The organism is Endozoicomonas sp. GU-1 (assembly GCF_027366395.1).
Lineage (GTDB): Bacteria > Pseudomonadota > Gammaproteobacteria > Pseudomonadales > Endozoicomonadaceae > Endozoicomonas.
Genome location: NZ_CP114771.1, coordinates 980,413 through 1,038,083, shown reverse-complemented (window position 1 = coordinate 1,038,083; position 57,671 = coordinate 980,413). Strand labels below are relative to the sequence as shown.

Annotated in this window: 43 protein-coding genes, 5 tRNA genes and 4 pseudogenes (2 of these 52 only partly in view); 35 read left to right on the top strand and 17 right to left on the bottom strand. The window is 48.8% G+C overall.

Features of this window, described 5'->3' with window-relative positions; genetic code table 11:
• Together O3276_RS04040 and O3276_RS04035 are read left to right on the top strand one after the other, a co-directional pair.
• Positions 1–557, top strand: the 3' portion of a protein-coding gene (locus O3276_RS04040; RefSeq protein WP_269674484.1) for a glycosyltransferase family protein. Its footprint begins 934 nt before the window's first position; the window shows 557 of its 1,491 coding nt (coding positions 935–1,491); its start codon lies beyond the left edge, outside the window; the stop codon is at positions 555–557.
• 41 nt (positions 558–598) lie between these two features.
• A complete protein-coding gene (locus O3276_RS04035) occupies positions 599–1,489 on the top strand; it encodes a DUF6625 family protein (RefSeq protein ID WP_269674483.1) in 891 nt (296 codons plus the stop codon).
• 81 nt (positions 1,490–1,570) lie between these two features.
• Here the strand turns inward: O3276_RS04035 and O3276_RS04030 are convergent, their stop codons facing one another.
• Positions 1,571–2,671: a glycosyltransferase gene (locus tag O3276_RS04030; RefSeq protein ID WP_269674482.1), complete on the bottom strand. Its 1,101-nt coding sequence runs from the start codon at positions 2,669–2,671 to the stop codon at positions 1,571–1,573.
• A 546-nt stretch (positions 2,672–3,217) separates the two neighbouring features.
• On the opposite strand from O3276_RS04030, the gene O3276_RS04025 reads away from it, so the two are divergent.
• Positions 3,218–4,387, top strand: coding sequence for a mannose-1-phosphate guanylyltransferase/mannose-6-phosphate isomerase (locus tag O3276_RS04025; protein ID WP_269674481.1), 1,170 nt, complete (start codon positions 3,218–3,220; stop codon positions 4,385–4,387).
• 53 nt (positions 4,388–4,440) lie between these two features.
• Here the strand turns inward: O3276_RS04025 and O3276_RS04020 are convergent, their stop codons facing one another.
• The gene (locus O3276_RS04020; RefSeq protein WP_269674480.1) at positions 4,441–4,875 is read right to left on the bottom strand and encodes a DUF29 domain-containing protein; all 435 of its coding nucleotides are present in this window, start codon (positions 4,873–4,875) and stop codon (positions 4,441–4,443) included.
• A 351-nt stretch (positions 4,876–5,226) separates the two neighbouring features.
• On the opposite strand from O3276_RS04020, the gene O3276_RS04015 reads away from it, so the two are divergent.
• On the top strand, positions 5,227–5,721 hold the full coding sequence (locus O3276_RS04015) for a CvpA family protein (protein ID WP_269674479.1): 495 nt from the start codon (positions 5,227–5,229) through the stop codon (positions 5,719–5,721).
• On the opposite strand, the gene O3276_RS04010 is transcribed toward O3276_RS04015, so the two are convergent.
• Positions 5,722–6,120 (bottom strand): type II toxin-antitoxin system VapC family toxin, encoded by a 399-nt coding sequence (locus tag O3276_RS04010; RefSeq protein ID WP_269674478.1) that lies wholly within the window; start codon positions 6,118–6,120, stop codon positions 5,722–5,724.
• Entirely contained in the window at positions 6,117–6,482 is a 366-nt protein-coding gene (locus O3276_RS04005; protein WP_269674477.1) for a type II toxin-antitoxin system Phd/YefM family antitoxin, read from the bottom strand. Before O3276_RS04005 ends, O3276_RS04010 begins: the two co-directional genes overlap by 4 nt.
• A gap of 239 nt (positions 6,483–6,721) precedes the next feature.
• Here O3276_RS04005 and purF point away from each other — a divergent pair, with 239 nt between their 5' ends.
• From purF to O3276_RS03985, 4 genes are all read left to right on the top strand, one after another.
• Positions 6,722–8,224 carry an amidophosphoribosyltransferase gene (purF, locus tag O3276_RS04000; RefSeq protein WP_269674476.1) on the top strand — a complete coding sequence of 501 codons (1,503 nt, stop codon included), beginning with the start codon at positions 6,722–6,724 and terminating at the stop codon, positions 8,222–8,224.
• A 245-nt stretch (positions 8,225–8,469) separates the two neighbouring features.
• The gene (locus O3276_RS03995; RefSeq protein WP_269674475.1) at positions 8,470–8,634 is read left to right on the top strand and encodes a hypothetical protein; all 165 of its coding nucleotides are present in this window, start codon (positions 8,470–8,472) and stop codon (positions 8,632–8,634) included.
• Between the two features lie 148 nt (positions 8,635–8,782).
• Positions 8,783–10,996 carry a hypothetical protein gene (locus tag O3276_RS03990; RefSeq protein WP_269674474.1) on the top strand — a complete coding sequence of 738 codons (2,214 nt, stop codon included), beginning with the start codon at positions 8,783–8,785 and terminating at the stop codon, positions 10,994–10,996.
• Positions 10,900–11,970 carry a hypothetical protein gene (locus O3276_RS03985; protein WP_269674473.1) on the top strand — a complete coding sequence of 357 codons (1,071 nt, stop codon included), beginning with the start codon at positions 10,900–10,902 and terminating at the stop codon, positions 11,968–11,970. Before O3276_RS03990 ends, O3276_RS03985 begins: the two co-directional genes overlap by 97 nt.
• A gap of 141 nt (positions 11,971–12,111) precedes the next feature.
• Here O3276_RS03985 and O3276_RS03980 read toward each other — a convergent pair whose 3' ends face one another.
• Complete coding sequence (locus O3276_RS03980; protein ID WP_269674472.1) at positions 12,112–12,915, bottom strand: 5'-3' exonuclease H3TH domain-containing protein; 804 nt, start codon at positions 12,913–12,915, stop codon at positions 12,112–12,114.
• A 154-nt stretch (positions 12,916–13,069) separates the two neighbouring features.
• Here O3276_RS03980 and O3276_RS03975 point away from each other — a divergent pair, with 154 nt between their 5' ends.
• The 5 genes and pseudogenes from O3276_RS03975 (at position 13,070) to O3276_RS03955 (ending at position 18,267) form a co-directional block, all read left to right on the top strand.
• Positions 13,070–14,278 carry an O-succinylhomoserine sulfhydrylase gene (locus tag O3276_RS03975; protein ID WP_269674471.1) on the top strand — a complete coding sequence of 403 codons (1,209 nt, stop codon included), beginning with the start codon at positions 13,070–13,072 and terminating at the stop codon, positions 14,276–14,278.
• Positions 14,279–14,335: 57 nt separating this feature from the next.
• Entirely contained in the window at positions 14,336–15,238 is a 903-nt protein-coding gene (locus tag O3276_RS03970; RefSeq protein WP_269674470.1) for an AAA family ATPase, read from the top strand.
• Between the two features lie 11 nt (positions 15,239–15,249).
• A complete protein-coding gene (locus tag O3276_RS03965) occupies positions 15,250–16,242 on the top strand; it encodes a DUF58 domain-containing protein (protein ID WP_269674469.1) in 993 nt (330 codons plus the stop codon).
• Positions 16,235–17,196, top strand: a pseudogene (locus O3276_RS03960) (DUF3488 domain-containing protein); the annotation flags it as partial. The gene O3276_RS03965 and the pseudogene O3276_RS03960, both read left to right, overlap by 8 nt.
• A gap of 90 nt (positions 17,197–17,286) precedes the next feature.
• Positions 17,287–18,267 (top strand): DUF4129 domain-containing transglutaminase family protein, encoded by a 981-nt coding sequence (locus tag O3276_RS03955; RefSeq protein WP_442876585.1) that lies wholly within the window; start codon positions 17,287–17,289, stop codon positions 18,265–18,267.
• Position 18,268: 1 nt separating this feature from the next.
• Here O3276_RS03955 and O3276_RS03950 read toward each other — a convergent pair whose 3' ends face one another.
• From O3276_RS03950 to ppnN, 3 genes and pseudogenes are all read right to left on the bottom strand, one after another.
• Entirely contained in the window at positions 18,269–18,757 is a 489-nt protein-coding gene (locus O3276_RS03950) for a YiiD C-terminal domain-containing protein (protein WP_269674466.1), read from the bottom strand.
• A gap of 79 nt (positions 18,758–18,836) precedes the next feature.
• Positions 18,837–21,429 (bottom strand): annotated as a pseudogene (acnB, locus tag O3276_RS03945) (bifunctional aconitate hydratase 2/2-methylisocitrate dehydratase).
• Between the two features lie 265 nt (positions 21,430–21,694).
• Complete coding sequence (ppnN, locus tag O3276_RS03940) at positions 21,695–23,071, bottom strand: nucleotide 5'-monophosphate nucleosidase PpnN (protein WP_269674465.1); 1,377 nt, start codon at positions 23,069–23,071, stop codon at positions 21,695–21,697.
• 373 nt (positions 23,072–23,444) lie between these two features.
• On the opposite strand from ppnN, the gene yfcD reads away from it, so the two are divergent.
• Both yfcD and O3276_RS03930 read left to right on the top strand, forming a co-directional pair.
• Complete coding sequence (gene yfcD / locus O3276_RS03935) at positions 23,445–23,972, top strand: NUDIX hydrolase YfcD (protein WP_269674464.1); 528 nt, start codon at positions 23,445–23,447, stop codon at positions 23,970–23,972.
• Positions 23,973–24,007: 35 nt separating this feature from the next.
• Positions 24,008–24,622, top strand: coding sequence for a riboflavin synthase subunit alpha (locus O3276_RS03930; RefSeq protein ID WP_269674463.1), 615 nt, complete (start codon positions 24,008–24,010; stop codon positions 24,620–24,622).
• 300 nt (positions 24,623–24,922) lie between these two features.
• Here O3276_RS03930 and lon read toward each other — a convergent pair.
• Positions 24,923–27,351: pseudogene (lon, locus tag O3276_RS03925) on the bottom strand (endopeptidase La).
• A gap of 488 nt (positions 27,352–27,839) precedes the next feature.
• Here lon and O3276_RS03920 point away from each other — a divergent pair.
• The 3 genes from O3276_RS03920 to rarD all read left to right on the top strand — a co-directional run bounded on the left by O3276_RS03920 (position 27,840) and on the right by rarD (position 29,944).
• Positions 27,840–28,445: a chalcone isomerase family protein gene (locus O3276_RS03920; RefSeq protein WP_269674462.1), complete on the top strand. Its 606-nt coding sequence runs from the start codon at positions 27,840–27,842 to the stop codon at positions 28,443–28,445.
• Positions 28,446–28,597: 152 nt separating this feature from the next.
• Positions 28,598–28,882, top strand: a complete 285-nt coding sequence (locus O3276_RS03915) for a ComEA family DNA-binding protein (RefSeq protein WP_269674461.1) — start codon at positions 28,598–28,600, stop codon at positions 28,880–28,882.
• Positions 28,883–29,029: 147 nt separating this feature from the next.
• Positions 29,030–29,944 carry an EamA family transporter RarD gene (gene rarD, locus O3276_RS03910; RefSeq protein WP_101747700.1) on the top strand — a complete coding sequence of 305 codons (915 nt, stop codon included), beginning with the start codon at positions 29,030–29,032 and terminating at the stop codon, positions 29,942–29,944.
• 7 nt (positions 29,945–29,951) lie between these two features.
• Here rarD and O3276_RS03905 read toward each other — a convergent pair whose 3' ends face one another.
• Positions 29,952–30,167 (bottom strand): hypothetical protein, encoded by a 216-nt coding sequence (locus O3276_RS03905; protein WP_269674460.1) that lies wholly within the window; start codon positions 30,165–30,167, stop codon positions 29,952–29,954.
• Between the two features lie 477 nt (positions 30,168–30,644).
• Between O3276_RS03905 and O3276_RS03900 the strand changes: the two genes are divergently transcribed.
• Positions 30,645–32,735, top strand: a complete 2,091-nt coding sequence (locus O3276_RS03900) for a Sip1-related alpha-galactosidase (protein ID WP_269674459.1) — start codon at positions 30,645–30,647, stop codon at positions 32,733–32,735.
• Between the two features lie 53 nt (positions 32,736–32,788).
• Here the strand turns inward: O3276_RS03900 and folD are convergent, their stop codons facing one another.
• Entirely contained in the window at positions 32,789–33,643 is an 855-nt protein-coding gene (gene folD, locus O3276_RS03895; protein ID WP_269674458.1) for a bifunctional methylenetetrahydrofolate dehydrogenase/methenyltetrahydrofolate cyclohydrolase FolD, read from the bottom strand.
• A 338-nt stretch (positions 33,644–33,981) separates the two neighbouring features.
• Between folD and O3276_RS03890 the strand changes: the two genes are divergently transcribed.
• From O3276_RS03890 to clpX, 7 genes are all read left to right on the top strand, one after another.
• Positions 33,982–34,058, top strand: a tRNA-Pro gene (locus O3276_RS03890).
• Between the two features lie 17 nt (positions 34,059–34,075).
• Positions 34,076–34,151 (top strand) — tRNA-Arg (locus O3276_RS03885).
• 76 nt (positions 34,152–34,227) lie between these two features.
• Positions 34,228–34,303, top strand: a tRNA-His gene (locus tag O3276_RS03880).
• 74 nt (positions 34,304–34,377) lie between these two features.
• Positions 34,378–34,462 (top strand) — tRNA-Leu (locus tag O3276_RS03875).
• Positions 34,463–34,856: 394 nt separating this feature from the next.
• Positions 34,857–36,200, top strand: a complete 1,344-nt coding sequence (gene tig / locus O3276_RS03870) for a trigger factor (protein ID WP_269674457.1) — start codon at positions 34,857–34,859, stop codon at positions 36,198–36,200.
• A gap of 192 nt (positions 36,201–36,392) precedes the next feature.
• Positions 36,393–37,043, top strand: coding sequence for an ATP-dependent Clp endopeptidase proteolytic subunit ClpP (clpP, locus tag O3276_RS03865; protein WP_101747729.1), 651 nt, complete (start codon positions 36,393–36,395; stop codon positions 37,041–37,043).
• Positions 37,044–37,449: 406 nt separating this feature from the next.
• A complete protein-coding gene (gene clpX / locus O3276_RS03860) occupies positions 37,450–38,748 on the top strand; it encodes an ATP-dependent Clp protease ATP-binding subunit ClpX (protein ID WP_269674456.1) in 1,299 nt (432 codons plus the stop codon).
• 334 nt (positions 38,749–39,082) lie between these two features.
• On the opposite strand, the gene O3276_RS03855 is transcribed toward clpX, so the two are convergent.
• A tRNA-Pro gene (locus O3276_RS03855) sits at positions 39,083–39,159 on the bottom strand.
• 246 nt (positions 39,160–39,405) lie between these two features.
• Between O3276_RS03855 and O3276_RS03850 the strand changes: the two genes are divergently transcribed.
• From O3276_RS03850 to O3276_RS03835, 4 genes are all read left to right on the top strand, one after another.
• Positions 39,406–40,014 (top strand): peptidylprolyl isomerase, encoded by a 609-nt coding sequence (locus tag O3276_RS03850; RefSeq protein WP_442876558.1) that lies wholly within the window; start codon positions 39,406–39,408, stop codon positions 40,012–40,014.
• A gap of 5 nt (positions 40,015–40,019) precedes the next feature.
• Complete coding sequence (locus O3276_RS03845) at positions 40,020–40,760, top strand: tRNA(Met) cytidine acetyltransferase TmcA domain-containing protein (protein ID WP_269674455.1); 741 nt, start codon at positions 40,020–40,022, stop codon at positions 40,758–40,760.
• Complete coding sequence (locus tag O3276_RS03840; RefSeq protein ID WP_269674454.1) at positions 40,744–42,210, top strand: GNAT family N-acetyltransferase; 1,467 nt, start codon at positions 40,744–40,746, stop codon at positions 42,208–42,210. Before O3276_RS03845 ends, O3276_RS03840 begins: the two co-directional genes overlap by 17 nt.
• A 73-nt stretch (positions 42,211–42,283) precedes the next feature.
• On the top strand, positions 42,284–42,526 hold the full coding sequence (locus O3276_RS03835) for a GrxA family glutaredoxin (RefSeq protein WP_269674453.1): 243 nt from the start codon (positions 42,284–42,286) through the stop codon (positions 42,524–42,526).
• 3 nt (positions 42,527–42,529) lie between these two features.
• On the opposite strand, the gene O3276_RS03830 is transcribed toward O3276_RS03835, so the two are convergent.
• The 4 genes from O3276_RS03830 to O3276_RS03815 all read right to left on the bottom strand — a co-directional run bounded on the left by O3276_RS03830 (position 42,530) and on the right by O3276_RS03815 (position 46,152).
• The gene (locus O3276_RS03830; protein ID WP_269674452.1) at positions 42,530–43,426 is read right to left on the bottom strand and encodes a DNA replication terminus site-binding protein; all 897 of its coding nucleotides are present in this window, start codon (positions 43,424–43,426) and stop codon (positions 42,530–42,532) included.
• 28 nt (positions 43,427–43,454) lie between these two features.
• On the bottom strand, positions 43,455–44,102 hold the full coding sequence (gene pdxH / locus O3276_RS03825; RefSeq protein ID WP_269674451.1) for a pyridoxamine 5'-phosphate oxidase: 648 nt from the start codon (positions 44,100–44,102) through the stop codon (positions 43,455–43,457).
• Between the two features lie 79 nt (positions 44,103–44,181).
• Positions 44,182–44,739 (bottom strand): hypothetical protein, encoded by a 558-nt coding sequence (locus O3276_RS03820; protein ID WP_269674450.1) that lies wholly within the window; start codon positions 44,737–44,739, stop codon positions 44,182–44,184.
• 114 nt (positions 44,740–44,853) lie between these two features.
• Positions 44,854–46,152, bottom strand: coding sequence for an inosine/guanosine kinase (locus tag O3276_RS03815; RefSeq protein WP_269674449.1), 1,299 nt, complete (start codon positions 46,150–46,152; stop codon positions 44,854–44,856).
• Between the two features lie 257 nt (positions 46,153–46,409).
• On the opposite strand from O3276_RS03815, the gene O3276_RS03810 reads away from it, so the two are divergent.
• From O3276_RS03810 to O3276_RS03800, 3 genes and pseudogenes are all read left to right on the top strand, one after another.
• On the top strand, positions 46,410–49,229 hold the full coding sequence (locus O3276_RS03810; protein ID WP_269674448.1) for an insulinase family protein: 2,820 nt from the start codon (positions 46,410–46,412) through the stop codon (positions 49,227–49,229).
• A gap of 116 nt (positions 49,230–49,345) precedes the next feature.
• Positions 49,346–50,443, top strand: a complete 1,098-nt coding sequence (locus O3276_RS03805) for an enoyl-CoA hydratase/isomerase family protein (protein WP_269674447.1) — start codon at positions 49,346–49,348, stop codon at positions 50,441–50,443.
• A gap of 396 nt (positions 50,444–50,839) precedes the next feature.
• Positions 50,840–54,229, top strand: a pseudogene (locus tag O3276_RS03800) (PEP/pyruvate-binding domain-containing protein); the annotation flags it as partial.
• A gap of 478 nt (positions 54,230–54,707) precedes the next feature.
• On the opposite strand, the gene O3276_RS03795 reads toward O3276_RS03800, so the two are convergent.
• Positions 54,708–55,424 carry a deoxynucleoside kinase gene (locus O3276_RS03795; protein ID WP_269674446.1) on the bottom strand — a complete coding sequence of 239 codons (717 nt, stop codon included), beginning with the start codon at positions 55,422–55,424 and terminating at the stop codon, positions 54,708–54,710.
• A gap of 508 nt (positions 55,425–55,932) precedes the next feature.
• On the opposite strand from O3276_RS03795, the gene O3276_RS03790 reads away from it, so the two are divergent.
• A complete protein-coding gene (locus tag O3276_RS03790; RefSeq protein ID WP_269674445.1) occupies positions 55,933–56,904 on the top strand; it encodes a carbohydrate porin in 972 nt (323 codons plus the stop codon).
• Positions 56,905–57,359: 455 nt separating this feature from the next.
• Positions 57,360–57,671, top strand: partial view of a group II intron reverse transcriptase/maturase gene (ltrA, locus tag O3276_RS03785; protein ID WP_269673230.1) — the 5' end (the start) only. Its footprint extends 1,074 nt past the window's final position; only the first 312 of its 1,386 coding nucleotides appear in the window; it begins with the start codon at positions 57,360–57,362; its stop codon lies off the right edge, out of view.

Sequence of the window (57,671 nt, the reverse complement as noted above, 5' to 3'; positions counted from 1 at the left end):
GGTATAGAAATAATAATGTTGTTTTGATGATGACGCTTGTTTCCATTATTCCATTGGCTGCTTTTGTGCTTGTTAAATACTTTGTGGTAACACGTTATGTTTTTTATACATCATTATTGATGCTGATTCCTTTGGTGTGTGTGATTTCTGAAACATTTTCATTTAAAAGAAATAGACTGAAATCCAGTATTGTTGCTTTTCTGATTTTTGCATCATTCATTGATAGTGTTGTTAGCTTTAATAAAACAGAGAAAGTATTTTTTAAGGATGCTGCATATTGGGCAAACGCTAATTTAACGGGTTGTGGTACGATCGGTACGAATCATAAGATTTTAAACTATTTAATTAATGGCAGCTATGAACGAACCATTTTTTACGGAAATAATGGTGCTGAAGCTTCGATAGATTATCTTGTTTATTATGCAAAGCGAAAATCAGATGATCTTACTCGTTTGGAGAACAATGGCTGGCTGGTGCTGAATAGCTTTGTTAATAATAAATCTGACCATATTTATGTGCTCAGTAAGGATTCTGGCGATTGTAAAAAACGGCAGTAAAAAATAAAATGTATTAATACTCTATAAGTTTAAGGTTTTGTGTGAATAGTATTGTAATCGTTATTCCATACTTTGGTCGGTGGCCTGAATGGTTTTCATTATTTCTTGAGTCGTGCAAGTGGAATCCAACTGTTAACTGGATTTTCTATACTGATTGTGAACCTCCTAAAGGGATTTATCCAAATGTTGAATTTTATAGTTTGTCTTTCAAAGAGTACAAACAGTTAGTTTCAGACAAACTGGGAATAAATTTCAATCCCGATAATCCTTACAAACTTTGTGATATAAAGCCTGCCCTTGGTTATATTCACGATCAAGAAATTGTTTCTTACCATAGCTATGGTTTTGGAGATATCGATGTTATATACGGCAATATAAGGGATTTTTATACCGATAAGATTTTGGAATATAATTGCATCTCATCTCATTGGGATCGCCTGTCAGGGCATCTTTGTATTTTTAAGAATACAGAGTTTATGAGGAATGCATTTCGTAAAATTGATAATTGGCAAGAGCTGATGGAGAAAAAGGAGCATATTGGTATTGATGAATCAAAATATTCCAAAGTGTTTCTTCGCCATAAAAAATACCCGAACTGGGCAAGACGCCTCTATAGCTTGGCTAGTTCGTATCAAAGAAATAATTACTTCAAAGAACAGTACAGTACAGTGTTATTTCCAAAGAATTGGTGGAATGGTTCCTGGGATCATCCTACTCGGTGGTATTGGAAGGAGGGTAAGTTAACAAACAGTGAAGATGGTGACAAAGAGTTTCTCTATCTTCATTTCATGAACTTTAAATCCAGTACGTGGTTGCACAAGTCACGTGGTGAAAAGGCATTTTGGGATGGGCAAACTAAAATAAATTTTGTACCTCACGGCTCAGAGTCAAAAGGATTTATCATTGACGAGACAGGGTTTCATCAGCCTTAAGACTTCTGTGCATCGTTAAAGCCTTAGGTGGAGGCTGACTGCACTCTAAGGCTTATGTGCATTCTTAACTAGATCATTAATTTATTTATATTTTTCCATAAATGGCTGTGCCCAGAATGCAGTTTTCACAGAAGCAGAAGTAAAATTTGCTGTGATTTTTTCATTTATTTTGAAAATGATTTGCTCCCTATGCTTCTGATTGAGAGCAAAGTACCTCTTCATGGCGTTCGACAGTCCTTGCTCATCGCCAATATCAAAAATCTCTCCAACACCTTCATTGGCCTCTTCATTACCATCACATCGACTTACTATGGATGGCAGCTCGGCTGCATAAGCCTCTAACAATGCAATAGGCAGACCTTCACGAACTGATGACAACAAAAAGCAATCCAATGCTTTTAAATAGCGATAAGCGTTAGGGATTCGACCTAAAAACTTCACTCGATTTTCGAGACCCAGGTCGTGTACTTGCTTTTTTAAAGCATCTTCCAGAGGACCTGCGCCTATGATGACCAGAGATGCTTCAGGTAGAACATCTTTGATCATGTTAAAGCCTCTGATCATTGTTGCCTGGTCTTTGTCGGCATGAAGCCTACCAACGGTTCCGAAAATAAACCCCTTTTCACCTATGCCTAACTCAGATCTTGCCTCATTTTGTTTTAGCTGCTCTTCCCTAACCCTTCCAAAGTCCAAGCTGTTGTAAAGGTATGAGATACTTTTCTTATCCATGAAGGGCAGGTAGTGTCTGATGTTATCCCGCACCGCCTTTGATACACCAAGCAAAGCTATTTGTTTGCGATGACGATAGACATAGATTCTGCGTGTTAACCGTCTGTAATCATCTCTTATATGGTGGATACCGATACAAAACAAGCCCTTTAAATGAGTGGCGATGTATAGGGCCTTATATCTATGGGCTATTGCAAATCTAAATTTATATTTCTCATTCAGTTTTTTTATATCTGAGATAGGGCCTTTTTTTAGCCCACGTATTTCTTTAGACTCATAGTCTAGAAAGATGACTTCGTGGGAGTTACAGGCACTGACAACTGAGCTATCTTCCTTACCTTTTATAAATACAGTGACTACTTTATAAGGGGTATTCTGGAACAATGATGCATATTGTGTAGCAACGCTTAAAAAGGGGGCTTTGTAGTCGTGGCAAAGTTGCAGAACATACATTGTATAACGACACCATCTGGAAATGACTGTTGACTTTTAATCATTGAGATTATCTATATCCAAGTATCACTAAAAATCTTCACTGAAAGCAGTGCTGATGAATAGACTATGGATGTGGCTTGTATGTATTTGATGTATACCATACTGTTTTCACACAAGAGTAAATCCTAACAATGATTATGTGCTAGAGGATATTATCAGGTTTGGTGTTTTGATCCCATGTAATTCTTCTTGTTGGGTTAAGATAACTTAGGCTAAATAAGTGCCTCTGAGATTGTGCTTTACTCAAGAAATTGCCAATGTAGTGGTCACAATGGTCTGAAGAGGAAGCAGAAAAGGCAGCGATGAGCACTCAATATGCGTCTGAAGCTCTCGCAGGATGCTTGGTTTCATGATTTTTACCTGAGCTTTCCTCCTAACCAGTTTACCCGCCCTGGAAAATTTTCACTGTGATAAGATACATGGGTTGTATCGGCAGAGTTGGATACGATGATGAAGGTCTTATATTTTTGAGCCTTGCTTTATAACTCACAACCCAAAACATCTATGAACTTAATACCTATAATAATATCCGGCGGTTGTGGCAGTCGCCTCTGGCCTCAGTCCAGGGCTCTGTATCCGAAGCAGTTTCTGCCACTGGTCAATGATCAGACGATGTTTCAGAGCACCGTGGCCCGGCTTGATGGTCTGGCTGCTGCGGGTGCTCCGGTGGTGATTGCCAATGAGGATCATCGTTTTCTGGTGGCGGAACAGCTTCGTCAGATGGGGCGTAGTGCCGAGGCGATTATTCTGGAGCCGGTGGGCAGGAATACGGCACCTGCGGTTGCTTTGGCGGCTTTAAAAGCTTTGGAGTACGGAGATCATCAGGAAGAGCCGGTGTTGCTGGTGCTGGCGGCGGATCATGTGATTCAGGATGAAAAGGTGTTTCATCGGGCGGTTGAGGCAGCGCTGCCGACGACAATGGAAGGTAAACTGGTGACGTTTGGTATTGTGCCTGCCCATCCGGAAACGGGGTATGGCTATATCAAGGTGGGTGACAAGTTAATTGGTAATCAGGGAATAGGTGATAAAACGACTGAGCCTGAACCCCCGACTCACAACACATCACTCACAACTATCTACTCTGTAGCAGAGTTTGTTGAGAAGCCGGATCAGGAGACTGCCCGGGGCTATCTGACTTCTGGTGATTATTACTGGAACTCCGGCATGTTTCTGTTTAAAGCTTCCCGTTATCTTGAGGAACTGAAGCAGTTCCGGCCAGATATTCTGGAAGCCTGTGAAAAAGCGATGATGGTTCAGAATCCTGACCTTGATTTTATCCGGCTGGATGAAGAAGCCTTCAGGGCATGCCCGGATGACTCTATCGACTATGCGGTGATGGAAAAAACGACGGATGCCGTTGTTGTTCCGTTGGATGCGGGATGGTCTGATGTTGGTTCCTGGTCTTCTCTTGCTGATATTTCTGAGCAGGATGAGCTGGGGAACTCGGTTCAGGGGGATGTTCTGCTACAGGATACTACCAATAGCTATGTACGCAGTGAGAAAAAGCTGATTGCCACGGTTGGGGTCAATGATCTTGTTGTGGTAGAAAGCGACGATGCCATTCTGGTTGCACATAAAGATCAGGTGCAGGATGTCAAGAAGGTAGTCGAGTCGCTCAAAGCCGCAGGACGACCTGAGGGGAATCTGCACCGGAAGGTCTATCGGCCCGTTTGAGGTGATTTCGTGGCATGAGTAACCAACAGCTTAGTTATTGTCCTTAATGGTGATCAGGGTTTGAAATCAGCATCGATCACCTCTTCAAACCGCCATGGGCACAGGTTCGGAAATGATGAGGTGGGTATCCCGGTTTCATCATGAGCATCTTCCACTGCATCTTCGTAGGCGAGAGGCAACATTTCAGGAATTTTTGACTTCAGGCCGGCGTTAGCCCTTAACAGTCGGCGTATCTGTTTTCTCTGTTCTTTGATGGTGCTTTCCCAGCTATGGCCGGTGAGTCGTTTGTCTGGTTGGTATTGCCATTTCAGCAGGTGCATCAGCAGTACTGTCAGACGGGATTGCAGCGCCCGGTAGTCACTTCGGCCCATGCCCTCGATTTCCTCAAGAATGTTATGAAGATCCAGTTCGGCTATTCGGCCACTGCGTATCAGTTCTGCCTGTTGCTGAGTCCAGCTGTAAAAGTCTGTCTGGTATAAATCCTTCATGGGGTGGGCTCCATTATTTCAGTCAGTGCAGAAAAGCGTTAATACCCGTACACCCTGTTCATCCTGAGGGCCTGTCGAAGGACCCATAGGGCCTAAAGGCGGAAACGCCGGACTCTGATAGATCGTGCCAAGCACCCTTCGACTCCGCTCAGGGTGAACGGAGATTCGACTTCGCTCAGGGTGAACGGAGATTGTACACGTCAAACTCATTGAAACCATGTACTAGCTGCTGCGCTATCTTACTGTCGTTAAAGAGAGTGTTTGCTGTATTATTGATCAGCCACAGAGTTATCGTGTAGTAAGACAGTCTCCAGCATAGCATGGTTCCATTATTTGTTAAGGAGTTAGGTATTGACTTTCACCTGGATCGACTGGCTGATCGCCGGTATTGTTATCATCTCCGCGCTTATCAGTTTAAAGCGCGGTTTTTTTAAAGAGGTTCTCTCCCTGTTGACGTGGCTGGCCGCTATTTTTGTTGCCTGGTCGTTTGGTGGTGCCCTGTCAGAGCGATTGACTGATTACATAGCCACTCCATCCGTTCGGGTAATGGCAGCCTGTGCCTTGCTGTTTGTGGCAACGCTGATGGTGGGTGCGCTGGTTAATCGTATTATTGCTGAACTGGTTCAGGCGACAGGGTTATCGGGGACTGACCGTATTCTGGGCATGGCGTTTGGTGGTTTGCGAGGCTGCTTACTGGTGACGATTCTCGTTGGCCTGATGACGCTGGCTCCCCTGGAGCAGGATCAGGCCTGGCAGCAGTCGGTGCTTTTACCCCATTTTATGCTGCTGGCTGACTGGTCCAAGCAGACAGTTTTTGATGTTATGGGGCCGTTGATGCAAAGCTGACTAACTGATGGTTTTTACATGAGAATAAGTCAGTATCTTCTCATCGGCAGTTATCAGTGGTGCGGCTAATGATCTGGATAGTGCGACAATAATCCGGTCTGCCGGGTCTTTATGGAACTGGCCAGGTAATCGGGTGGATTCAATGGCCACCTTGTTGCTTAAGGGTTCGAAATACAGTGAATCCACCTGCTGCGCCAATCCCAGCCAGGAATCCAGATCCATGGTCAGATTCAGACGACCTCTGTCGACCAGCATGGCGATCTCCCAGCTGGTGATGGTGGATACTATCAGGCAGCCGTTGTTTTTCTGTTCCTGTTCAATGGCATTACGTGCGGCTGTACTGAGTTTATGGCAGCCGGACAGCCACCAGATCAGGATATGGGTATCAAGGACGATCAATGGTTGGCCTCCCAGTCTTCATCGGCAACGGGGGCGGTTGGGTCATCATAGGAAAGTACCGATCCCCGCAGGGTTTCCATGGGTGTTTTTGATGTCCTGTGGCATGGCTCTGAGATTCCTGAATAAGGGCTGTCGTTAACCTCGACCGACGTATCGGTAATGCTCTTATCTACCTTTCCCTTTAATAACCCATGCCCCTTGTTATCTGCGGCTGTTGTATATGGCACCAGCCGCATGACCGGCTTTTTACGCTGGGTAATGATAATGTCGGCATTTTCTTCCAGAGCCAGGCGCACTAATTCCGAGAGCCTGGTTTTTGCTTCATGCATACCAACGGTTATCTGGTTTGAATCTTTTGTCATGGTGGGACTTTCTAGCTAATTAAACTAGATTAACCATAGTCACTGGTTCTGTATTGTGCAAAAACTTTTTAGCAGTTTGCTGGTCTTAAGGAAAGTTGTGGTTTTCGTAATCCACTGATTTAGCGTATTATCTCAGGCTCTCCGTTATCAGGGATAAACGGGTTTAAAGTGATTGAACAGGCAATTTTAATCATTAGTTCCGATAACGATATTAGCTGATCAATCCTGAGGATGAGTGCATGTGTGGAATTGTCGGTATTTCGGCAACGGTGAATGTTAACCAGCTGTTGTTCGATGCGCTGACTGTGCTGCAACACAGGGGGCAGGACGCTGCGGGGATGGTGACGCTTGATGAAGGTCGCTTTTTCCTGCGTAAAGATAACGGGCTGGTGAAGGATGTCTTTCGTACCCGTCATATGAAGCGGCTGAATGGCTGCTCCGGCCTTGGGCATGTTCGATACCCGACGGCGGGTACTTCCAGTTCAGCAGAAGCCCAGCCATTTTATGTTAACTCGCCTTACGGCATCGCTTTAGCCCATAACGGCAACCTGACCAATGCGGATGATATCAAACAGTCGTTGTTTGCCAGTGACCTCCGCCACATTAATACCCACTCCGACTCTGAAATCCTGCTGAATGTTTTTGCCCACGAACTGGCAAAAGAAGGTAAGCATAAACCGCTGGCAGAAGATATTTTCAACGCAGTAACCGGTGTTTACCAGCGCTGTGAAGGTGGCTTTGCTGTGGTGGCCCTGATTAATGGTCATGGCATGGTTGGCTTCCGGGATCCCCATGGCATTCGGCCGCTGGTCTATGGTAAGCGGGAGACTGAGAACGGTGCTGAGTATATGCTGGCGTCAGAATCGGTGGCCCTTGATGCCCTGGACTTTGAGCTGGTGGGTGATGTTGCTCCGGGAGAAGCCATTTATATTGATGAGCAGCGTCAGCTCCATACTTTCCAGTGTGTGCCCGGTAAACTCACTCCCTGCATGTTCGAGTACGTGTATCTGGCCCGCCCGGATTCCAGCCTGGATGGTATTTTTGTCTATCAGTCCCGTCTGCGTATGGGGCAGACGCTGGCCAATAAAATCCTCCGGGAATGGCCGGATCATGATATTGATGTAGTGATGCCCATTCCGGATACCAGTCGAAACTCTGCCCTGGAGATGGCAACCCGCCTGGGTCTGCCTTATCGGGAAGGTTTTGTTAAGAATCGATATATTGGCCGGACCTTTATCATGCCCGGTCAGGCTATTCGCAAGAAGTCTGTGCGGCAGAAGCTGAATGCCATTCATCAGGAGTTTGCCGGCAAGAATGTGCTGCTGGTGGATGATTCCATTGTCCGTGGCACCACCTGTGAGCAGATTATTGAGATGGCCAGGGATGCCGGGGCCAAAAAGGTGTATTTCTGTTCAGCGGCTCCTGCCATTCGTTATCCCAATGTATACGGCATTGATATGCCAACCCGGGAAGAACTGATTGCCCATGGTCGTACGGATCAGGAGGTTTGTGAACTGATCGGTGCTGATAAGCTGATTTTTCAGGATCTGGATGATCTTAAGAAAGCGGTTTCTTCTCTTAATCAGGCCATTGACGATTTCGATTGCTCCGTGTTTGACGGTTGTTATGTAGCCGGTAATATTGATGCTCATTATCTGGAGCAGCTGGCTTCCAGCCGGAATGATGATAGTCGTCAGGCGGAGAGTGATATTATTGATCTTCATAACGAAGGGGATCTTTGACTTGTTTTGCTTATCTTCCGGGGTTGTTCTATAACCTTGGAGGCCTCGTTGCCATGTTCTGAGGCTGTCTGAAGGCAGAAGAGAGTCTCTCCATGTAGGTCGGCTCCTCCGTGTGTGAGTGCGAACCGACCTTTCGCAGGGCGCGTTCTTCAGGCTTTAACGACACCTCAGAAGCGTGGGAACTAAGTACATTGTTTCAATGAATTTTCAACAAGACTGAATTCCAACGTCATCTGGAAGCTGCCATGCACGGTGCGGCTGATTTGGCGTGGGTAACCGGGCCACTTCTGGATCAGCGCAAAAAAATAACCAGTTTGTTTCTTACCTTGATAATTGATAGTTGGGATGCTTTGTTTAAAGCAACTGCGCACGGATCCAAAGCCCAGAAACTGGAATTTGATACTTCATAAGATTAAAGGATAGCCAGGGTTTCAGGGTTTAGAGATAGAGGTTTTCCTCCAGCTAAAGTAGCTGAAGGCTTTCTTTTTCTGTGAATATTATGAGTGCTTCTATGCACCTGCTTTAGAAATAAAAAAATCATATAGAAAGGAGTGAAAGTTGAATAGTGCTGGAAACAAAGGCGATATACGTCCCGAAACTGATAGCTCTTCGTCAACAAAAACCAGTTTCAAATCTAATAGCTGTAGTTGGTCAGCTTCAACAACAAAGTTTGACACCCTGCCGGTAACGGCTTTTGGCCATCGGACAGTCTGCGAATCGACCAGCAAGCTGCTGTCTCCTCACCCCAGAGAGGCTGAGCGACAAGAGCTACTTCGGATCGCTGGGAGTGGGCACCTGGCGTTTCGGCGAATTGAAGTGCATGTAGAAGAAGATTACTTAACTACCAAACGTGCACCAAGACCTTTCAGTCTGGCTCTGCCGGGGGAGATGGTACCCGTCGAGCCAGTGCCAGAAGCGTTAGGCAGGTACATAGTAGGTATCAGCGATCCGCAATGCCTGTTCGTCTACAAACGTGATCCATGGACTAAGCGTTTGCTGGAGGAGCCAGACATCACTCCGGATACACTGTCGAAAAAACTACTATCAGATCTGCAGTCATTGCACGACAAGCGTCGTGAGAATGCCAATCGAGTCAAATGGAGACTCTATCCTGATTGTTTCACCTCTGGACACCTTCGAGAAGATGGGACGTTCAGTTTACCTAAATTGAAAAACGGCGAATATAATCCCATATATGATTTCCCGGAACTGGTTCTCATTAACTACAGCAAGAAAGACATCCTATGTTTCTTTGTATACAAGGATAAAGAGACCAATATTTCTGATATCCTGCAGTATAAGCACCGTTGTGAAGAGGTATTGAATCGTGAATCCTTACCTTTGGTTGTTTATTGCCATCGCACAGGCTCTGTGGAGGTCTGTTTTGATGATGAGCTGGACAGTGAACACCTGGCCAATAATGAGCGTTCTCTGGATGAGTTTGCGTTCTCACAGAGCATAGACCTGGACAATTTCAGAGCCCTGTTAAACATGCTGCCAATGCCTGTACGGGCCCAGGCGCTGAGTTCAAAATTAACCGTCCCACCCGAGGTTATGCACAAATTACAACAGGCTATAGAGCTGGTGAGTGATCCCTGTTGTTACAGCTATGAAAGGCTTCTGGCATTGAAACAGGGTGGGTTGCCCATTGACCAGCGTTTTTTTCATAAGGTGGCTGTTAAATCTTTGCTTGATATTCTCCTGGATACCGAAGTATTCAGACACAACGGGTCCCTGGATTTTGGATGTACGAGAGAGGATGTGCTTAAGGGGCAGCCAATTCGGATTCAGCAGGGGGAAGAAGCTTACCGATTATTTCAGTTGCTTTTGCAAAGCGGGGCAAGGCTGACTCAATGGGGCCTGTGCCGCATCGACGGTATGGAACGGTTTTTGGAATATGTATTGCCAGTGAGCATATTCAATTGTTTAGTGGCTGCCTCTGCTCCATTTGAGTTTCTGACCCTGAAACATCTCAGACAACTACCTTTGACCGGCTGCCCGGGAAGCGTCTTTGAATTTGACCGTATCTGCCGGAGCAACAGTCCAGTGCAACAGCAGGAATGCCTGAAAGGGATATTACTTTATGTGGTTACTCTGCCAAATCCAACCCTCGAACATATTCAGTCCAACTTATTGGCTCTTTTTCATTACCAGGTTTCCCTGGAAAAAGACGTTCTGGATAGTCTTGAATTCCGTCTGAAGAGGTATCATTGCCGGAATGGCAAAAAGGTCATTGATGATCTCTCCGTAGATGATTATATCCACTGGCTTGAAGAACTGTACAAACAACGAAAAACGCATCCTTTCTACCAGAATTGGCCAGAACATGTCCGTCAGGCTCAGCAGGAAATAACAGATCTGAAACAATCTCTCGGTCTAAACGATTCTGTCACATTGGCGACACCCCTGGCAGCCGGAACACCAACAGCGTTGCAGTTTCTGGTGGACGCCTTCAGCAAACCCCCGGTCCTGCCTGATAATGCTGGCGATAATGAAAAAACCATCCTGAAGGTATTGCAGCATTATTACCGCCGTCCGGGGCCGGAACGGGTGATCAAGAGTCTTGGCAGACAAACCATGCCAACACAATGGAAACTGCAACACAGCTGCAGTCATGTCCTGCGGGCCAGGAATAACGGACACTGGTATATGGAATTGCTGGAGAAATTTAAGCAGTGTTCCCTGAGCAAAAAAGAAAAGAACTCCTGTCTCTGGCGATTATCTACCATGATGCGGCTGCCGAAGATGTCGACAAATCAGAGGAAGAAATAAGGTCGGCTGATTATTTCAAAAGAGACTTGGCAGGATACTACCCCGAACAGCTGCTGGAAGATATGGCACTGGCAATGATCAACAAGGAAAAAGATGTCGATGGTAGCGATGAGCCGAACCTGTCTGAGTCTGTGCGCTGGTATCTGCGCATATTACGCTTTGCGGATCGAATGGATATTATCCGTTGTTGCGGGGTTGGGGCTGATTTTCCCAGGATGATGGAGACTCAACCCTGGGGTTTTGATGCTACACGTCTTGACCTGCCAACGCAGTTACCCTGGAATTTTCGCTCAGGCTCTGGCAACCAGAGTGAATTTCAACGTCATCTGGAAGCCGCCATGCACGGTGCGGCTGATCTGGCGCGAATAACCGGGCAACTTCAGGATCAGCGCAAAAAAAACTACGCCCTGATCTACGGTCTCAACGACAATGGCGCAAAGATCTCTGAAAACTTTGAATGGACAACTGAGCCGGTGCGGAGAATGAACCAGTTTATTGACGACAATGTTCGCCGCAAAATTGCTCAGGAGGCCGGAATTATTGTCTGTTCAGACCCCAGTCACAAAACCTGCAAGGCTGATCAGAACAAAGGGATCACTTATGGTATTCATAACAGCTGGTATGATCTGGCGCAGGTGGCGATTCCAACCGGAATGACACTGCTGGAAAAGATGCAGTACCAACATGACCCATCGCTGCTGAGCCCGGCAACACAACAGGCACTGAAGCAAGAGGTGCAGCGTCTGAAGAGCAAAGGTATACGGATGAATACGGGCACCTTGAAGCAGGAAACACTGGCTTCGAAGGAAGCCCGAAAAGTGCTGAAACAACGGGGTATTGCCGTGGTCAGGGAGAAGCGTCGCTACTTCACCAACGATGACCTTCCGAGAGAACGGGAAATGCTGGTGCCAAAGAAGATAGCGAAGCCTGATGCTCAGAGCGCTTCGGCAGAGTGGGCCTGTAAAATCCTTTGATCTGGCTATGAAATGCAACTTCAGACAGCAGCAACCTGACGGAACTTTTCGCCAGCCAGTTACTCTAAAAATTATAACCCTTCGTCTCTCCAGTTCCGTTTTTCCGGGTTTCGCGACAGCGTCGGGACCCGGTGTGGTCGCCTAACCCTGAGTTGTCTCCTGGTATCGAAGGTCTTTCAAGCTCAACCCTAACTCCACATCATGCTGTAACGTTGCCAAACGTACTGATAACTCGGCTTGTTCTCTCTGCTCCAGCACCTTTTTCAGCGCACCTTTCACCTTTTCCCCATGTGCCACTTCAGGCTCGAATATCCCATGCAAACTGCCAAACCGGCTAAGTAGCTCAGTCGCGCCTTTCTTTCCTACGCCTTCCACACCGGGAACATCACCAACACCCGCCATACCCCAGTAGTCCAGTAACTTTTCAGGGGGGATGCCATACTCTGTGCACACAGAGGCACTGTCAAAATTCAATTTCTGGAAATGATCCCGCTGTGTGACCAGAGGGGAATGCAACAGCTGCCGGTATGTCTTATCCGTTGACAGAATCACCGTTTTGACATTGACGGCAATGGCCTTGTGGGTAATGGCCCCAATCACATCGTCAGCTTCTATGCCATTACGACGAAATGTCATTAATCCCATCTCGCGGAAAGCACTATTAAATTCAACCAGTCTCTGTCGTAAGACTATCGGCATCGGCTTGCGCTGCGCTTTATACTCTGGCAGAAGCTGATGTCGCCAGGTAGGAGGGTCGCCATCAAAGACCATCAGAATATGACTTGGGCTACACTCTTTGATGGCTCTATGCACGGATGACAGTGTTGCAGATAATGCCCCATCCACCTGTTGGTTGTCATCGGCCTCGGGCTCCCTTGAGGGAATGGCCGCATGGATGCGACGTATCAGGTTCAGAGCATCAATCAGAAGCAGTGTTGGTGCCATATTATCGGTTGATTCCAGCGGTGAGTATTTTCGTTTGACAATGATAACGGAAATTTGCTCAAAGCAGGCTGTGGAATTGTTCTGTGTTCTGGTATGTTAACGGACTGGCATAGGTATAAATTACAAAAAAATACGCGGTAATTCAGGAAGTTCCATGAATGATCATGATTTGACTGAGACTTTGGCATTTGCAACTCAGTCCATCCGGGCAGGCTCGTTTCGCAGTGATCAGCGTGAGCACAGTGAAGCCATCTATCTGAGTTCAAGTTTTGTCTATGACAGTGCTGCCCATGCTCAGGCAGTTTTTGCCGGGGATGAGCCGGGTAACGTCTATTCCCGTTATACCAACCCTTCAGTCCAGATGCTGGAAGCACGCATGGCGGTGCTGGAAGGCAGTGAGGTTGACGACGATATTACCGCCTGTGCCACGGCTTCTGGCATGGCCGCTATTCTTGGCACCTGTATGTCGCTGCTGAAAAGTGGTGATCATGTCGTTTGTTCCCGCAATGTATTTGGCACAACATTCACTGTCTTTGCCCGGTATTTTGCCAAGTTCGGTGTGCGAACCACATTTGTTGATCTGGTGGACTATCAACAGTGGCAAGAGGCGATGACACCACAAACCCGTCTTCTATTTCTGGAAACCCCTTCTAATCCATTGAGTGATGTGGCTGATCTTGAACGGCTGGCGGATATTGCCCACAGTAACGACGCCTTGCTTATGGTGGATAACTGCTTCTGTACTCCAGCCCTGCAACGTCCACTCTCTTTTGGTGCGGATCTGGTGGTGCATTCGGCCACAAAATACATCGATGGTCAGGGACGTTGCCTTGGAGGCATGGTGGTTGGCAGGAAACAGCTCGTGGATGAAGTCCACTTATGGCAGCGGTCTGCGGGGGCAACCATGAGTCCGTTCAATGCCTGGGTGTTTTATAAAGGGTTGGAGACGCTCTCTGTGCGTATGGACGCGCACTGTCGAAATGCTTCGGAATTGGCGCTCTGGCTTAGTCAGCATCCGGCTGTGGAGCGTGTTCATTATTCCGGGTTGAACTCCCATCCGGGCCATGAGCTGGCGAAAAAACAGCAGAAGGGTTCTGGTGGCGTGTTGGCCTTTGAAGTGAGCGGTGGTCGGGAGTCCGCCTGGAAAGTGATTGACAGTGTTCAGATTATGTCCCGTACTGCCAATTTGGGGGATACCCGGACCACCATCACCCATCCGGCAACAACAACACATTGTCGTTTGTCCGATGAAGACAAAATAAAGTCAGGCATTACTGAAAGCCTGGTTCGTGTTGCCGTTGGTCTTGAGAATATTGATGACCTGAAAGCCGATCTGGAAAAGGGACTCAGGCACTTGTTGTAAGCCCAGTGCTGTCCAGGGATGGAGCTCTTAATAAGAACAAAGCTGGAATCATGATTTATGAATTCAACGCTGCAGAACTCTCTGGACGCGCTGTCTGGTGTTATTCGGGGTAAAGACCGGGAACTTCGGTTGGCATTGTGCTGTATGTTAGCCCGGGGCCATCTGTTAATCGAAGATCTGCCTGGTATGGGGAAAACAGCACTGGCACTGTCACTGGCCCGATTGCTGGGGTTGGAGTATCAACGAATTCAGTTTACCAGTGACCTGTTGCCGGCTGATATTCTGGGCGTTTCTATTTTTGATCGGGCATCATCTGAATTCCAGTTCAAGCCGGGTCCTGTGTTTTCCCAGCTGCTGCTGGCGGATGAAATTAACCGCGCTTCACCCCGAACCCAGAGTGCACTTCTGGAAGCCATGGAAGAACGACAGGTGACCATAGACGGGCAGGGCAGATCGCTGCCTGAGCCATTTGTGGTGATTGCCACCCAGAATCCGTTGACACAACAGGGAACATTTCCACTGCCTGAATCGCAGATGGACCGCTTTTTGATGTGTATTCCCATGGGATACCCGGATACCGACTCAGAAAAAGCCATTCTCCGGGGTGAGGCCGGGCGATTTCTGGTCAGTCAGCTGGATCAGTCAGTGACACCAGAAGCGTTTCTGTTGATGCAACAGGAAGTCGATAACGTCCACGCCAGTGATCTCTTGCTGGATTATGTGCTGCGATTACTGAAGGCCACCCGTGAAGAGGGTTATTTTGCCGTTGGTTTATCCCCAAGGGCGGGTTTGGCATTGTTACAGGCAGCCAGGGCCTGGGCCTATATAGACGGCAGGGACTACCTGATTCCAGAAGATATTCAGGCCGTGTTTGTCCCGGTTGCCAGGCACCGGCTGACCATGCAGAAACAGGGTATATCGCCCGGTGAACTCCTTGCCCGTATTAATGCCATGGCTTGAGTGGTTCATCAATGAAAGACTCACTTGTTACTGCATCCCGGTGTCGGCTGAACCAGCGTTTTCAGCAGTGGGCTGATCAGCGCACACCCAGAGCAACCCGAATTCAGCTTAACCAGCGTCGTATTTATATTGTACCGACAGGCTCGGGATTTTTCTGGCTTTCCATGGTGCTGGTGATTTTTCTGGTGGCGGTTAATTACCGTAATTCACTGGCTTATGGTCTCTGCTTCTTTATGCTGAGCCTGTTTTTATTAGCCATTATTCATACGTGGCGTAATCTGGCCGGCATTACCCTGGTGGCCAAGAGGGCAGAAGCCGGATTTGCCGGTGAGCGGATACCGGTTTCGATAGAATGTCTCAGTGAACGGCGGCCGCGTTATTCTATTGCCATTGGTTGGCCGGATACCGTATCCGCTGTCGTGAGTTTTGACAGCGATCATGAGCAGGGCCTGCTTGCTCCGGCTGGATCGCGGGGATGGTTTCGGCCCGGGCGACTGCGTATAGAAAGTATTTACCCTTTGGGATTATGTCGGGCATGGAGCTGGGTTCGTCTGGATTTTCACTCGCTGGTTTATCCGGCTCCGGATGATCGATACCCGTTACCGGAGAATGAGACCACAGACTATGGTGAGCTGTCATTTATGACATCAGGTTCTGAAGAGTTTGCCGGATTCAGAACTTATCAGCAGACAGATACCTCTGCCCATGTTTTCTGGAAAGGCTATGCCCGAACAGGAGAGCTGCTGACCAAGCAGTTTGATCAGCCATCAGGCCGTGAACTCTGGTTTTCCCTGGATCAGGTGCCGGAAGGAGATCTTGAGCAAAAGCTTTCGGTGCTGACCGCCTGGTGTTTGCAGTGTGATAAGCAACAATATGCCTATGGTCTGGCACTGGCAGGGCAGCAACTGGCACCATTAACCGGTGAGGTACATTTAAAGCAGTGCCTGGAGATGCTGGCGTTGTATGAGTTGGATCAGGGTATGGCTGGAGGAATAAATGGATAGCCCGGCTGTTTCCCGTTATGCCACGCTCTGGCTCCTGGTGGCACAGGTTATGGTGGCATTGCCGGTGCTTGAAGTCCTGCCCATTGCGGTGCTTCCTCTACTGGTGCTTACCCTGATGTGGCGTGCACTGATCTGGTTTGGCAGAGGCTCCTGGCCATCAGATCTGTTAAGACGTCTTTTGGTTGCCATTTCCCTGGTCATCATCATTTCTTCCTCGGGTTGGCAGTTTTCACTGGAATTGGCTGTGACCTTCCTGGTGACCGGTTACGCGTTGAAAATGCTGGAGATGAAGACCCGCAGAGATGCGTTGGTGATCGCCTATATTGGCTTTTTTGTGGTGGGGGCCGGGGTGATTTATTCCCAGTCCCTGATGCAGGCGCTATACCAGTTATTGTGCCTGGGTGTGTTAGTCGCAGCGATTCATGCGATGTATTCGCCAACATCCAGCGCTTCCGCCAGTCTCTCCATAAAAGGCAGTCTTCGTTTTACCGGCCTTATTCTGCTGCAAGCCCTGCCTTTAACGTTGGCGCTGTTTATTTTGTTCCCCGTCTTGGTCCATTATGGGCAGTGCCCTGGCCTGAAGGAGAGGCTAAAACCGGGTTGTCTGACACGATGCAGCCAGGTGATGTAGCAAGGCTCAGCCAATCTTATGAGTTGGCTTTTCGGGCTCAGTTTACCGGTTCGGTACCACCGGCCAGAGAACGTTATTGGAGAACTCTGGTTCTTGATCAATACGATGGTGAGCAGTGGTGGCAAAGTGACCTGATACATTTATTGAACCAGTTTCCGGGAGAAATCAATGATGAGCGAGACTGGCAGGGTAGATTGCCAGTGATTGATGGCTGGTGGCAGGTTCAGCCAGGGCATTATAACTACGAGGTGTTATTGGAGCCCAATGGTCGACAGTGGCTTCCCGTTCTCGGGATGGCTGCCGAAGCGGTTCCGGAAACAACAGTTTTGAGAACCTTACGACTGGAAGCAGATAAGCCTGTTTTTGAACGACGCTTGTATCAGCCTGCGCAACAGAGCGTGGTTGCGAAGACGATGACTATGCCTTCCTGGTTGCTGGCTCTCAATAAGTCATTGCCTGATAGTGGCAACGCTCAGAGTCGTATGTTGGCGCAACAGTTGTTTGCCGAGTCTGGTCGGGATCCGGTTACCATGGGACGGCGGGTAATGGACTATTTCAATCAGGAGCCTTTTTACTACACCCTGTCGCCACCTTTGATGGAGAAGAATGAGGTCGATCAATTTCTGTTTGTCCATCGCAGAGGGTTTTGCGAGCACTATGCCAGCAGCTTTGTGTTTATGATGCGCTCGGTGGGGATACCAGCACGCATCGTGACCGGTTATCTCGGCGGGGAGTACTTACCCGAAGAAAAGGTGGTCAGAGTACTTCAGCGAGATGCCCATGCCTGGGCGGAGATTTGGGTTGAAGGGCAGGGGTGGATTCGATTTGACCCTACCGCAGCGGTAGCGCCGGAGCGTATTGAGCTTGGCATTGATGACATGATTGAGCAGGGTGGATTGTTGCAGGGGCAGATTCCTTTGGCTTATCGTTTGGGTCAAACAGGCTTTTTCAAGTCGGTTCGACAGGGTTGGGAGCGACTTGAGTACCGCTGGCAGAAGTCTGTGGTGCAGTACCAGCAGGAAAAGCAGCAGTCTTTTATGAAGGAATTGTTTGGTACATCATCCTTTTACTGGCAGCAGATTGGTGTGCTCGGTGCATTATTAGCGCTGTTTCTTCTGCTTTTTGGGGTCTTTGCGCTCTTTCAAAGGCCTGCACTCAATCCTTATCAAAAGCTCTGGTTACGACTGGAACGCAAGCTGGTTGCCAAGGGTTTTGAACGCCAGGCAGGGGAAGGGCCTAAAGATTTCGCATTGCGAGTAAACGCTGAAAATGATGCGTTGGGTGTACAACTATTATCGATTGTTGATCTCTATATTCAGTCGGCTTACTCGGGACGGGTGAAATTGGATAAACCGTTGCTTGATCGGTTGAGAAAAATGATCAAGCAACTGTAAGTTACTCAGGCATCGCCACATAAATGCCTTTGTAGGTTGCGATGTTTGTGGATGACTGCTCTTCTTTCTCTGTTGAATATAATTCAACCGTTAATTCCAGTTTGGCATTGCGGTGCTCATTCAAACGATCAAAAAACTTGTTGGGAACCACGGCACTGCAATGGGCTGATATGTGGCCTTTGCCGGGAGCATGGTAAGTCAGTTGAGAATCGGCAATAACGGCAGCGCAGTCCTTTACATGTGTTCTGGCGTGAAGGGTGGTAAACAGCCAGCCACAGATGGTGGCCAACGCGGCAATACTGCCCCCAAAAGCGGTTCCTTTATCGTTGATATTGGGTGCCAGTGGGCAGCTGATCACTAATTCTCCATTCTTGAACTGATCAAAACTGACTTCCATAGTTTTCAGCAGAGGGATGTTGTCTTTTATCCAGGTGATAAGTTCTGGTGTAAAAAGGGATTCTGGTGTTGCCGTGTCCATATTGCAGGCCATCACTGTATCTAAATAACTATGATAAAAATAAAAAGCCCCTGAAAACAGGGGCTTTTGTGTCGATTAACGCAGCGGTTTATCAGCTGGCTTTGGCGATAATATCGTCAGCAGCCTTTTGATACGACTCTACCTGGTCAAAGTTGAGGTAGCGATAGACGTCACTCGCCATAGAGTCCAGGTTGCTGGCGTATGCCATATACTCTGCCACGGTCGGGATTTTGCCAAGAATGGCACCGACAGATGCCAGTTCAGCAGAACAGAGGTATACGTTAGCGCCATCCCCCAGACGGTTAGGGAAGTTACGGGTAGAGGTAGAGAGTACGGTTGCGCCTGGTTCTACCCGTGCCTGGTTACCCATACAGAGTGAACAGCCCGGGATTTCGGTCCGCACACCGTTGTCGTTGTAGATGTTGTAATAGCCTTCTTCTTCCAGCTGTGCCTTGTCCATTTTGGTGGGAGGCGACATCCAGAAGCGGGTCTTCAGTGGATCATGGTTCTGCTCCAGCAGTTTTCCGGCCGCACGGAAGTGGCCGATATTGGTCATACAGGAGCCCAGGAATACTTCATCGACCTTGTCACCGGCAACATCCGACAGTGTACGGGCATCGTCCGGGTCGTTTGGCGCACAGAGAATGGGTTCCTTGATGTCTGCCAGATCGATTTCGATTACCTCAGCGTATTCCGCATCGGCATCCGCACGCATCATGGTTGGGTTGGCCAGCCACTCCTCCATCTTACGGGCACGGCGTTCCAGAGTACGGGCATCACCATAACCTTCACTGATCATCCAGCGCAGCATGGTGATGTTGGACTTCAGATATTCAGTGATGGACTCTTCAGACAGGGTGATGGTACAGCCGGCAGCAGAGCGCTCAGCAGAAGCATCGGAGAGCTCAAAGGCCTGTTCAACGGTGAGGTTTTCCAGGCCTTCAATTTCCAGTACGCGGCCGGAGAAGGCATTTTTCTTACCTTTCTTCTCGACGGTCAAAAGGCCTTGCTTGATGCCGTAGAGTGGAATGGCGTGCACCAGATCACGCAGGGTAATGCCCGGCTGCATTTCACCTTTGAAGCGAACCAGAACAGACTCAGGCATATCCAATGGCATAACACCGGTTGCCGCCGCAAATGCTACAAGGCCTGAACCTGCAGGGAAAGAGATGCCCAGCGGGAAACGGGTGTGGGAGTCACCACCGGTACCCACGGTGTCTGGCAGCAGCATGCGGTTCAGCCAGCTATGGATGATGCCATCACCAGGGCGCAGGGCGACACCGCCCCGGTTCATGATGAAGTCCGGCAGGGTGTGGTGAGTTTCCACGTCCACTGGCTTTGGATAGGCGGCAGTGTGGCAGAAAGACTGCATAACCAGGTCAGAAGAGAAGCCCAGACAGGCCAGATCTTTCAATTCATCACGGGTCATTGGTCCGGTGGTGTCCTGAGAACCGACAGTGGTCATTTTGGGCTCACAGTACTGGCCAGGACGAACACCGGGCACACCGCAGGCTTTGCCGACCATTTTCTGGGCCAGCGTGAAACCATGGGTTGATTCTTTAGGGGGCTGCGGGCGACGGAATATGTCGGAATGGCCCAGATCCAGCGCCTCACGAGCCTTGTCCGTCAGTCCACGGCCAATGATCAGGTTGATACGGCCACCGGCCTGTACTTCGTCAAGAATAACGTCGGATTTGAAGGTGAACTCAGACAGAACTTCCCCGGACTCAGAGAGGATCTTGCCATCGTAGGGGCGAATTTCGATAACATCACCCATGTTTAACTGATCCACCGGGGCTTCAAACACCAGGGCACCGGCATCTTCCATGGTGTTGAAGAAAATAGGGGCTACCTTGCTGCCAATGCAGATACCGCCAGCACGCTTGTTGGGCACACCGGGGGATATCATCACCAAAGAACCACAGTACCGAGTTGGTGGCAGACTTACGGGAAGAGCCGGTACCGACAACGTCACCCACGAAAGCAACCGGCAGGCCTTTGCTCTTGATGGCTTCAATTTGCTCAAGCGGGCCGGTAACGCCGTGTTCTTCAGGCTCAAGACCATCACGGGTCATCTTGTAGGCAGCACGAGCATGCAGTGGAATATCCGGGCGAGACCAGGCGTCAGGGGCAGGGGACAGATCATCGGTATTGGTTTCACCGGTCACCTTGAATACCGCCACCTTGATGGTTTCAGGCACAGCATCACGCCCGGTAAACCATTCTGCTTCAGCCCAGGATTTCAGCACGGCCTGGGCATTGGCATTGCCATCTTTGGCTTTTTCTTCCACATCGTGGAAAGAGTCAAACACCAGCAGGGTTTTTTTCAGCTGTTCAGCGGCAAGTTCACCCAGCTCGGTGCTGTCCAGAAGGGCTATCAGGGTTTCGATATTGTAACCACCCAGCATCATGCCCAGCAGCTCAACGGCTTTCTTGCTGTCCACCAGTGGGGATTCAGCTTCGCCCTTGACGAGGGCGGAGAGGAATCCGGCTTTTACATAGGCTGCTTCATCAACGCCGGGGGGAATACGATTTTCAAGGAGGTCCAGAATATATTGTTCTTCACCGGCTGGTGGATTTTTCAGCAGTTCAATCAGGCCTGACACCTGTTCTGCATTCAGCGGCTTTGGTGGGACACCTTCTTGGGCACGCTCTTCGACGTGTTTTCTGTAGGCTTCTAACACGAGTTCTACCCTCATCATCTGTGGCAGGCTCTTGGGCGATCCTTCGACAAACCTTTATGATCTTATGGGTCCGTCAGACGTTCCAAGGAAATCTTTACCAGTAGCACTGGTGGCGCGGGCAGTATAGCGAAAGGTGCCTGTCAAGTTAAGTAAAGACCGTAATAGCCACTATTTTTTCTGTGAATGGCTGTTTCGGTATTTGTGATTTACGCAGGCAGCATCTGAAGAAGCCGAAATGGCCTCTTCAGGTGGAATTGACAAAAAGTCAGGATTCTATGATTTCGTAGCAGGGCTGGTAGTGGCTTCCGGGCAGTTTCATCCGGTGCTGATCAACAAACGATTGCAGAAGGTTGTCCATCTGTTGCATCAGGCCCGGTTCACCACTGAGTTTATAAGGGCCATGCTCACGAATCAGGTTTACACCGTCTTCCTTGATATTTCCGGCAACAATGCCCGACATAACACGACGGAGGTTGGCTGCCAGCTGGTGGGCCGGGAGATTGCTGTGCAGTTCCTGGCTGGCCATGTTTTCATGGGTGGGCTCGAAAGGCTGCTGGAACTCCTGGTCAATCTTTAACAGCCAGTTAAAGTAGTAGGCATCCCCGTGTCGACGACGGAAGCGGGTTACTTTTTCCAGGCCCCGGGCCATGATCGTGGCAACCCTGGCTGGATCATTGACGATGATCTGGTACTTTTCCTGCGCCTCTTTGCCCAGTGTATTGCCAATGAAGTTGTCAATCTGTTCAAAGTAAGCTTCCGACCCGGCGGGACCTGTCAGGATCATGGTCAGGGGAATGTCTTTATTGTCCGGGTGCAGGAGAATACCGATCAGGTAAAGAATCTCTTCACAGGTTCCCGGTCCACCCGGAAACACAATGATGCCATGCCCCAGACGGACAAAGGCTTCCAGGCGTTTTTCGATATCGGGCAGGATAACCAGCTCATTGACAATCGGGTTAGGAGACTCGGCAGCAATAATGCCAGGCTCGGTCAGGCCAATAAAACGACCATGACTGATCCGTTGCTTGGCATGGCCAATGTAGGCACCTTTCATCGGCCCCTTCATCGCACCGGGACCGCAGCCGGTACAGATATTCATTCTTCTGAGGCCCAGCTGATAACCGACCAGTTTCGTGTATTCATATTCATCACGGCCAATGGAGTGTCCACCCCAGCAGACCACGATATTGGGCGTCTGTTTGGTGATAAAGGCGTTGGCATTTCTGAGTACCTCAAACACCAGGTGGGTGATGTCGGATGAACTTCCGTGATCGAAACGCTTGTCGCTGGTGATCAGGGACGAAACATAGAGAATATCCCTGAGCACGGAAAACAGGTTTTCCCTGACACCCCGGATCAGTTTTTTATCAGCAAATGCAGATGCGGGTGCATTGATCAGTTCAAGTTTCAGTCCTCGGTGTTCCTGAACAATGCGGATATCAAATTCGGAGTAGGTTTGTAACAGCTCTTCTGCGCTGTCACCTTCCATCTCATCACTTAACACAGCCAGGGCGCACTGACGGAACAGGCGATGCAGGCCAGCTTTGGTATTATCCTGAAGAATATTGACTTCCCGGCTGGACAGTACTCGCATGGAGCCTACCGGGTTAACAATGGCGGAGACTACATTAGGTTTACTCATTATGCCCCCTTAAAGGATGGTGTTCGGTGTCTGACAGCATTTTTTAGGTGGTTATGGCAGTAATGGATGCTGGTCAGGACAAAAATATATTTAACTAACTATCGGATCCTGTGGGTTGAAATCGAGTGAAAATTACCGTTTTTACTGATTGAGAAAATTAAAATTCCTATTGCAATAAGCAAATTATACCGGTTTTGGTCGCTTATGATCAGTCTTGACGGAATGATGCCGCTCTGACAAATTGGCAGAGATGCCACAAACGCCTTTGCCTTTTTGTTGAATGTTGACTGGTATTTTCTGTTTTCGATTACCAATAGCTTGATATAAGATGTTGCCACAATAATAAATGAATGACAGATAACAGGAGATCTCGATGCCTGGTCAGCAAGAGGTGGAAGCGTCTGTGGAAAGCGTGGTGGTGGTTGATGACCATAATTTTGTTCTCGGGTCCGTTCCCAGGGGGAAGATGCGAGAAGAAGCACTTTGCCACAGGGCAACCTATATTTTTGTCTTCAATTCAGCAGGGCAGCTGTATGTTCAGGAGAGGACCCTGAATAAGGATATTTATCCGGGCTACTTTGATCCCGCTACAGGGGGCGTGGTTACCGAAGGGGAAAGCTACGATCAGGCGGCTGAACGGGAGTTGGCTGAGGAGCTTGGTATCGAGAATGTGCCCATCACTTCGCATTTTCACTTTTTTTTCCATAATGATGATTGTCAGGTCTGGGGCAGGGTCTACAGCTGTTATTATGATGGTCCTTTGACCCTGCAAGAAGAAGAGGTTGCCAGTGTGGTGCTGGAATCACCGGACGAGGTGCTGGCGAACCGCAACCACCGCAATTATACGCCAGACAGTCTGGTTGCTCTTGAGAGGCTGGTTCACTGTCTCAAAACATTCTGATGTAGGCCAACGTGTTTGGCGACGATAGGTAGTGTATGTTTACAGGTATTGTGAAGGGATTTTTTCCGGTTGGTCGAATTGAAACGTTCAACGAACTGAATCGTATTACTGTGCTGTTGCCGTCCACATTGCTGGAAGGCCTGGAAACCGGAGCCAGTATTGCAGTGAATGGATGCTGTTTGACAGTTACTTCTTTTGACCGGGAAAGTGTCACTTTCGATGTGATGAAAGAGACCCTGAGGGTTACTAACCTGGGGGCGCTGGGGGAAGGTGATAAAGTCAATATTGAAAGAGCTGCACGCTTTGGTGACGAAATTGGCGGGCATCTTCTCTCTGGTCATATTCACGATACTGTTGAGATTTGTGACATTAAGCAGGAAGAAAACAATGTGACAGTGTTCTTTCAATTTGCTTCTGAATGGCAAGACTATATTCTGCCTAAAGGCTATGTGTCTCTGAATGGCTGTAGTTTGACTATTGGTGAGAAGGTTGAGGGGGGGCGCTTTTGTATCCATCTTATTCCGGAAACCTTAAGAATGACGTCATTTGGTACAGCGGAAGTTGGCGATAGAGTTAACCTGGAAATAGACAGCCAGACACAGGCGATTGTCACTACGGTGAAAAGATATCTGGAATCAACCAGGTTATGATATGTGTGGTGATATAGTTCTCTGAACCTTTTTATGCTGTCGCAGGGTTGCAATTTCTTGAGATACAACCCTGTGTCGTTCCGGTATCTGTTTCTTCATTATTTTTCTGCTATTTTAAAAAACTTTAATATGATTATTACGTCTTATATATCATTTGAAAAAATTTGCCGCACGGCCCAGAATGAAAGTGCTCACTAGCGTGTCCAAACGGGATTAGATCCCGCTGCTATTGTAAGAGTGATTAAGAAAGCGCCACCTGATCGGGTGGCGTTTTTTATTTACAGCAGAGTACGGTTGGCTCTACTTACTTTTTCCTTTGCTTTTGCTGACCGCTGGGAATGCAACTTTATAGACGTCATCGTACTGGCTGGCAAAATGTACAGAGATGCCTTCACGGATGTAATCCGGTAGCTCATCAAAGTCTCTGCGGTTATCTTCCGGAAGAACCAGGTTCATAATTCCCTGCCGTCGGGCAGCAATCACCTTTTCTCTGATACCGCCCACAGGCAATACTTTGCCTGTCAGGGTCAGCTCTCCGGTCATTGCCAGATTTTTCAGGGGTTTAATGCCTTTGGCCAGAGAGATTAAAGCGGTTGTCATGGTGACACCGGCACTGGGGCCATCTTTCGGGGTGGCACCTTCCGGAACATGGAGGTGTATAAATGCAGTTTTCAGAAAGTCTTCCTGAATACCCAGCTTTTTGGCGTGACTGGTGGTATAGCTGTATGAGATTTCAGCCGACTCTTTCATCACCTCACCCAGCTTGCCGGTCAGTTTAAAACCGGCTCTTTGCTGATGTATCAGGCAGGCTTCAACAGGGAGTGTAGCACCACCCATTGCGGTCCAGGCAAGACCGGTGACTATGCCAAGACCTTCCATGGTTTTTTCTTTACGAAAGTAGGGCGCGCCGAGAAAGTCTTCCAGGTTTTTAGCCGACACCGTCAGCTTGTGTTCATCATTTTCCAGGAATTTGACGACAACTTTGCGAATGATTTTTTGCAACAATTTCTCAAAGTGACGAACCCCTGCTTCCCGGGCATAACCATCAATAATTTTACGGAAGGTTGTATCTGAGATTCTAAGCTGGCTCTTTTTCAGTCCGGCTTTGTTCAGTTGTTTGGGCCATAAGTGATTCTTGGCTATCGCCACCTTCTCTTCGGTGATATAGCCGGACAGCCTGATGACATCCATTCGATCAAGCAGTGGTCCCGGGATAGTATCCAACTGATTGGCTGTGCAAATGAACAGGACTTTTGACAGATCAATTCTCATGTCCAGATAGTGGTCAAGAAACTCGCTGTTCTGCTCAGGATCCAATACCTCCAGCAGCGCAGATGCGGGATCACCGCGGAAGGACGCACCAATTTTATCAATCTCATCAAGCATGATGACCGGATTGGAGACTTCTACTTCCTTCAGTGCCTGAATCAGCTTTCCAGGCATCGCTCCAATATAAGTACGACGATGTCCTTTAATCTCAGCTTCATCTCTCATGCCGCCCAAACTGAAACGGTAAAATTCCGGTCCAGAGCTTTGGCGACGGACTTGCCAATAGAGGTTTTGCCCACACCCGGAGGGCCTACCAGCAACATAATGGAGCCGGATACTTCTTTCCGGTAAGCACCGACTGCCAGAAACTCAACAATGCGCTCTTTAACATCCTCAAGACCGTCATGGTCGGAACTGAGTACGTTTCTTGCGTGATGAAGATCGAGGTTATCTTCAGAGTACAGGCCAAAGGGGACCGATGTCGCCCAATCGAGGTAATTTCTGCAAACGGCGTATTCCGGGGAGCCGGTTTCCAGAATGGAAAGCTTTTTCAGCTCATCATCGATTTTACTCTTGGCACTTTCAGGGACGGTCAGCTTTGCCAGTCTCTGCTCGAACTGTTCAATCTCGGCAGTTCGGTCATCTTTCGATATGCCCAGCTCTTTTTGAATGACTTTAAGCTGTTCCTTCAGGAAGAACTCGCGCTGATGATTACTGATTTTCCGGTTAACTTCCGCATTGATTTCACTCTGAAGGCGGGCGACCTCCTGCTCTTTGCGAATCAGCACCAGTACCTTTTCCATTCTGCGTTGGACAGGAATGGTTTCCAGTACTTCCTGAAGCTCCTGTCCGGGAGCGGTGGTAATAGCCGCTGCAAAATCTGCCAGGGGGGAGGGGTCTTTGGGACTGAAGCGGTTCAGATAATTTTTCAGCTCCTCGCTGTACAGGGGATTCAGCGGGATAAGCTCTTTGATCGCCTGGATCAGTGCCAGTGCATAGGCTTTTACTTCATCGCTGTCGTCTTCAGGGGTGTCGATATAGTCGACCTGAACCAGGTAAGGAGGCCGGCGACGTAACCACTGTCGTATTCTGAAACGTTGCATTCCCAGGGCAATAAACTGAACCTGGTCATTGTCTGACACAATATTATGGATTTTGACAACGCAACCTACCTGGGGAAAATCTTCCGGTGCAACGTCTATACCGGGCAATCGGCCAACAAAGCTGAGACCAACCGCTTTATGAGGGCTCTGGCCAACACGTTGCAGTGTTTCTCCCCACTCCTCATTGCTGAATACTAACGGTTGTACCTGTGCAGGAAAGAAAGGGCGGTTCGAAACGGGGATCAGATAGAGTTTGTCTGGTAGCGACTGGTGTGGAAGTACAAGTCCGGTACTGGTTTTTTGGCTGTCTTCGTCCCCATCAAGCACTTCGGGGTTGTTTGGATCCTGATCTGTCATAGTCTGTCTGCAAAAGCTGGTTTAACAGGAAAGTCTGGTTGATATTCTGTTGCAAAGGTATGGTGTAGCGGGCTTTAAGGAAGCCTGGGCTAACCCGTTACTCAGTGCTTCAACCTTGTGTTCTGGATAGTCTATTTTGAGGCTTATCCAGTAATTTCAATAGTCAGTGCACTTAAGTATGGTTTAGATAGTCAGGATTGGTAACGGGAATATTGGGCTGCTGACCAGTGGTAATGGAGAGGGTTTTATCCACTGCTCATGAAAGTTATGGCTGATGAAATGGTGACAATTTAATGACGGCAATCAGCCTCTGGAGTGATAATACAGGTAAAGATCATGGCAGCTTAAACCCTGTGCATAGTATGATTGCCTGACCTGCTGCGCTGGCGGCCAGGCTATGAAATGTCGAAGTGCTTGCAGCTCAGTATGCTGGAAGCTGCCAATTAAGTGGGATAGTATTTCCTGACAATAATAATAAGGTGTGTAGTATGCAAATCTATGACTCTTTTTATCGTATTCCTCTTTTAACTGCCTTGCTTATGTTGCTGTCATTGCCTGTTAATGCGCTTGTCATTAATAAGTATGACCTGCCAGACACTATTGCTGCGGAGGGTGATAAACCAGAGCTTAAATTGCAGGGTGCGGCAGTCAGGTCATGGTATCTGATGGTTAAAGGGTATATCGGTGCTCTTTATCTGGAAGAGCCGACCAGTAGCCCTGAAGAGATTTATGCCTCTGACACGCATCAGCGAATGGCATTTGTTTTGCTCTTGTCAAAAATGAGCGCCCGACGGATAGCCAATGCCTTTTATGAATCCATCCAATTGAACAGCCCACCCGATGAGCAGGAAGCGGTGAAAGAGGACCTTGAGAAAATCTTTACACTGGTTGATGGTTCAATGAAAAAAGGTGAACAGGCTGTGTTTGAGTACCTTCCGGGTAAAGGGTTGCGGATTGAAATTGCCGGTGATGAGAAAGGTATCGTTCCTGCCAATAAAGAGTTGTTTAATCTGTTCCTGCGAGTGTGGATTGGTGAGACACCACCCAGTAAGCCTTTTAAAGAGCAGGTTTTGGGGGTTGCTCCGGCTGCGTGATAATTTGATCCGCTTATCTGCCCGGGATTTTTTGTCTTGCAGTTATCCCAAGCATTGCCTTGAATGTTCTTAAGGATGGTTTATTCAACAAAGCTGTTTTATAGACAATCTATCAATAGCGGATTAGTTATCAATTTTAAGGAGTCATTGATATGGATATCAAAACCCTCGTCTTTTTAGGTGCATCTTTTTTCAGTATCTCTGTCTTTGGGGCTGACCAGAAAGCCCGGTCTGGTGATCAGAAAGTTAATGTGAACCAGGCAAACATGGAGCAGCTGGACAAAGGACTTCTCGGGGTTGGACCCCGTATCGCAATGGAAATTGTCAAGCATCGTGATCAGCATGGCCCTTATCAGAGCTTTGATGATTTGGATAAGGTTAAATATGTTGGCAGCAGAATGCTGGATAAAAATAAAAATCGTATAGTTTTTGACTGATCTGTTTGGCCAGGAAGCCTGGGTGAGTTCAGGCTTCTTCAGTTAATGTTTTGTCTCGGGTTTCGTTGCTTCTACAATGCAAAATCTGAATGGGCTGTTATTTTTCCTGGCATCCCGAGGATGCTATGGGTCTGATGTGGGGGATTTGTGAGAGACGCAGGAGTACAGTCTGGCCTGACGTTTGCCGTCGGGGCATTTGCTTTGTGGGGGCTGATCCCCATCTATTTCAAGATTGTTGAACAGGTGTCTCCTTTGGAAGTGCTTGCTCATCGGGTTTTCTGGTCATCACTTTTGCTGGTTTGCTTTTTATCTTTTCGCCATAAACTGAAAGGGATCCTTGAGATAATAAAGTCACCACGGATACTGGGCTGGTTGGTTTTGTCGTCGCTGTTTATTGCTGGAAACTGGCTCTGTTTTATCTGGGGAGTGACCAATGACAGGATTCTGGAAACCAGCCTCGGTTATTACATCAACCCGCTGATCAGCGTTTTTTTTGGCTACTGTTTTTTGGGGGAACGTCTGACCCGATACCAGATGCTGGCGGTGTTTATAGCAGCAGCGGCGGTATCAATGCAGATGTTTTTGCTGGGTAAACTGCCCTGGGTCGCTTTTGTACTGGCCTTGTGTTTCGGGTTCTATGGCTTGATCCGGAAAAGGATTAATGTCGATGCGACCTCTGGGCTGGCTATTGAGACATTGCTGTTGATGCCTCCCGCCGCTTTCTATTTTCTGTGGTTGATGGGTAATGATTTGCATGCTTTTCGCTTTTCTGATCCGGATACCAGTCTTCTCCTTGCCCTGTCCGGGTTTGTGACCACCATACCTCTGGTGTTGTTCAATATGGCGGCTCAAAAGTTGCCGTTAACTGTGTTGGGAATCATGCAGTATCTGGCACCATCCATTTCATTTCTGGTGGGTGTGACAATTTATAATGAGCCGCTGGGTGTGGTGCAGATGGCTACTTTCGCTTTGATATGGCTCGCACTGGTCATTTTTACGCTGGATGGCCTGTTTCGACATAAGCGACAGCGTGAACGATTGGAAGTCCCTCACGCTGAGTAGGTCTGGTTTATTGTCTGTCAGGGGTGCCTTTTTCTTTACTTTTTTTGATAGAGGTTTTTGAGCGGGCTTTCCTGACCGGGAGTGATAGAGCCTGCTCTCTGGGCAGTACCCGGTAAATCTGTCGGTAGTACTCTTTTTCAAGGTCGCCAGGGGTTTCGGGAAGGGGCACCATACCCATCTGTCTGAGATAGGCTTCCATGCTACTGAGTGATGGTTTGTTCATTGAAGAGTCCTGGATGATTCTGACAAAAGTAACGAAGACAAAAGATGTCGGCAGCAGGGCTTATTCCATTAAACCGGGTGCTGACATAGAACGCTAAATGGTATGCATACTGCATGCCATTTTTTTGACAGCATGGTTTTCTGCTTTGTTCTACATGCTTGATGTATATTCTTTCGCTGTTTTGCTTCAGTTGTGCGGGGTTGAATGACTAAGACTCTCTTCACTCTAAAGCTCAGTCTGTGATTTTTGGTGTGTGCTATTGATAAAAGGTGTTACTTTCCGGTTGGTTTTCCTTGCTTGGGTAACATTTTCAGCGGTTTTCATATTGCAAAATTTCCGTGCTAATCAGCTTATCGGGCTGTGGTTTTATATCACGGATAAGCAATTTATTAGATTTTCACTGCCGTATATCCGATTTTGAGAAATACTGTAGGCAAAGGATGACATTGTTCTTTCCAAGATGCAGTTGAGGCAGTTATGTATTCTCTTCGTGAAAAAGACCAGCTGGTAAATCTGTATTATGACCAGGCTTCAGTATGTCAGGGGATCACTGTTTATGTTCGTTTGGATAATGGTGAGGAATATGCTCTGACATGGTCAGAGCAGTCGGGGATATTTGTTCACGATGACTGGCTTTCTGTCAGGTTGTCTTTGGAGACCAAAGGAAGACAACTGTTGTTATCTCTGAATGCTGAGATTAGCAAGGGAGTCAGTTGGCCAGGGCGCAGTTGGCATCCCTGTTGCGCTGTCAGAATCAATATCGCCTCTCTGGGTGATATTTCCGGTTTGTGTGCCCATTATCTTTATAACAGTTGGTGGACACGGCCGCATTTTGATTGCGCCCTTAACAATCTGCCAGAGAAAACACAGTCTTTGCTGTACGGTCTGGGGGCAGAGTATCACCACCTGCTGGCCGTATGTGATGAGCAGGTTCGCTGTGAATTTCAGGGTGGGGACGTCGCTGGCATTGAGTTGGTGGCGGGGCCTGCAAAGTCGGGTGTTAGAGATTTTTCGGGCTTGATTGCCATTTATGGTGTCAGTGCAGATCCATTTTTACTGATCAATCACAATGTGCAGTTGGGGCGTCACCATCTATCGTACTATTCCAGACCAAGAGAGCAGCGTACCTTGCCTGAGGTGTTTAACTATCTCGGCTGGTGCAGTTGGGATGCCTGTTATCTTGATGTGACTGAGGAGGCTGTTGCTGCAAAAGCTCAGGAGTTTTACTCCAAAAGGGTTCCGGTAAAATGGATGCTGGTGGATGATGGCTGGTCGGAAGAGAAAGATCGTCGGCTGTTGTCCTGGAAGGAAGATCGGGAGAAGTTTCCGGCCGGACTTGCCGGTTTAAAGCAGACTCTTCAGGATGACTACGGTATTCCCTGGATGGGGGTGTGGCATGCTCTGACCGGGCAGTGGGAAGGTATCGATGCCGAAGCCAGCTTTCCTGTTCCTTTGGATGAGCTGGATTCATCAAGAAGGTTACCCCCAACCTCAGAAGGGGATGCATTTCGCTTCTGGCACGGCTGGCACGACTATCTGGCCCGGCAGGGTGTTGATTTCATCAAAGTTGATGTTCAGAGCAATCTTGCCAACCACTATAGATACCGGGATTTTCCCGGAAAAGTATCCCGGGTAGCGCATCAGGCCCTTGAAGCGTCAGCGGGGCTGCATTTTAACGGACAACTGATCAACTGCATGGGGATGGCCAGCGATCAGCTGTGGAACCGACCGTCATCAGCTCTTGCGCGTAATAGTGATGATTTTTTTCCAAAGAAAAGCGGTAATCTCCAGGAGCATGCACTGCAGAATGCCTATAACGCAGTGTTTCATGATGCCTTTTTTATAGGTGACTGGGATATGTGGTGGACCATTCACGAAGACTCTGATGCCCATGCGCTGCTCAGGGCGGTGAGTGGCGGACCCATTTATACCAGCGATCCGGTTGGGCAGACTGATGCAGAGCAACTGATGAAGCTGGTGTTTAATGATGGTCGGGTGGTTCGCTGTGACCAGCAGGGAAAGGTGGCTCGGGAACAGCTATTTGAAAACCCTCTCTATTCCGGGAAGTTACTCAAAGTGACCAATCGGATTGGGGCAGTGGGAGTCCTTGCCTTATTCAATATTGCCGAAGATCACCAACCGATTACTGAGCGCATCACTGCGTCACCCCTGGAAAATGACAGTGGTGAATGGTTGGTATACTGGCCGACCCGACGGCAATGTTTCAGCCATTCTGAGCTGCCGGAAATACGGCTTGGGCAGAATGGGGCAGATCTGATGCTGTTTTATCCTGAAGAGTCATTGGTCTGTCTTGGACTGGAAGATAAGATTCTGCCAGCCTGTGCCATTGTTGATCAGGTGGTGTGCTGGAAAGACAGCGGTGTTCGCCTTGAAAGCCGACTCAGGCAGGGAGGCAGGCTGTTAATTTACAGTGAGTATCCGATTCTGGAGGTTCGAATCAACGGGCAGGATTATGAGTGGGAGGAGTCAGGTAACATATACCTTATTGATTGCTCTGAGTGGGAAGATGAAATCTTTCTGGAATGCCTGGCCAGTCTGAAGTCATAAGATGGACCGGCAGTGAAACTGCCGGTCTACACCGTGAACACTTTTCTCTCGGCTCAGTGGTGCAGATGGTCAGCAGCATACAGTGTGTTTTCCAGGAGTGTCGCCACGGTCATTGGGCCAACACCACCGGGAACCGGAGTAATCCATGAGGCTCTTTCTCTGGCAACATCAAACTCCACATCACCCACCAGTCGGCCATCATCCATACGGTTGATGCCAATATCAATCACCACGGCACCGGGCTTTACCCAGGCACCTTTAACCAGTCCGGGCTTGCCTGCGCCAACCACCAGGATGTCTGCCCGGGCGACTTCAGCGGCCAGATCCTCGGTAAAGCGATGCGTGGTGGTTGTGGTGCAGCCGGCCAGTAACAGTTCCATGGTCATTGGGCGACCCACGATATTGGAGGCGCCGACAATAACGGCATTCTTGCCACGAATGGGCTGGCCTGTGCTTTCCAGCAGTGTCATCACACCTTTTGGTGTGCAGGGGCGCAACAGTGGGATACGTTGAACCAGTCTGCCAATGTTGTATGGATGAAAGCCATCGACGTCTTTATCCGGACGGATGCGTTCAATCACCAGTTCGCAGTTGATGTGTTCAGGCAGGGGTAATTGTACAAGAATACCATCAATGGCCGGGTCATCATTGAGGCTGTCAATTAACTCCAGCAGATACTGTTCGCTGGTGGAGGCTGGCAGGTCGTGGGATACGGATTTGAAACCCACCCGTTCACAGTCCTGTCTTTTCTTGCCGACATAAACCTTGGAAGCCGGGTCATCGCCAATCAGAATAACCGCCAGCCCCGGAGCCCTGAGACCCTGTGACGTTCTTTTTTTCACCTGTTCGGCGATGGCGTCGGTCAGTTGCAGGGCAATGGCTTTGCCATCAATAATTTTTGCTGTCATATGTGCTGAAGCCTGTTGCTGACAATATTGGTTGATTGGCGAATATTGAAAATGACCGTTAGTTTAACAGTGCTCAGGCTCTGTTGACACAACAGCCTGCTGATAAAGCCACTGGTTCAACCTATATGAAGTCTGTTCGATATAAAGGGTGAGCATGGTGGTTTTTTTCAGACAGATTGGTATGGTCATTCAGACGAAGAAGTTTCCTGCATTATCTGAACTGCTATGTGGATCAAAAAATGCATATGGCAATTGACGAGCGCCATGCTTGTGAGTAGTATTCGTCGCCGTTGACCAGCGGAACTTTTCGGGATTTCCTGAAAGGAGCTGGAAAATTTCGGGGTATAGCGCAGTCTGGTAGCGCGCCTGCTTTGGGAGCAGGATGTCGGGAGTTCGAATCTCTCTACCCCGACCAGTCAGAAAGATGATTAAGCGCCCGTAGCTCAGTTGGATGAGCATCCGCCTTCTAAGCGGATGGTCGCAGGTTCGAATCCTGCCGGGTGCGCCATTTTTCAGATGGCCATTTATCCTGCCTTATGCTTGATTCTTTGGTTCAATTTGAATAGTCTTTCGGTCAGCTACTGGTGGGCGTAGCTCAGTTGGCAGAGCTCCGGATTGTGATTCCGGCGGTCGAGGGTTCGAGCCCCTTCGCCCACCCCAGTTTAACGGTTGTCCTGGTGTTTTGGGCAGCCTGAAAAATACAGTGTTTTGCGTGCTTCGTGGAAGCACTGTGAGCGGAAGTGGTGAAATTGGTAGACACGCTGGATTTAGGTTCCAGTGCCGCAAGGTGTGAGAGTTCGAGTCTCTCCTTCCGCACCAGTCATTAACGGGGATAAGTATGCTTATCCCCGTTTTTGTATGTTTCATCCAAAGAAACTGCCCTGATGGGGGGTGTATGGACCCACTAGTCCTTAGCTTCGGAGAAACGTATATGAATAGTGCAGATAGGAAAAGCTGAGCCAGGGCTGCTGTGTTTTGGGTCTTTTAAATACGCTTTTTCAGGCAAAGTCTGCTTTGTTCGTTGGTTTATACCGTTGAGAAGTGAGAGTGGAGCAAATCCTGTAGGGAACGGGAATGTTTTAATAAAAAGTGTTCCTTTACCTTGCCCGGATCTAGTGTAACAGAACGTGTTTGTGCATTTTCCGGAAGCATTTGCTAGTCTATTCGCCTTTTGGCCCATTGTTTACACAGGTTTTGGTGTTGAGGAACAAAAATGCAAGTCTCCCTTGAAATGACTTCCGGTATTGAGCGCAAGCTGACTATCACTATCCCGGTTGCTGATATTGATAGTGAAGTGAATAAGCGTCTGCAGGACCTGTCCCGACGTGTTCGTCTGGATGGCTTCCGCCCCGGCAAGGTTCCAATGAAAGTGGTCAAGCGTCGTTACGGTGCCGGTGCCAGACAGGAAGTGCTCGGCGAGATGATGCAGTCTTCCTTCATTGAGGCTATTCAGGAGCAGGATCTGATCCCTGCTGGTGCGCCATCTGTTGAAGCTCAGTCTGATAACGACGAAGGGTTTACCTTTGTTGCTACCTTTGAAGTCTACCCTGAAATTGCTCTGAATGATTTCAGCGGCATTGTTGTTGAGCGTCCGATTGCTGAGGTTCAGGAGTCTGATGTAGACGAAATGATCGAAACCCTGCGTAAGCAGAGCACAACGTTTGCTGACGTTGAGCGTGCTGCTGAATTGGGTGACCGCATTACCTTTGACTATGTTGGCACCAAAGACGGAGAAGCTTTCGAAGGTGGCAGCGCAGAGAACTCAACTCTGGAGCTGGGCTCTGGCCGCATGATTCCGGGCTTTGAAGACGGCCTGGTGGGTGTGTCTGCCGGTGAAGAGAAAGTGCTGTCCCTGACTTTCCCTGAAGATTATCAGGCGAAAGATCTGGCAGGTCAGTCTGTTGAGTTTGCCTGCAAGGTCCACAAGGTGGCTGCACCCGCACTGCCTGAATTGAATGACGAGTTTTTTGCTCGCTTTGGCTTAAGCGAAGGTGGTCTGGAAGGTTTCCGTACGGAAGTGTCCAGAAATATGGAGCGTGAACTGCGTCAGGCAGTTAAAAACAAAGTCAAGAATCAGGTAATGGATGGCCTGTTGAAGATTCATGAGGTGGAAGTGCCTTCTGCCCTGACTTCTCAGGAAATCGACCGTATGCGCGAACAGGCGGTACAGCAGTTCGGTGGCATGAAAGGTGGTTTTGATCCAAAGCAGCTGCCAGCAGAACTGTTTGAAGCTGATGCCAAAAAGCGTGTTGCTCTGGGTCTGTTGATTGGTGAAGTGGTTAAGCAGCGTGAAGTCAAGGTTGATGATGAGCGTGTGCGTGCCATGATTGAAGAGATGGCTTCCGCTTACCAGGAGCCACAGCAGGTTATCGACTGGTACTACAGCAACGATGAGCAGCTGTCTCAGATCAAGTATGTTGTTCTGGAAGAGCAGGTAGTAGATACTATTCTGGAAGCGGCCCAGGTTTCAGAACTGGCATGCAGCTATCAGGACGCTATCAAGCCTGCTGAACGTGCAGCTGAAACTGAAGAGGCAGAGCAGGAAGAGTCCGCCTGATACCGCTTGTAGAAGAGCATTTTATGAAGAGCGAGGGGAGTTGCTGGCTGATTGGCCAGTTCCCCTGACAAGCAGCTAAGGTTTTACCGGCTCTGGTCGTTTTAATCTGGTATGCAAGCGACTAATCTTTCAGTTTATATGACTGACAGGTCAGTCGCTTTTCTTCGACTTGGCAAGGAGTTAAGACAGGATATGTCCAATCTGATAGACCCGCACGCCGTTGCGATCACCAACTCAGGACTGGTACCTATTGTTGTTGAACAATCAGCCAGAGGTGAGCGCTCTTACGATATCTATTCCCGCCTCCTTAAAGAGCGAGTGATCTTCCTGGTGGGTCAGGTTGAAGATCACATGGCAAATCTGGTGGTTGCTCAGCTGCTATTCCTTGAATCGGAAAATCCGGACAAGGATATTCACCTGTACATTAATTCACCGGGTGGATCGGTAACTGCCGGGATGTCTATTTATGACACCATGCAGTTTATCAAGCCGGATGTTTCCACCATGTGTATTGGTCAGGCTGCGAGCATGGGCGCTTTGTTGCTGGCTGGTGGTGCTGCTGGTAAACGTTATTGTCTGCCACACTCCAGGGTAATGATTCACCAGCCGCTGGGAGGATTCCAGGGCCAGGCATCAGATATCGAAATCCATGCCCGTGAGATTCTGAGCATCCGCAGTAAGCTGAACCATGTTCTGGCTCACCATACCGGCCAGCCTCTTGAAGTCATTGAGCGTGATACTGACCGTGATAACTTTATGAATGGCGATGAGGCAGTTGAGTATGGCCTGATCGACCAGGTCATGAATCGTCGTGGTGAAGACGGCAATAAAGACAAAAAATAAGCTGGACGATTGAGCTGATGGCTCTTTTGTGATCTCCGGCGATATGCTCCGCAATCAATGAAAATAGCCCTTGTAAAGTGTGCTATTTTCATTATTTATAGCGCATGCAGGTTGATTTTTATCCAAAGTCGTTGAACACTAACTCATTGGATGGGTTCTCTTGGTATGGAGAGCTCTATCAGAATAGCTTTCCAGAAACATGCATGGTCCCGGATGGTCAGGGCATGAATTCTGGTATCAAGCGGATCAAGCACTTGAAAACATGCCTCGTTGCCTGCATCTTATCAGGCATGTAATTGTGAATCATGAAATGGGCTTTGATCAGTTTGACTGACAGGTCTATTTTCATTGTCTATTTTCACTGGAGAGTGCAGGGCAGGCATTGTCCGTATAACAGGGTAATCGAATGACCGACGAAACAAGCGGCAAGGGTGAAGACAGCAAGTTGTTGTACTGCTCTTTCTGCGGAAAGAGTCAGCATGAAGTGCGCAAGCTGATTGCCGGCCCTTCCGTATTCATATGTGATGAATGTGTTGATCTATGCAACGACATCATCCGTGAAGAAATTCAGGACAGCAGTGGCGAAGAGTCTTCAGATAAGCTGCCAATCCCTCGCGAGATCAAGGAGACTCTCGACGAGTACGTAATTGGCCAGCCCCGGGCCAAGAAAGTCTTATCTGTAGCGGTATACAACCACTATAAGCGTCTGCGTTTTGGCGATGCCAAGGGCGACAAAAAGAAAGAAGAAGTCGAGCTGGGTAAAAGTAATATCCTGCTGATTGGTCCCACCGGAAGTGGTAAGACGCTGCTTGCTGAAACGCTGGCGCGTATGCTCAACGTACCATTCACCATTGCTGACGCCACGACCCTGACGGAAGCAGGTTACGTCGGTGAAGACGTTGAAAATATCATTCAGAAACTGCTGCAGAAGTGCGATTACGATGTAGAAAAAGCTCAGATGGGTATTGTCTACATTGATGAAATTGACAAGATTTCCCGCAAGTCTGATAACCCGTCCATTACCCGTGACGTTTCTGGTGAGGGTGTTCAGCAGGCTCTGCTCAAGTTGATTGAGGGTACGGTTGCATCGGTTCCGCCTCAGGGTGGGCGCAAGCATCCGCAGCAGGAGTTTCTGCAGGTTGATACTTCCAATATTCTCTTTATCTGTGGCGGTGCTTTTGCCGGTTTGGATAAAGTGATTCGTGGTCGTACTGACAAGTCTGGTATTGGCTTCTCTGCACAAGTCAGCAGCAAGGACGACAAAAAGGATCTGGGTGAAACCTTTAAAGAAGTTGAGCCGGAAGATCTGGTGAAATTCGGTCTTATCCCTGAGTTTGTTGGCCGTCTGCCTGTCATTGCAACGCTTGAAGAGCTGGATGAAGAGGCGCTGGTGCGCATCCTTGTTGAGCCTAAGAATGCACTGACCAAGCAGTACAGCAAGCTCTTCGATATGGAAGAGGTGGAGGTCGATTTCCGACAGGAAGCTCTGCGTGCGGTTGCCAAAAAAGCCATGGAACGCAAAACCGGTGCTCGTGGCTTGCGCTCGATACTGGAGGCGGTACTGCTTGACTCAATGTATGAAATACCTTCCGACAAGAGCATTTCCAAGGTGGTGATTGATGCTTCGGTTATCAATGGTGATTCTGAGCCGCTGTTGATTTACGAAAATTCTGAAACACCGAAGGCAGCACTTTCCGATAAGTGATTTGCTATTGCTTGCAATAAAAACCCTTCCTGGCACAAATGCCACTCGTTGTTAGACGAGTGGCATTATTCAAACTCTACCGCTTCTCTCTTTGGTCGATTAAGCACGGCCAATCCAGGTGCATTAAATCCTTTTATTCAGAGTGCAGAATGATCGATTGGGGTGTTCTTTGTATCCTTCAGGTTGATCCTGAAGATTTATTGGATGAAGAACTTTGATGGTATGAAAGGGTAGAAAACCGGATTTTCTGACTTGAGTTTGCTTGTTGGGTAATCGTGAAAACTGATGGAATGGGTTTTCAGGGAGGGTTAGAAAATTGAGGTAAAAAAGTGTCTGGTCGGAGCGAGAGGATTTGAACCTCCGACCCCCACAACCCCATTGTGGTGCGCTACCAGGCTGCGCTACGCTCCGACACAAGAAGGGTAAAAATGCCCCTTCAGGCGCTGGGTATATTACCCTAAAAAACACTATTTGCAAGCCCTCGCGCATTTCTTTTGCTTTTTTCTCTATCGAAAATACTATGATGCTAAACAGGCTTTTTTTCTTCCTTCAGAGCCTTTACTGTCTATCCGTTTATGTTGCATAAAGTGGTTTTAACTTTTTCTGCTTTGGAGAGAATAAATGCGTTTGATGCGAAACTGGCTGCTGGGAAGCACCATGCTTTTTTTGACTACCCTGGCGTATGGTGCAGCGACAGAGTCAGCTGAGGCCGCAGAGAAGAAGATCGAAGCGTTTCAGGTGGTTCTGGAAACCAGCAAAGGAGATATTGTTTTGATGTTGGCACCCGAAGAGGCACCCGTCACCGTCAACAACTTTATCGAGTATGTTGAAAGTGGCTTCTACAACGGCCTGGTATTCCACCGGGTGATTAATAACTTCATGATTCAGGGGGGAGGCTTTGCCGAGGATATGAGCCAGCGGGCCACCCGCGCGCCGATCAAAAATGAGTCGCTGCTGAATCAGCGTCTGGAGAACAGCCGTGGCTCTATTGCCATGGCCAGAACCCAGATCGCTGATAGTGCAACCTCTCAGTTTTTCATTAATCTTAAAGATAATGAATTTCTCAATGGTAAGCCTTATAAGCCGGGTTATGCCGTTTTTGGCCATGTCATCAAAGGCATGGATGTGGTAGACAGTATTGCCAGAGTGAAGACGGGTTATCGTGGCCCACACGGTGATGTACCCGTTGACTCCGTTATTATCAACAAAGCGTATGTTGTGAAAGAGGGTGGCAGGTCGGTGAAAACCGGGCCTGAGGCTTCCTGATATCCATGAGTAAACAGACCATTTCTACCGCTGGAGAACTCGCTCTATCCCTGAAATCAGCCGCCAGGTTGTTCGGGCACCGGCGTTTGCTGGTATGTGCAGGCGATGCGGACTGGTGTAAGACTCAAGTGGTGGAAATGGTTCCAGCCCTGGCAGAGTCTGTTCTTCTGATTGGCGAAGATTTCCCAGAGCTTGCTGCCTCAAATTCAGAAGTCATTGCGGCAAAACAGTGTCTGTCCCGGTTAGGCAGGGAGCATCAGAACATTATCTTTAATGCCCATGCAGGCTTTGATGTCGATGCGTTTGGTGCCATTAGTGGAACCTTAAGTGCCGGTGGCATTCTGGTACTGTTAATACCGCCATTGGACCGATGGCAATATTTCCACGACCCTGAACATCGCCGGATGCAGGTTTACCCTCAACAATTTGAGGATATCTCCGGACGATATTTGCAGCGCTTGTCGCAAATGATTAAAGCCTCCAATCAGTTATCTCTCTTGACTCAGGGAGGAGGATTACGGATTCAGGAGGCTGAAAATAATCCTGATAAAAAAACACCGGGTGACAAGGACGAGACGGTCACCGCCCCCTGTAAAACCCGTTCACAAATGCGGGCGGTCCGGGGAATACACAAGGTGTTTCGTGGGCACCGCCGTCGCCCGCTGGTTCTGACGGCCGATCGGGGCAGAGGGGAAAAGTGCAGCTCTGGGCATCGCAGCAGCACAGTTGTTGCTGGAAGGTGTTGAGCAGATAATCATAACCGCACCCTCAAAAAGTACCGCAGAGGTGTTCTTTCACCATGCCGGGAAAGTGCTAGGCGAGGCTCATGCCGGCCTTTCAGGCAGACTTCAGTTTATCCCTCCGGACGATCTGGTTCAGACAATGCCTGCAACCCAGTTATTGCTGGTTGATGAGGCCGCTGCCATTCCCACACCCTTGCTGGAAAAAATGCTGACTCATCACAGTCGGATTGTCTATGCTTCAACTATTCACGGTTACGAAGGAACCGGCCGGGGTTTTGCCATCCGCTTCAGAAAGGTTCTGGATAGCAAAACACCTCAGTGGCACGAGCTGAGAATGGCCGAGCCGATTCGCTGGCAGCCGGATGACCCCCTGGAAGACTTTGTCTTCAGGGCGCTGCTGCTCAATGCAGTGCCCGCTGCCATTGATAAGCCGGAAAGTATCCGTTCGCAGCAGTGCACTTTCAGGCAGATATCATCTGAAGAATTACTGCTCAATGAAGACTTGTTAACTCAGCTGTTTGGTTTGCTGGTTCTCGCTCATTATCAGACCCGGCCATTTGACCTTCGCCATCTGCTGGATGGTGGGAACATGGAGGTCTACGGTCTTTTTGATCGACAGCAACGGTTGATCGCTGTGCTTCTGGCAGCCAGAGAAGGGGGGATTGACCCGGCACTGGCCGATGATATCTGGCTGGGCAGGCGCAGGGTTCGCGGGCATATGCTGCCGCAGTCGCTGAGTAATCACCTGGGCTTACCGGAAGCTATCTTCCTGAAAGGACTCCGGGTCATCAGAATAGCGGTTCACCCTGATTGCCAGAGAACAGGGTTGGGCAAAATGTTGCTGGATAAACTCCAACAGGATGCCGCAAATAAGCATATTGATTACTTGGGCACCCTGTTTGGTGCCACCGATGACCTTCTGAAGTTCTGGGGCGACTCTTGCTATGTGCCCGTGCGGGTTGGTTTGTCCAGAGACGCCGCCAGTGGTACCCATTCTGCCATGATGCTCAAGCCATTATCGCACACTGCAAAACGCCTGGTTGATCAGGCCCATAAGAAATGCCTGGCTCAGCTGCGGTGGTTATTGATGGATGAACTTAAAGGGCTTGATTTTGAAGTAGTTGCCACCATCTTTGCCATGATGGCACCGATAATCAGGGGCAGTGATGATTATGCTTTGTCCGGCGATAATCAGCGTGAGCTGGTTTCCTTTACAGAGGGGCAGAGACAATATGAGAATTGCATTGATGTCATCAAAAGAGTGACCTTTCGAATACTGGGGGCGGGTGATATAGATGCTGTGGATGCAAGGCTGCTGGTCACTCGAGTGATCCAGAATCAACCCTGGCATCAGGTGGTTGCAGCCTGCAGATTTTCCGGAGAAAAGCAGGCCCGGCAACGTTTGAGAGAGGTAGTTTCTGTGAACAGCAGGCTGCATTTATCAGCCGAATAGCATTTATGGTGCCTGCTTCAATACTTATCTGCACCAGCTGGTGCTTTCCTATGAACCTGATGGAGCATAAATAATGGATCGGTTTACTGTGTTTGGTCGTCCTGGCTGTGGATTCTGTGTACGAGCCAAACAGCTGCTGGAGATGAAAGGTTTGCCTTTCAAATACGTTGATATCTACGAAGAGGGGATCAGTAAGGCTGACCTGTCGAAGACCGTCGGCAAGGAAGTGGAAACGGTACCCCAGATTTTTCATGGTCAGCAGTACGTTGGCGGTTATACGGACCTGGAAGCTTATCTCAGGGAAAAAGATGCCTGAGAGTTATGCATAACGGTAAATTCTTGAATGAGGATTGTCGTTAATTTTAACCAGACGGGCATCACTGCGTTGCAGTCTTTCCTGTCTGGCAGATGGGTCATAGGGGCGAATTCGGTTAAACTCCGGTAACGGCTCTCCCGGCTTCAACTGAATGAACAGGGGGAGGGGCGAGTTAATCTGTGCCGGATACTGTTTTTTCAGTGCCGGATCCGCCTGCCTGAGCGCCTGAATATCCTTTGACCAGGTAATATTGGCCCTCAGGTGGGGAGCCAGTATACGCTTGATCACCACCACTTCTTTGGCGGGCATTTTTTCCAGTAGGCCAATGTCTTCATTAACGGCGACGGAGGCTATGTATTTCTTTCTGAAATGGACAATCGCTTCTTCGGCGGTCAGCCTGACCGTGCCACTGTGACTTGCAGCCCAACTGAAACCAACCCGTCTCGGGGCCTCTGGAAAGAGCTTGAGTTGCCGGTAACATTGCACAAAGTGCAGGTGTTTGACCTGCAGCCCTCCCAGTAAACCATCCCGTAAATCATCGGATGCCTGTTCAATGGCCTCGATGCTGTCGCCAAACAGCTTGCGAAAGTCGGCCATCGCCGTTTTAAACTGATCACGACAGAGGTTCAGTTCTTCGCCCAGTTGTAAGGTCTGCTCAGAAACGCCGACCAATCCGGTTAAGCGGGCGGTCTCCTGTTTGTTCTGCTCTTCGATATAGGTCAGTCGGGTGGCAATACCCGCTGCCAGAGCACGCTGGTTTGTGGATTCGGACTCCGTCTCCATGGTCCAGATGGGTAATCCATGGTCCGATTCAATGGCTTCCCGGAATAAGCGGTTAAGTTCAACCAGTTGAATAAGCGCATCCCTTACGGCGATTCGTGCAGCGGTTTCTTTACTCATAACGTGCCCATAAAAAACTGACGGGGTTTCAGGGAGAAAGGCGGTCGACTTGCCAGTCACAGCCCTTCTCTGCGGACAACCGGGTGTATTGAAAGCGATCGTGCAGGCGGCTTGGGCGACCTTGCCAGAATTCAATGTTCTCCGGCACGACGCGATAGCCACCCCAGAAATCGGGCAGAGGCACTTTTCCTTCCCTGAATTTGCGTTTCATCTCTTCCAGTTTCAATTCCAGAACCTTGCGTCCGGTAATGACTGAGCTTTGATGTGATACCCAGGCACCGAGCTGACTGCCATGAGGGCGGCTGGTAAAGTAACGCAGTGATTCAGCCGTGGAAATTTTTTCTGCCTTGCCCTGGATGACCACCTGTCGTTCAAGGGCTACCCAGGGGAACATAATGGCAACGTGGGGATTGCTGGTAATATCCCTGGCTTTATTACTGCTGTAGTTGGTGAAAAAGACAAAGCCGGACTGGTCGAAATACTTGAGGAGTACCGTTCTCAGGGATGGCATACCTGACGCAGAAACGGTGGCAAGGCTCATGGCATTGGGTTCGGCCAGCTGGGCGTGCTGGGCCTGTTTGAACCAGAGCTCAAACTGGTCAAAGGGGCTGGTTTTCAGGTTGTCCCGACTGAGCCCGGCCTGAGTGTACTCTTCTCTTAAATGGCTGATATCCATGGCGGCACTTTACTGTTAAATGATTTTTTATTTTAACCGCGTCACAGCATTCTTTACAGTGTTCCTGGATTCTCCATGGCTACTCCCCGGGGGTTATATTGAAATGTCGGTCACTGGCTTTTATGAATTCAAGTAACAGTTGTTCAAACCCGTCACCATAGTTGCTGATCGTCAGGGAGTTCAGTGGATAGCCACACACGGTGGATGATATTCGGGTGTTTTCTGAAAAACAAAAGCACTTTTTACCCAGTGTCAGAGCGGTTGCCAGTTCGAAGCCCGCACCTGTGGACGGGTAAGTCAAATCCCAGAGGCAGAACCGGGCGTTTCTCAAACTGTCCAGTCCCCAGTAGTAGCAGGCCAGCTCTTTATGCAGCTCATTGGGATCAGACGCACGAAAAGGGTAAAGCTTATTGACCTGTTCTTCGGTACTGAGCTTGAGAAACTTTTCAGGGATATTGGTTATGGACGCTGCTGATCGACTGTGCAGCTTGTCATCCAGAACAACATCGGCATGGCATTGATAACCATAGTTTCTGAGTAACTCACAGATATGTATCGCACGGTCAATAATTTCCCGGGCCTGAGTTTTTGACCGACTGGTTACACTGGCACCATAAAAGACGACACAATCCTTCATTGCGGTTTCTCTGGCATAAGGTGATCGAACAACTATAGCAGCTGACAGTTGACAGCCGGGTAGAATAACGATGCCGTTGATTCTGGCATCGTTAAAAGGGGCGGATATGGACGTTTATTGGTCCCAGTAACTGTCTTCCAGGCTCATCTCCCGTTCCGGCAATGCCCTGGACAGACGGGGAGAGCTTTGTGCCAGCACTTCAAAACTGACCCGGTTGGCGTACTTGCAAACCTGGGCAAAGGATGAGTAAGAAATCCAGGGCTTATTGTGTTTGCTTGAGGTTGGTAATACCTGACGGTGATAGTAGTTGGCAGCCATATCGTGAATAAGCGCTGCCAATGCACCGTCGCCTGCACCGTTGGTGTTTTTTATGTTTTTGGGGCCGCCAAGATAGGGGCTGATGTGTGAGTATACTTTCAGTGGTTCTTCACAGTGAGCGCGCAGCAGAGGGCGGCTGAACTCATACCTGTTGAAATCACTGATCGCTCCGGAACGGATAGGGTTGTCAGTTTCCCTGGCCAGCGCTTTTTCAGTATAACCACTTAAATAAAGACCTTCGGCACCAGCCGTCAGTAACACCATATCAACCCATTGCAGCATATGCGCAGAAGATGACAGCGGGTCCGGCTCTCCCGTCAATGCCTCGGCTTCTTCTTCGTTCATGGCGGCAATGGTGACGTATTCGTTAAGAAACTCGATCAGTGGCTGCTTGATGGCATTGACCAGTCCCCGGGTGCCCAGGGTCAAAATGACCGGAACTTCATGTTCTTTTGCCAGCTGTGCTGCTTTTACCATGGCGTGATAAATTGGCAGGTCAGGATTTGCCAGCGTATAAGCACTTAGCGCCAGGCCAGAAGATTCGGCGATGATTGTTTCATCGATGTACTCGGGGCTGAGCTGGTTCATAAAACCGGGGCTGATACCGAAGGTTCGCTCACCATCTGCCGTAATCAGCGCAAAGCAGCGGCCAATAGGGCCATCAACCGGCTGAAGCCAGGTAAGATCGACTTTACTGCTGGTATTACAGAGATAGCGATACGCGTAGTCACCCACCTGGATGTTCTTGCTCATAACGCCAAATTGAACGGAACGATCATCTGACAGGACGGAATAATTATGAAGCGTGTTGCCGATGGTGCCACCGGCAAACTGGTCTTCAATAAGCTGCTGCTCGTTAAGAAAACAGTACAGGCGATTGGCCTGGTCGTTATCTATCCATTGAGAAGCACCTTTATCGAGGCCAAAATCCCGTAGTACTGAGTCATCGACTCGGGCAGTAATATCCACAAGGTTCTGATCAATACCACAGATATAGGTGTTGGCCTGGCCAAACACTGAACTTTCCATATCAAAGCGATTGTGGGTATTGACCGGGAAATAATGCTTGATCTTTCGTCGGCCGGGGAATTTCATGAAAGCAAAAAAATTGAAGTATCAGGAAGGGGGGGCAGATTATTCATGAAAAACCGATGGAAAACCAGTGCTTTGCTGTTGTAGTCCACTTGAAGATGCGCCATGCTGACATTCAGTGATGTTAGAAAACGCAGGTGGCTGGTGATTTGCCAGCAAGCCGAATAAAACAGGATAGATCAAAAGATTGTATGATGTTCCAGACAGTGAAAGCTGATATGTTAAAAAAACTGGTGTCAATGGTTGCAGGAGTATTAACCATGGTTTCAATAGCAGGTTGTTCAATGACGACGGAGAGAGAAGCCCTTGTGACCCCGGGAGACGTAATAAAAAGTCCTGCTGATGACCGGCATTATCGCTATATCACTTTGGATAATGGTCTCAAGGTGCTACTGATCTCGGACCCGGATACCGACAAGTCGGCAGCTGCGGTGGATGTGAATGTTGGTAGCTACCAGGACCCCGACGACCGTCTTGGGCTTGCCCACTTCCTCGAACACATGTTGTTTATGGGGACGGAAAAGTACCCGGACGTAGACAGTTACTCTGAATTTATCCGTGCCAATGGTGGCAGCAGTAATGCCTATACGACGGATGTTCGAACCAATTACTACTTTGATATTAACAGCGACCAGCTGCAGCCAGCGCTGGATCGCCTTGCCCAGTTTTTTATCGCGCCCAGGCTGGACCCGAACTATGTAGAGCGGGAAAAAAATGCGGTCGATGCTGAGTATCGCCTGCACGCCAGAGAGGATGGCTGGCGTCTCTTTATGGCGCTCAATGCCACGTCAAACCCGGAGCACCCGAAGAGCCGGTTTAATATCGGCAGCCTGGAGACGCTGCATGATCGTGACGGGCAGCTCTGGCAGTCGTTAAAGGATTTTCATGACAGGTACTATGTCGCTGCCAATATGGGCGTGGTTGTTTATGGCAAAGAGCCACTGGACAAGCTTGAGCAGTGGGTGAATACCTCTTTTTCGATGGTTCCCCAGGGCGCAAAACCCGATTTGATTATTGGTAAACAGCCGTATACCCGGAATGAATTGCAGGCCCGAATCAATATTGTGCCATTAAAAGATACCCGGGTTCTGTCACTGGGTTTTCCCATGCCCAGTGCACAGCCTTTTTACCATATCAAGCCTCTGGGCTATCTTGCCCGAATCATTGGCTACGAAGGCAAAGGCAGTTTGCACAGTTTGTTGAAAGAACGTGGCCTGATTGATTCACTGGCAGCCTACAGCAGTGACCTGCCCAATGAATACAGTGAGTTTACCGTTCGCATGGAATTGACGCCTGAAGGGTTGGCCCGGGTGGATGAGATTACGGCCATGGTATTTGACTATCTTGATCTGATTCGCAGGGAAGGTCTTGAGCCATGGCTCTATGATGAGAGCAAACAAATTGCGGAACTGGCCTTTCGCTATCAGGAAGACCGTAATCCGCAGCAGACTGTCTCAGGGCTGGCAGCCAGAATGCACTATCTGCCACCGGAGCACCTGTTGGAAGCAAATTACCTCTATGACTCCTACGACCCTGAGCTCATCTCAGGTTATCTGGCCAGAATGACCCCGGAAAATCTTCGTCAGGTGGTCATTGCCCAGAACCTGCCTACGGATCAGGTTGAGCCGTATTTCGAGACGCAATACAGCATTCAGCCCCTTGCCGATGAGCTGGCCACACGGCTGAAGACGCCCATTGCCCGACAGTCATTGACTATTCCTGACCCTAACCCGTTTATCGCCAGTAACCTTGAACTGCACGACAGCGGCCAGGTCACTGAGCCATCGGTTATTCTGGAACAGCCGGGATTGCGGCTATGGAGCCTGACCGATACCAGCTTCAATATGCCCCGCGGCAATGTACGGGTGATGATCTCTACACCGGCTGCTTCAGCGACACCTGACGATAATGTATTAATCCAGATATACAAGTCGCTGCTGTCAAGAAGTCTCAATGAATATGGCTATCCGGCCAGGGAGGCGGGTCTCAATTACAGCATCACGGCCGGACGGCGTGGGCTGTTAATCAGCCTTGCCGGATATCAGGACAAACAGGCCGTACTGCTGGAAGACATCCTCAAGGCAGTCACAACCTTCAAGCCTGAGAAGAGCGCATTTGAACAGGAACAGGCAGTATTGGTCAGAGGGCTGAAAAACAAGAAGTTCCATGCCCCTTACCGGTTGGGAATGGATGCGCTTAGCCAGGCAACCTATCCATCCTATCCTGAGGATGATGTTCTGTTGAATGCTGCTGAAAAGGTCACTTATGAGCAATTGATCAGGTATGCCCATGACTTCTACCGGCAGATTCATATAGAAATGCTGGTGTATGGCAACCACAGTCAGCAGGAAGCACTAACACTGTCGTCAATGGTAGAGTCGGCATTACTGAATGACCATAATCGTCGGGACCGCTTTGATCTGCCCTTCCACCTTCTGGGCGACACCAACCGTGTCCTGAATATGGCTATTGAGCATGATGACTCGATGTTGATCAGTTATTACCAGATTCCCGAAACGGATAACCGGGAACGGGCTCAATACGCATTGCTGGGTCGTCTGCTGGCAAATCCGTTTTTTAACAGCCTGCGGACGGAACAGCAGCTGGGGTACGTGGTGTTTGCCGGACCTCGTCCCTTTGAGAAACATCCCGGTGTTATTTTTGTGGTGCAATCGCCCAAGCTGGACCCTATTGGCCTGGAAAGTCGTGTAGATCAGTTTTTCAACGATCAGAAAGCGGTGCTGGCAGGACTGACAGACCAGGAGCTGGAACAGTATCGCCAGGGGTTGATTGGTGACCTGCTGAAGAAAGACGACAATATGGATGAACGTAATGGTCGTTTCTGGCAGGGAATTGCCAGTGGCGAGCTGGATTTTGACAATCGAGTGAAAATTGCGGATGAAATTGGCAAACTCAAGCCCTCGGATATGCAGTCTGCCCTGGCCAGGCTGGTGCAAAACAGGGGTAAGCTTGTTATTCGCTCGTTTGGTGAGCCTCACAGGAAGGCGTACCAAAAAGAGACTGACAGAATCGAATGCAACACCATTGATTGTCTGAAGGATCTACCGGTCAGTAAATAGCTTTTATCAGGGGCAGTTATCGCTGCCCCGATCTTCAATACCCTGTTTTGTATTTTCATTGATAATCAAGACTCAGTTACCTATGCTTTTGCCAACGGATATGGAGAGGTACGAATATGGCCGCTGATGTTCTGTTTTCCGAACTGAATGCCCGGGATAATAAAAAAATTGGTCTGATCACGCTGAATGCTGAAAAAGCATTGAACGCATTGAATCAATCCATGATTGACCTGTTGCTTCAGCAATTTTCTGACTGGCGTGACAGTGATGATGTTGTGGCCGTGTTTATGCAGGGCAGCGGTGAAAAGGCCTTTTGTGCTGGTGGTGATGTGCGGGCGTTGAGGCAGGCGGTTATTGATGGCAAGCCTGAGGTGCCCGGTCATTTTTTTGCCACAGAATATCGTGTTGATTACCTGATTCACACCTATCCCAAGCCGGTTATCTGCTGGGGTAATGGCATTGTGATGGGCGGCGGTATTGGCCTGATGGCGGGGGCTGATTTCAGAGTAGTGACGGATACCTCCATGCTGGCCATGCCGGAAATCAGTATTGGCCTCTATCCGGACGTTGCCGGCAGCTGGATCCTGAGCCATCTGCCCGCCAGGCTTGGCCTGTTTATGGCGCTGACCGGCTGTCGGCTTAATGCGGCTGATGCGATCTATGTTGGCCTGGCTAACCGTTTTATTGATCATGCATTTTGTGACAATGTTCTGGAGTCTTTGCAGCAAGCAGACTGGAACGCCTCAGAAGCCCACGCTGTCGTTTATTCTGTCCTGCAGAAATACCGGGAAAAAAGTGCCGGGTGGCTACCCTATTCAAAGGTGCGTGAACACAGGGATTTAATTGCCGGGCTGATGGATCAACCATCACTGGCCAATGTGATGTCCGCCATTGATAGCCTTGAGACCGACGATGACTGGCTGCTGGCCGCAAGAAAAACCGCACTTCATGGTTCGCCACTGTCGGCAGCCATTGGCTATCGACAGTTACAGCGAGCCCGGCACATGTCCCTTAAAGAGGCGCTTCAGAGTGAGTTGGCTCTGTCTGTCAATACGGTACTTAAGGGCGATTTCTGCGAAGGTGTCCGCTCCCGGCTGGTTGACAAGGATAAAAATCCCCAGTGGAAATTTAACACCGTTGATCAGGTCGATGAACAATTGTTGAATGATCTGTTCAGTTCACCCTGGCCTGAGAATCCACTCCATGAGCTCTAACTGATAGACACTGTCACCTGACACTCCCCGCCCGGGCGAAGGCTCTTAGATCGCTCTGGGAACGTTTCTGTTCCACCGTTCATTGCTCAGTGAACAGGTGGGGCCGCCCGGGCTTGGTTATCGCATAAAATTCCACATTGCGGAACGTTCCATGCCTGCGTTGCCCCGCGTTCTTGTCTTATATCTCCGCCCGATTTCGCGATGCTTTACGACGGGTTTGGTAAGTGTCTGTTTTTTTATGCTCTTTTATAGGGCATGGACTTAATTTTTACTGTGAACTTTATAACAATATCTTTGTCCAATTTAGGGTCATATACAGATTCCTGGCTATACCATCATTCAAAAACTAAAACACCGGTCATAAATTCATGGATATTTATGTTAGAGGGATTCTAAATGTTTCATGTTAAAGCTCATTATTTGGGTTATCAAAACCCGGCAACGAATCCAAATACTGATACCAGGTCCCTCAATTTATCTGACGGGGGCAGCAGGCCAGCCAGAAGGCATATTAACGATTATGATCCCCGTGGCAATCCTGCCGTCAACAATCCATTAGCCAAGCGTCTGTGCAGTTCACATGTGTCATCCCCATTCCATCAGGCGAACCATTCCCCGCCAAACCGGGAACAACTTGGGGGAAAGGGAATGTTTTTGCGACGCATGCAGGAAATAGGATTGTCTGTCCCGCCGTTCCAATGTGTTACCGCTGAGGTAATGAATGCTCTTGAGCAACACCCTCTGGATACCCGTCTTTTAGCTCCCTATCTCTCTGGCATTACCAGTGAACCTTGGGTAGAGACCAGTCTGATGAACATCAGGAAATATCTCAATGCCTTGCCACCTTCAGCGCAAACCAAAAGGAATGACTGGCTGGCAGGTCTGGCAATATTTGTCGCCAGTAATGACTTTTACCAACAGGTTAAAGATTCTGAAGCGGCCAAACACATCAGGTCTCTGCGTGACCAAATATCCAGATCACAGCCGGTTATTGTCCGCAGTTCTGGCATCAACGAAGATAACTACGGCGATGCCCAGGCGGGTAAATACCTCTCTGAAGTTCAGGGAGAAGAGGATGTTTTGCGCACCTGCCTTAAAGTCATGGCCTCAGGTTACCGGCCTGAATTATGTTCCGGGGGTATACCACAACCCATGGCACTGATTATCCAAAAGTGCATTAACTGCAAATATGGTGGAGTAGCCATGAGCTTTCAATCACTTCAGGGTGATAATACCGTCAGGGTTGAGTACACATCCGGTCAACCCAGAGGCATAGTAGGAGGGCAGTCCGGTAACACGCCCCACCGCATCGACATTGTGCGCAAGGATTGCAAAGAAGGTGCTTACAACGCCCAATACATTCGCGGGACCATCTCAAGTCACTTCATCCTGGACGAAAACACAGATAATAACGGCTATTCGGAAACAGCGATTGATACTGATGCACAATCAGACGGTGATGGGTATCGACTCAGTGATGACCAGATTGAACAACTCATGCAAGCGGTGACCAAGCTGGAAGACCTGCTGCTCTGCCCCGTGGATGTGGAGTTTGCCATCGATCATCAGGGTCGCCTGTTCCTGTTGCAGGTACGCCCTATTACCCGGCTTCCCGGGGGTATGGAGTTTGCCATGCCCATACCCAAAGAGACCCTGGCCAGTGGCGAGGACGTCAGTGAAGGCTATTGCACCGGATCACTCTGGTTGGCCAATAAACAAGCCACAGACACTATGCCAGAGGGAGCCATTGTCGTTGCCCAACACGCTGAAGAGTGGATGCTTGAGCCTGAATTTCTGAAACGGGTAGGGGGTTTTGCCGTTGCCACGGGAGGACGGAATGACCATGTGGGGATCTTCCTGAGACAGAAAAAAATACCCTTAATGGTGGCTGGTGGCCAGTACCCGGCAGTGGTCGCTCAGGTTGGCCAACAGGCCACGCTGGCCTGCGCCCGCTTTAACGGTAAGCCCGGTGCCTTTGTTGTTACCGGTGACCTCAGCAGAAAACTGGTCAGTTACGGGAGTCTGTCCTCTGCTTTTTCTGATGTGCCGTTAGCAAGAGACATCCCGTCATGGGAAGATTTGTCCCTCCCACAAGGCACATTCTGTCAGGTCGCCAGCGGTTTTCACTGGCTCTCGGATCAAAATGCCCGCCTGCTGTCACTGTTTGCCCCTGGCGGTGGACTGGATTGTTTGGCACACCCGATAAAACTGAGTATGTCGCCACAACGAGCACATTTAGTGGCAGAGACCAGGGACAGTGTAAACCGGCTGATTCATGGAGCTGAAGCACTGTTGGACGGTTACCGCGCATTCTTGCTGCTGGCGGGTAACAGCAGTTCAGACCGGGTCAAGTCATTGCTGGCAGAATCACTGCTGCTGATCCCCCGGTTCGAAACGCTGAAACAGACCATCACCTCAGCGGTAAACACCATCATTCATCCACTGCAGGCCGTTGAAACATCTCGGCCACCCGTGGGAAGGTTTCGTCAGTGGGTGTCAGCCTGCCATCAGCTACAATCCAGCCTTGAAGCACTCAATCCTTCGGAGGCTGAGCAGGTCCGGAGTGTCCATGAGTTAATTTTTGCCCTCCATAAACGCTTTGTTGAGGCGTTGGGACCGGTCACTATGGATTCTGGTCAGGGCAGGCTTTCTAATGAAGGGGGCATCACCTATGTTGATTGCACGACTCCGGGTGGCTCGGCTGTAAAGACACCGCTATTAAATCCGTCCTGCAAACAGCTCCTCAATGATATAGGAAAATCAGGGACTGTCGTCAGTATGGATGATGCCTTGATTGTTAATCTGGTGTTAGGAAGTCATGTGTGCGTTATCGAGCTACTTGAACACGCAGAGGGGGGAAAAGGACGCATCTTGCGTCTGAAAGTTTCTGACAGTTTTAAGAAACCTGATGGCAGTGATAAACCTGGCAAGTTGAAACGCATGTGGTTTTTGGCGCAGTTACTCAAAGCGGTTGAACTGGATAAGGATGCTGATGGCATCAAGCTGAGTTGCAATACCGTAGCAGGAGAAATTATCGTCGAATGCCCCCGAATGAAATTAAGGTCAACCATGCAGGAGGCCTTTGAAAAACTGCTGTCTGTGTTATGTGGTATGAGTGATCTGGATCTTCACCTCAAAGACAGACCCATTGTTGAAGGAGATCAGTGGAACTTTAACTTTCTTGCACAACGCCTTAACAATGATGTTTCAGAAGAAGCCAATAGATTCGCCTTCAACCATTGTCTTTTCTTATTGGCCTATAGTTTTGCGGACATAATTTCCAGCTACTCTTCGTTATTAAGCAAATACCACCAACAATTTATTGATCATGTTCAGGAGTTAAAAGGGTTGGTGATTACATCGGATGACCAACTTCAGAAAATGTTTGCGAGTGATAAGATTGATCTGGACACCCGCAGGGAACTCTTACATCATCTTTTATTATCGTCAAATTGCAAAAACGCTACCCAATTGGTTGATCTTGTGTATGACGACTTGAAAGATCAATACTATATTATCGAACCATCTTGTTGGAGTTACCGCCTGGCGTTTAAGGTTCCACCGGGTCAGCCACTTCCGGGTCATAAAGAAAAGATCAGGAATGTCCTGCTGGAGCAAGGGCTGCAGTATGCCAGCCGACGGGTTCGAAATGATAAAGACCTTGTATTACCAACCATTGCAAAGCACCCAAATGACTTGCAATATGTTAGCCAAGGACTGAAGAATGACAGAGATGTCGTCATGGCCGCAGTCACTCAACAAGGCAAACAGCTGGAATATGCAAGCCCGGATTTTCAGGATAATGTTGATGTTGTAAGGGCCGCTGTCGCACAGTGTTCGCATGCTCTGCGTCATGCAAGTGAAAGAATCCGAAGCGATAAAAGCATTATTGAAACCTTAATTGCTGATGATGCTGATGATATTGGTCTCTTGGTTCATGTTAAGCAAGAACTATTGAAGGATCGCGATTATTTGCTGGGCTTAATCGGACATAATTCTTTAGCTTTCAGGTATGCTTATACTTGGCTTCGAGATAATCCTGACTTTATCGTTTCAGCAATCGACGCAAATCCCGGAGTCTGGGAATACATACCCTCACCCTTGAAAACAGAACTTGAATCTGCAAGATCACAACACAAAAGTCAAACTGAAAGTCTTCAGACTAAGGCTGCTGGTGTAAGATCCTCTGATCCTGATGTTTGTAGCTCTGTTAAGTCAAGAGCGCTCACCAATACTAGCTGCTTTTCGGTTATCAATCCTTTAATCATGACAGGCGCGTACTCTGTTCGTCCCCATATTCGGAATGCTTTTCGCACAGATAATGGTTTTGTGCATCACAGTTGGCAGGCTTCAGCGTGCCCGGTTGAATCGTTGCCAGCAGTTGCTTTGCCAGATTCTTTTCGCAGCCAAAATCATCCCAGTCCACAGTGATTAATGGTGTCCCCATTGAGCGGCAGATCTGTGGCAGGATGGCCTCATGATAGTTATGGATATCGCAGAGGTACGACAGTGGGGTTCCATCCTCGGCACTTCTTGCCCGCTCAATCAGACGGCTATGGGCAATGTTCGGAGCGGTTCTGAGATAAATGACCGCGCTGATCACCGGATAATCCTTCAGTCTGCGCTGGATTTCACAATAATGCAGCATATAGCGTTCATCCGGTTTGACCATCCCCAGAAAGTTCGCCTGGGTAAAAATCAAATCAGAGTAAAGGGAGCGCTCAATCAGATAGTTGCGGTCAGTGGGCAACTGCTCAACAATGCTGGCCCGGCGATTGGTAATGTACTCCTGAAACTGAATACGCTTAACCGCATCATTTGGGTGGTCTGTGAACTCCTGAAGCAATCGTGTAAATTCCGGGTCATTCACAGGCTCCTGAATGGCGTCCCAGCCCAGCTCTGCTGCCAGTTTGGGAAGAAGAGTTGACTTGCCCGCAGCAATGTTGGCTTCTACAGCGACGAAGTGGTTGGTTTGCTTCATTAAGGACCCCGGTGACTGATGATACAACTCATGACCTTTCCGTGCTGGTCATGAGAAGGGCAGGCACTTTATGAGGTTAGGCGTCCATGATCAATAAGTAATAGGCGGAAAGGGGGTAGGCTTGGCCGTGATATGGCTTCATTGGCCCTGGCAGACTAAATGGGTTGGATTGAGCCTTGTTGATATTCTCGGTGTGTTGTCAATGTCTAAAGACCCAAAAAGCAATGTAACTCTTCCATAAAAGCAACTCAAAAATTCAATGATCCTTGTTATTTAGCTATTTTCTTATGAAACATTTGCAAGATGTTGAGCTGGGTCAACTTTTTGTAAGTTTGCAGTGGATACAATGCGCGCAGTTTTTGGATGGAAGATTTTGATCAAGTCTGAAAGGTTCTGGCTGCTGCATGTGAACGGTACAGTCAACATACTGAACACCTTGTCAACCAGGCAGCTTTCCCAAAATCCAATATTTCCCCTCATCTTGTCGTAAGACAACAGGAATACAGCTGTGAAAAAGACACTGCTTGCTACTGCAATTCTTCTCGCTACATCTGCGGCTAATGCGGCCTGGACTTCTCCGGATGGTTCTTTGACCATTGGTGGTGATGCTGAGATTAACTTTGATGTGGTTGATCGTTCCTATGAAAATCGTCCAAACAATGGAGATAACAATCCGGAAATTGAGCTAAATGACGATTCACGTGTAAAGATGATGGTGCAGTGGGACACTACCCGTGAAGATGGTTCTTATATCTCCGCTAAAATTGAGCCACTGATGAAGACCAATGGTACTGTTGCACTGGACGACGCCTATTTAATGTTTGGCCGAAAAGACAGCTGGGCATTCCAGATTGGCCGTTACGAAGCAATGAATCTGTTCCCGCTGGGTAAAGACGTTGCGCTGTTTTATGCTGATGGCGCTGACAGCATTGGTAGCGGCATCTATTACTACATGGCGAAAGAGGGCCGTGGTCGTGGTGGTGATGCTGGTCAAGCTCGTATTATCAGCGAGATGGGCAACTGGACTGCCGAAGTTTCTACTGTTTACGGGGAAACCAAAAGCGTACTCGAAAGCAGCAAAGAGTATTTAAAGGATGCTGTTGACATTGATTCCAGCCATAACAGCTTCATGGTTCGCCCTGCAGTTAACTATCTGAGTGATGACGGCTTCTTTAGCATCAGTTTTGGTGGTGAATATGAAGTCAACGGTGACTCTGTTACTGCAACAAATACAGTCACAAAGGAAAAATTTGAACTTTCTGACCGCTACGGTCTGGCAGCCACCACAACCCTGAACTTTGGTGAACTGGTGTGGAACACCAGCATCGCGATGCAGGATGCCAAAGACGCTTGGGAAGCACGCACGTTCAATACCAACATCACCTATAAAGACGCATTCGGTCTGGGTACTTCTTACGCCGTTAACAAGTTTACCAATAAGCCTGAAGATGCCAAGTCTTACGCTGTTTACACCGCTTAGTGTGCCGAGATAAATCGGCAAGATGTTAAGGGTGAAAGTCCCTGTGGGGTAAGACTGGCGGGTCGCCCCAGCCTCGAGTCATGCGCCGTATATCGTAAGGTATCCGGTGAAGCGTTGACAGGGGAGCCTGTAGGCTAAGTATTGAGCTGCGAAATCCAATAATCCGAGGTGCTGATGTTGTTAAGCGATGCAGAAAGCAATATTGCAGGTTGCACTACACCGCAAGTGACCTGTGGGCCTCGCGCAGTCGGAGACCTTGTGCATGCAGGTACGCATCTTGTGCGGAACTCGGGAGATCCTGCTGGTTTCTCCTGTTTAGCCATAGGAGACGCAGTAGGGAAGGTTAATAGCCATACGCCTATTGTCGTCGGCAGGAAGTCGGACAAGCCCATAGTACCTGAGAAGCGCCGAACAAAGCAGAGAGATCTGTGGCGGAGGTTGTGGAGGAAAGGGGTTTGACCAAGAGGAATATCCAACAGGATGTCCGTGACCCGACTCAGCGCGGGAATAGCACTATGTCCAATCTGTTGGGTATACGTCAGGCTGCGGCAAAGGATCGTCGTTTACAGTTCACGGCCTTGTTTCACCATATTACACCTTATCTGTTGAAAGACTGTTTCTTTCAATTGAAACGGAGGTCGGCAGCGGGGGTAGATGGTGTTACATGGCAAACCTATCAGCGGGATTTGGATAACCGGCTGGCATCCTTGCACGAACGATTACATAAAGGAAGCTATCGCCCCCGAGCGGCCAGAAGGATAATGATT

Excerpts from the sequence above, each read along its gene's own strand:
- O3276_RS03955 (WP_442876585.1), top strand. The coding sequence starts at position 17,287 with ATGACTATGCCTTCCTGGTTGCTGGCTCTCAATAAGTCATTGCCTGAT.
- O3276_RS03965 (WP_269674469.1), top strand. The coding sequence starts at position 15,250 with ATGAAAGACTCACTTGTTACTGCATCCCGGTGTCGGCTGAACCAGCGT.
- O3276_RS03830 (WP_269674452.1), bottom strand. The coding sequence starts at position 43,426 with ATGAGTAAAGAAACCGCTGCACGAATCGCCGTAAGGGATGCGCTTATT.
- O3276_RS04020 (WP_269674480.1), bottom strand. The coding sequence starts at position 4,875 with ATGAAGGATTTATACCAGACAGACTTTTACAGCTGGACTCAGCAACAG.
- O3276_RS03995 (WP_269674475.1), top strand. The coding sequence starts at position 8,470 with ATGCACGGTGCGGCTGATTTGGCGTGGGTAACCGGGCCACTTCTGGAT.
- O3276_RS03980 (WP_269674472.1), bottom strand. The coding sequence starts at position 12,915 with ATGGCACCAACACTGCTTCTGATTGATGCTCTGAACCTGATACGTCGC.
- tig (WP_269674457.1), top strand. The coding sequence starts at position 34,857 with ATGCAAGTCTCCCTTGAAATGACTTCCGGTATTGAGCGCAAGCTGACT.
- O3276_RS04025 (WP_269674481.1), top strand. The coding sequence starts at position 3,218 with ATGAACTTAATACCTATAATAATATCCGGCGGTTGTGGCAGTCGCCTC.
- O3276_RS03795 (WP_269674446.1), bottom strand. The coding sequence starts at position 55,424 with ATGAAGCAAACCAACCACTTCGTCGCTGTAGAAGCCAACATTGCTGCG.
- O3276_RS04005 (WP_269674477.1), bottom strand. The coding sequence starts at position 6,482 with ATGACAAAAGATTCAAACCAGATAACCGTTGGTATGCATGAAGCAAAA.
- yfcD (WP_269674464.1), top strand. The coding sequence starts at position 23,445 with ATGCCTGGTCAGCAAGAGGTGGAAGCGTCTGTGGAAAGCGTGGTGGTG.
- pdxH (WP_269674451.1), bottom strand. The coding sequence starts at position 44,102 with ATGGATATCAGCCATTTAAGAGAAGAGTACACTCAGGCCGGGCTCAGT.
- O3276_RS03845 (WP_269674455.1), top strand. The coding sequence starts at position 40,020 with ATGAGTAAACAGACCATTTCTACCGCTGGAGAACTCGCTCTATCCCTG.
- ppnN (WP_269674465.1), bottom strand. The coding sequence starts at position 23,071 with ATGAGTAAACCTAATGTAGTCTCCGCCATTGTTAACCCGGTAGGCTCC.
- O3276_RS03920 (WP_269674462.1), top strand. The coding sequence starts at position 27,840 with ATGCAAATCTATGACTCTTTTTATCGTATTCCTCTTTTAACTGCCTTG.
- O3276_RS03975 (WP_269674471.1), top strand. The coding sequence starts at position 13,070 with ATGAATGATCATGATTTGACTGAGACTTTGGCATTTGCAACTCAGTCC.
- O3276_RS03820 (WP_269674450.1), bottom strand. The coding sequence starts at position 44,739 with ATGAAGGATTGTGTCGTCTTTTATGGTGCCAGTGTAACCAGTCGGTCA.
- O3276_RS03930 (WP_269674463.1), top strand. The coding sequence starts at position 24,008 with ATGTTTACAGGTATTGTGAAGGGATTTTTTCCGGTTGGTCGAATTGAA.
- O3276_RS03805 (WP_269674447.1), top strand. The coding sequence starts at position 49,346 with ATGGCCGCTGATGTTCTGTTTTCCGAACTGAATGCCCGGGATAATAAA.
- O3276_RS03815 (WP_269674449.1), bottom strand. The coding sequence starts at position 46,152 with ATGAAATTCCCCGGCCGACGAAAGATCAAGCATTATTTCCCGGTCAAT.
- folD (WP_269674458.1), bottom strand. The coding sequence starts at position 33,643 with ATGACAGCAAAAATTATTGATGGCAAAGCCATTGCCCTGCAACTGACC.
- O3276_RS03835 (WP_269674453.1), top strand. The coding sequence starts at position 42,284 with ATGGATCGGTTTACTGTGTTTGGTCGTCCTGGCTGTGGATTCTGTGTA.
- O3276_RS03810 (WP_269674448.1), top strand. The coding sequence starts at position 46,410 with ATGGTTTCAATAGCAGGTTGTTCAATGACGACGGAGAGAGAAGCCCTT.
- O3276_RS04030 (WP_269674482.1), bottom strand. The coding sequence starts at position 2,671 with ATGTATGTTCTGCAACTTTGCCACGACTACAAAGCCCCCTTTTTAAGC.
- O3276_RS03915 (WP_269674461.1), top strand. The coding sequence starts at position 28,598 with ATGGATATCAAAACCCTCGTCTTTTTAGGTGCATCTTTTTTCAGTATC.
- O3276_RS03905 (WP_269674460.1), bottom strand. The coding sequence starts at position 30,167 with ATGAACAAACCATCACTCAGTAGCATGGAAGCCTATCTCAGACAGATG.
- O3276_RS03970 (WP_269674470.1), top strand. The coding sequence starts at position 14,336 with ATGAATTCAACGCTGCAGAACTCTCTGGACGCGCTGTCTGGTGTTATT.
- O3276_RS03950 (WP_269674466.1), bottom strand. The coding sequence starts at position 18,757 with ATGGCCTGCAATATGGACACGGCAACACCAGAATCCCTTTTTACACCA.
- O3276_RS03900 (WP_269674459.1), top strand. The coding sequence starts at position 30,645 with ATGTATTCTCTTCGTGAAAAAGACCAGCTGGTAAATCTGTATTATGAC.
- purF (WP_269674476.1), top strand. The coding sequence starts at position 6,722 with ATGTGTGGAATTGTCGGTATTTCGGCAACGGTGAATGTTAACCAGCTG.
- clpX (WP_269674456.1), top strand. The coding sequence starts at position 37,450 with ATGACCGACGAAACAAGCGGCAAGGGTGAAGACAGCAAGTTGTTGTAC.
- clpP (WP_101747729.1), top strand. The coding sequence starts at position 36,393 with ATGTCCAATCTGATAGACCCGCACGCCGTTGCGATCACCAACTCAGGA.
- O3276_RS03850 (WP_442876558.1), top strand. The coding sequence starts at position 39,406 with ATGCTTTTTTTGACTACCCTGGCGTATGGTGCAGCGACAGAGTCAGCT.